At 72.1% G+C, this 57,671-nt stretch carries 51 protein-coding genes and 1 pseudogene (1 of these 52 only partly in view); 15 read left to right on the forward strand and 37 right to left on the reverse strand.

Annotated elements, in window-relative coordinates; translation table 11 throughout:
• Positions 1–216 precede the first annotated feature (216 nt).
• From AB4039_RS05830 to AB4039_RS05840, 3 genes and pseudogenes are all read left to right on the forward strand, one after another.
• The gene (locus AB4039_RS05830; RefSeq protein ID WP_442270169.1) at positions 217–666 is read left to right on the forward strand and encodes a hypothetical protein; all 450 of its coding nucleotides are present in this window, start codon (positions 217–219) and stop codon (positions 664–666) included.
• Positions 667–740: 74 nt separating this feature from the next.
• Positions 741–3,041 (forward strand): NACHT domain-containing protein, encoded by a 2,301-nt coding sequence (locus tag AB4039_RS05835; RefSeq protein ID WP_442270170.1) that lies wholly within the window; start codon positions 741–743, stop codon positions 3,039–3,041.
• Positions 3,042–3,448: 407 nt separating this feature from the next.
• Positions 3,449–3,640 (forward strand): annotated as a pseudogene (locus AB4039_RS05840) (CorA family divalent cation transporter); the annotation flags it as partial.
• Positions 3,641–3,714: 74 nt separating this feature from the next.
• Here AB4039_RS05840 and AB4039_RS05845 read toward each other — a convergent pair.
• The 26 genes from AB4039_RS05845 to AB4039_RS05970 form a co-directional block, all read right to left on the reverse strand.
• Positions 3,715–4,428, reverse strand: coding sequence for an alpha/beta hydrolase (locus tag AB4039_RS05845; protein ID WP_442270171.1), 714 nt, complete (start codon positions 4,426–4,428; stop codon positions 3,715–3,717).
• A gap of 175 nt (positions 4,429–4,603) precedes the next feature.
• Positions 4,604–5,413: a helix-turn-helix domain-containing protein gene (locus tag AB4039_RS05850; protein WP_442270172.1), complete on the reverse strand. Its 810-nt coding sequence runs from the start codon at positions 5,411–5,413 to the stop codon at positions 4,604–4,606.
• Between the two features lie 149 nt (positions 5,414–5,562).
• Positions 5,563–6,414, reverse strand: coding sequence for an alpha/beta fold hydrolase (locus tag AB4039_RS05855; RefSeq protein WP_442270173.1), 852 nt, complete (start codon positions 6,412–6,414; stop codon positions 5,563–5,565).
• 138 nt (positions 6,415–6,552) lie between these two features.
• On the reverse strand, positions 6,553–7,800 hold the full coding sequence (locus tag AB4039_RS05860; protein ID WP_442270174.1) for a PucR family transcriptional regulator: 1,248 nt from the start codon (positions 7,798–7,800) through the stop codon (positions 6,553–6,555).
• A gap of 136 nt (positions 7,801–7,936) precedes the next feature.
• Entirely contained in the window at positions 7,937–10,777 is a 2,841-nt protein-coding gene (locus tag AB4039_RS05865; protein ID WP_442270175.1) for a helix-turn-helix transcriptional regulator, read from the reverse strand.
• Between the two features lie 117 nt (positions 10,778–10,894).
• Positions 10,895–11,509 (reverse strand): FMN reductase, encoded by a 615-nt coding sequence (locus AB4039_RS05870; RefSeq protein ID WP_266843509.1) that lies wholly within the window; start codon positions 11,507–11,509, stop codon positions 10,895–10,897.
• Positions 11,506–12,591, reverse strand: a complete 1,086-nt coding sequence (locus tag AB4039_RS05875) for an LLM class flavin-dependent oxidoreductase (protein ID WP_266843508.1) — start codon at positions 12,589–12,591, stop codon at positions 11,506–11,508. The genes AB4039_RS05870 and AB4039_RS05875 overlap by 4 nt, the downstream gene beginning before the upstream one ends.
• Positions 12,592–12,693: 102 nt before the next feature.
• The gene (locus AB4039_RS05880) at positions 12,694–13,530 is read right to left on the reverse strand and encodes an alpha/beta hydrolase (RefSeq protein WP_266843507.1); all 837 of its coding nucleotides are present in this window, start codon (positions 13,528–13,530) and stop codon (positions 12,694–12,696) included.
• A 133-nt stretch (positions 13,531–13,663) separates the two neighbouring features.
• On the reverse strand, positions 13,664–16,405 hold the full coding sequence (locus AB4039_RS05885; protein WP_442270176.1) for an ATP-binding protein: 2,742 nt from the start codon (positions 16,403–16,405) through the stop codon (positions 13,664–13,666).
• A 26-nt stretch (positions 16,406–16,431) separates the two neighbouring features.
• Positions 16,432–17,319 carry a carbohydrate ABC transporter permease gene (locus AB4039_RS05890; RefSeq protein ID WP_266843503.1) on the reverse strand — a complete coding sequence of 296 codons (888 nt, stop codon included), beginning with the start codon at positions 17,317–17,319 and terminating at the stop codon, positions 16,432–16,434.
• Positions 17,316–18,281 carry a carbohydrate ABC transporter permease gene (locus tag AB4039_RS05895; RefSeq protein WP_266843501.1) on the reverse strand — a complete coding sequence of 322 codons (966 nt, stop codon included), beginning with the start codon at positions 18,279–18,281 and terminating at the stop codon, positions 17,316–17,318. Before AB4039_RS05895 ends, AB4039_RS05890 begins: the two co-directional genes overlap by 4 nt.
• Positions 18,281–19,612 carry an extracellular solute-binding protein gene (locus AB4039_RS05900; RefSeq protein ID WP_266843500.1) on the reverse strand — a complete coding sequence of 444 codons (1,332 nt, stop codon included), beginning with the start codon at positions 19,610–19,612 and terminating at the stop codon, positions 18,281–18,283. Before AB4039_RS05900 ends, AB4039_RS05895 begins: the two co-directional genes overlap by 1 nt.
• A 103-nt stretch (positions 19,613–19,715) precedes the next feature.
• Positions 19,716–20,441, reverse strand: coding sequence for an alpha/beta hydrolase (locus tag AB4039_RS05905; protein ID WP_266843499.1), 726 nt, complete (start codon positions 20,439–20,441; stop codon positions 19,716–19,718).
• An 80-nt stretch (positions 20,442–20,521) separates the two neighbouring features.
• Entirely contained in the window at positions 20,522–20,836 is a 315-nt protein-coding gene (locus AB4039_RS05910; RefSeq protein ID WP_442270177.1) for a GNAT family N-acetyltransferase, read from the reverse strand.
• A gap of 56 nt (positions 20,837–20,892) precedes the next feature.
• Entirely contained in the window at positions 20,893–21,630 is a 738-nt protein-coding gene (locus tag AB4039_RS05915; protein ID WP_266843496.1) for a GPR1/FUN34/YaaH family transporter, read from the reverse strand.
• Positions 21,631–21,646: 16 nt separating this feature from the next.
• Entirely contained in the window at positions 21,647–23,587 is a 1,941-nt protein-coding gene (locus AB4039_RS05920) for an amidohydrolase (RefSeq protein ID WP_442270178.1), read from the reverse strand.
• Positions 23,584–24,537 (reverse strand): alpha/beta hydrolase, encoded by a 954-nt coding sequence (locus AB4039_RS05925; protein WP_266843494.1) that lies wholly within the window; start codon positions 24,535–24,537, stop codon positions 23,584–23,586. The genes AB4039_RS05920 and AB4039_RS05925 overlap by 4 nt, the downstream gene beginning before the upstream one ends.
• 46 nt (positions 24,538–24,583) lie before the next feature.
• Positions 24,584–25,459, reverse strand: coding sequence for an alpha/beta fold hydrolase (locus AB4039_RS05930; RefSeq protein ID WP_442270179.1), 876 nt, complete (start codon positions 25,457–25,459; stop codon positions 24,584–24,586).
• Positions 25,460–25,579: 120 nt separating this feature from the next.
• The gene (locus tag AB4039_RS05935) at positions 25,580–27,004 is read right to left on the reverse strand and encodes a dihydrolipoyl dehydrogenase family protein (protein WP_266843492.1); all 1,425 of its coding nucleotides are present in this window, start codon (positions 27,002–27,004) and stop codon (positions 25,580–25,582) included.
• Positions 27,004–27,582 (reverse strand): Dps family protein, encoded by a 579-nt coding sequence (locus tag AB4039_RS05940; protein ID WP_266843491.1) that lies wholly within the window; start codon positions 27,580–27,582, stop codon positions 27,004–27,006. Before AB4039_RS05940 ends, AB4039_RS05935 begins: the two co-directional genes overlap by 1 nt.
• Positions 27,583–27,685: 103 nt before the next feature.
• Positions 27,686–28,207 carry a DoxX family protein gene (locus AB4039_RS05945; RefSeq protein WP_266843490.1) on the reverse strand — a complete coding sequence of 174 codons (522 nt, stop codon included), beginning with the start codon at positions 28,205–28,207 and terminating at the stop codon, positions 27,686–27,688.
• A gap of 5 nt (positions 28,208–28,212) precedes the next feature.
• The gene (locus tag AB4039_RS05950; RefSeq protein ID WP_266843489.1) at positions 28,213–28,875 is read right to left on the reverse strand and encodes a hydrolase; all 663 of its coding nucleotides are present in this window, start codon (positions 28,873–28,875) and stop codon (positions 28,213–28,215) included.
• 709 nt (positions 28,876–29,584) lie between these two features.
• Entirely contained in the window at positions 29,585–29,923 is a 339-nt protein-coding gene (locus AB4039_RS05955; protein WP_266843487.1) for a MerR family transcriptional regulator, read from the reverse strand.
• Positions 29,924–30,115: 192 nt separating this feature from the next.
• Positions 30,116–30,421: an SCO5918 family protein gene (locus AB4039_RS05960; protein WP_266843486.1), complete on the reverse strand. Its 306-nt coding sequence runs from the start codon at positions 30,419–30,421 to the stop codon at positions 30,116–30,118.
• Positions 30,422–30,504: 83 nt separating this feature from the next.
• Entirely contained in the window at positions 30,505–32,025 is a 1,521-nt protein-coding gene (locus AB4039_RS05965) for a DEAD/DEAH box helicase (protein WP_266843484.1), read from the reverse strand.
• 300 nt (positions 32,026–32,325) lie between these two features.
• Complete coding sequence (locus tag AB4039_RS05970) at positions 32,326–32,529, reverse strand: cold-shock protein (protein ID WP_189725621.1); 204 nt, start codon at positions 32,527–32,529, stop codon at positions 32,326–32,328.
• A 186-nt stretch (positions 32,530–32,715) separates the two neighbouring features.
• On the opposite strand from AB4039_RS05970, the gene AB4039_RS05975 reads away from it, so the two are divergent.
• From AB4039_RS05975 to AB4039_RS06015, 9 genes are all read left to right on the forward strand, one after another.
• Entirely contained in the window at positions 32,716–33,381 is a 666-nt protein-coding gene (locus AB4039_RS05975; protein ID WP_442270180.1) for a hypothetical protein, read from the forward strand.
• A gap of 223 nt (positions 33,382–33,604) precedes the next feature.
• Positions 33,605–34,186: a tetratricopeptide repeat protein gene (locus tag AB4039_RS05980; protein WP_442270181.1), complete on the forward strand. Its 582-nt coding sequence runs from the start codon at positions 33,605–33,607 to the stop codon at positions 34,184–34,186.
• A gap of 627 nt (positions 34,187–34,813) precedes the next feature.
• Positions 34,814–36,001, forward strand: a complete 1,188-nt coding sequence (locus tag AB4039_RS05985; RefSeq protein ID WP_442270182.1) for an ATP-binding protein — start codon at positions 34,814–34,816, stop codon at positions 35,999–36,001.
• Positions 35,998–36,840, forward strand: coding sequence for a roadblock/LC7 domain-containing protein (locus AB4039_RS05990; protein WP_266843476.1), 843 nt, complete (start codon positions 35,998–36,000; stop codon positions 36,838–36,840). Before AB4039_RS05985 ends, AB4039_RS05990 begins: the two co-directional genes overlap by 4 nt.
• Positions 36,833–37,231 carry a DUF742 domain-containing protein gene (locus AB4039_RS05995; protein ID WP_442270183.1) on the forward strand — a complete coding sequence of 133 codons (399 nt, stop codon included), beginning with the start codon at positions 36,833–36,835 and terminating at the stop codon, positions 37,229–37,231. Before AB4039_RS05990 ends, AB4039_RS05995 begins: the two co-directional genes overlap by 8 nt.
• Before the next feature lie 3 nt (positions 37,232–37,234).
• The gene (locus AB4039_RS06000) at positions 37,235–37,795 is read left to right on the forward strand and encodes an ATP/GTP-binding protein (protein ID WP_266843472.1); all 561 of its coding nucleotides are present in this window, start codon (positions 37,235–37,237) and stop codon (positions 37,793–37,795) included.
• Between the two features lie 10 nt (positions 37,796–37,805).
• Complete coding sequence (locus tag AB4039_RS06005) at positions 37,806–39,185, forward strand: cytochrome P450 (RefSeq protein WP_266843471.1); 1,380 nt, start codon at positions 37,806–37,808, stop codon at positions 39,183–39,185.
• Between the two features lie 104 nt (positions 39,186–39,289).
• Positions 39,290–40,537 (forward strand): cytochrome P450, encoded by a 1,248-nt coding sequence (locus AB4039_RS06010; protein ID WP_266843469.1) that lies wholly within the window; start codon positions 39,290–39,292, stop codon positions 40,535–40,537.
• Positions 40,534–41,307, forward strand: coding sequence for an enoyl-CoA hydratase/isomerase family protein (locus AB4039_RS06015; RefSeq protein WP_266843468.1), 774 nt, complete (start codon positions 40,534–40,536; stop codon positions 41,305–41,307). Before AB4039_RS06010 ends, AB4039_RS06015 begins: the two co-directional genes overlap by 4 nt.
• A gap of 161 nt (positions 41,308–41,468) precedes the next feature.
• Here the strand turns inward: AB4039_RS06015 and AB4039_RS06020 are convergent, their stop codons facing one another.
• The 6 genes from AB4039_RS06020 to AB4039_RS06045 are packed head-to-tail and all read right to left on the reverse strand — an operon-like array spanning position 41,469 to position 48,208.
• Positions 41,469–41,825, reverse strand: coding sequence for a hypothetical protein (locus tag AB4039_RS06020; RefSeq protein WP_442270184.1), 357 nt, complete (start codon positions 41,823–41,825; stop codon positions 41,469–41,471).
• A gap of 38 nt (positions 41,826–41,863) precedes the next feature.
• Positions 41,864–42,736 (reverse strand): NAD(P)/FAD-dependent oxidoreductase, encoded by an 873-nt coding sequence (locus tag AB4039_RS06025; protein WP_442270185.1) that lies wholly within the window; start codon positions 42,734–42,736, stop codon positions 41,864–41,866.
• Positions 42,737–42,794: 58 nt separating this feature from the next.
• Positions 42,795–44,051, reverse strand: a complete 1,257-nt coding sequence (locus AB4039_RS06030; RefSeq protein WP_266843465.1) for an MFS transporter — start codon at positions 44,049–44,051, stop codon at positions 42,795–42,797.
• Between the two features lies 1 nt (position 44,052).
• A complete protein-coding gene (locus AB4039_RS06035; protein WP_442270186.1) occupies positions 44,053–45,819 on the reverse strand; it encodes a condensation domain-containing protein in 1,767 nt (588 codons plus the stop codon).
• Positions 45,807–47,144 (reverse strand): DUF6271 family protein, encoded by a 1,338-nt coding sequence (locus AB4039_RS06040; RefSeq protein ID WP_442270187.1) that lies wholly within the window; start codon positions 47,142–47,144, stop codon positions 45,807–45,809. The genes AB4039_RS06035 and AB4039_RS06040 overlap by 13 nt, the downstream gene beginning before the upstream one ends.
• Positions 47,126–48,208, reverse strand: coding sequence for a phytanoyl-CoA dioxygenase family protein (locus AB4039_RS06045; protein WP_266843459.1), 1,083 nt, complete (start codon positions 48,206–48,208; stop codon positions 47,126–47,128). The genes AB4039_RS06040 and AB4039_RS06045 overlap by 19 nt, the downstream gene beginning before the upstream one ends.
• A gap of 560 nt (positions 48,209–48,768) precedes the next feature.
• Between AB4039_RS06045 and AB4039_RS06050 the strand changes: the two genes are divergently transcribed.
• From AB4039_RS06050 to AB4039_RS06060, 3 genes are read left to right on the forward strand one after another with little or no spacing between them, the layout of a single operon-like run.
• On the forward strand, positions 48,769–49,626 hold the full coding sequence (locus AB4039_RS06050) for a hypothetical protein (protein WP_266843458.1): 858 nt from the start codon (positions 48,769–48,771) through the stop codon (positions 49,624–49,626).
• A gap of 56 nt (positions 49,627–49,682) precedes the next feature.
• Positions 49,683–49,913, forward strand: coding sequence for an acyl carrier protein (locus AB4039_RS06055; protein WP_266843457.1), 231 nt, complete (start codon positions 49,683–49,685; stop codon positions 49,911–49,913).
• On the forward strand, positions 49,910–50,671 hold the full coding sequence (locus AB4039_RS06060) for a 4'-phosphopantetheinyl transferase family protein (RefSeq protein ID WP_442270195.1): 762 nt from the start codon (positions 49,910–49,912) through the stop codon (positions 50,669–50,671). Before AB4039_RS06055 ends, AB4039_RS06060 begins: the two co-directional genes overlap by 4 nt.
• Here AB4039_RS06060 and AB4039_RS06065 read toward each other — a convergent pair.
• From AB4039_RS06065 to AB4039_RS06085, 5 genes are all read right to left on the reverse strand, one after another.
• The gene (locus tag AB4039_RS06065; protein ID WP_266843455.1) at positions 50,628–51,074 is read right to left on the reverse strand and encodes a DUF7144 family membrane protein; all 447 of its coding nucleotides are present in this window, start codon (positions 51,072–51,074) and stop codon (positions 50,628–50,630) included. The two genes, AB4039_RS06060 and AB4039_RS06065, sit on opposite strands and share 44 nt — an antisense overlap.
• 118 nt (positions 51,075–51,192) lie before the next feature.
• The gene (locus AB4039_RS06070) at positions 51,193–52,572 is read right to left on the reverse strand and encodes a M1 family metallopeptidase (RefSeq protein ID WP_266843453.1); all 1,380 of its coding nucleotides are present in this window, start codon (positions 52,570–52,572) and stop codon (positions 51,193–51,195) included.
• A gap of 50 nt (positions 52,573–52,622) precedes the next feature.
• On the reverse strand, positions 52,623–56,576 hold the full coding sequence (locus AB4039_RS06075) for a Pls/PosA family non-ribosomal peptide synthetase (RefSeq protein ID WP_442270188.1): 3,954 nt from the start codon (positions 56,574–56,576) through the stop codon (positions 52,623–52,625).
• Positions 56,577–56,799: 223 nt separating this feature from the next.
• On the reverse strand, positions 56,800–57,081 hold the full coding sequence (locus AB4039_RS06080; RefSeq protein WP_442270189.1) for a metal-sensitive transcriptional regulator: 282 nt from the start codon (positions 57,079–57,081) through the stop codon (positions 56,800–56,802).
• Positions 57,082–57,206: 125 nt separating this feature from the next.
• Positions 57,207–57,671, reverse strand: the end of a protein-coding gene (locus AB4039_RS06085; RefSeq protein ID WP_266843448.1) for a hypothetical protein. The gene runs 504 nt beyond the window's last position; only the last 465 of its 969 coding nucleotides appear in the window; its start codon lies off the right edge, out of view — the gene reads right to left on this strand; the stop codon is at positions 57,207–57,209.

Raw genomic sequence — 57,671 nt, forward strand, 5'->3', positions numbered from 1 at the left:
CAGGCTGCGCGGTCGGGCTTGACAGCTCCATGATGTCCATGGTGATTCGGCAGCACGACATTGACTCGCTGCCCGACCAGACCCCGGGCCACATCCAGCGGGCACCCCACACTGAAGATGCTGAAAGCCACATGGAACCACGGGGGTTGTCAGCACCTCATGCCAAGATGCTGACAGGCAATCGAGTGAAGGGAATCGACGTTGCTTCCAGAAGCAATGACCGCGTTGGCTGCTGCGGCGGGCGCCGGCGTTGTACAGGCGGCCGGTACCGACGCCTGGGAGACTGTACGGAATCGGCTGATCAATCTGTTCGGGCAGGGCAACGGCCATCGTGAGATCGAGATGAGTGACCGTCTCGATCGGACCGTGTCGGCCCTCCAGAACGCTGACGAGGCCGAGGTGCAGGGGCAAGAGTCCATGTGGCGTGATCGAATCACCGCGCTGCTCGAGTCCTTGCCCGAGCCGGAGCGCGAGCAGGCTCTGACCGAACTTCGCGCCCTGTTGGAGCATGTTGATGCGCACGAGGTCAGCGCCTCGGTCATCGTCGGGCCGGGTGGCGTGGCAGCGGGCCGGGATGTTTCAGTCCGAGCCGATCAGAATTCCATCGCCGCTGCAGTGATCAACGGAGGAGTGAACCTCCCGGGCCCTCCGCGGCCGGACCGGTAGCGGGGCACTCCGGTCCGGCGACGAAGGGGAGACCGGTCGGGTTTGCGACAGCAGAGACTCATTCGACCAATACTGTGTCAGCCCTGGCCCAGCACGGTGGCATCGCCGTCGGCTACGCCTCCTCCGTCACCATCAGCGGTGACGTATCGTTCCCCGACCTCGGGACGCAGCTGCGTGCCTATCTTGCCGCTGCTGCTCGGGCAGCACGCGAGCACCCGTATCCAGGTGTGATTCCCGGCGTGATTCCGCCGGAATTGACAGCAGTGTACGTACGGCAGCAAGCCCGACCGTTTACTGCTTCACTTGGTAAGCGTCGTGCTCCGGCTGCACAAACTGCCAGACAATATGTGTCTCTACCGGCCAAGACGCTGCTGAAGGGAGACGACCACCGCATCGTGGTCGCAGGTCCTGGTGGCGGGAAGACCAGCCTGCTCCGCCGCCTTCTCGTTGCCGTCGCAGAGGAGCGTCCGGCCAACGGGGACAAAGGGGGGCACCACAGCAAGGCACGAGGACGCCGGCGTAATTCCAGGGAGAGCCGCAGGTACCCAGTGCTGGTCCCAGCCGCCGCCCTGACCCGTGAAATGCCGCTGGCCGAGGCACTCGCAACGCACCTCAACGCAGAACTTCCAGATTTCGGTTTGTCGGTAGCCCTGAGCCCAAAGCTATTTGCGATGCCGCCGGCTCCGCGCGCCCACTGGGACGTGTTCGTCGACGGGCTCGATGAGATCCAAGAACCTGAGGCTCGCAAGCGCGTTCTAGGGAAGCTCCGGAACGCCACACCCGGCCCGAGCGGGGACATTCTGTACCGGTTCATCGTCACGACCCGGCCACTGGTCAAGAGCGAGCTTGCTCAACTGGGCAGCGAGGTACGCAGTTTCGAACTCCAGCCTTTCGAAAGTAGGGACCTCCCCAGATTTACTCGCGAGTGGTTCCGCGCTCTCGGAGTGCGCAACCCCGGACAGGCCTCCAAGCTGTTTCTCTCCGGACTGGAGAGTTCCGGGCTTGCGGAGCTCGCCCGCGTGCCTCTGATGGCAACCATGCTCTGCCAACTGCATGCGGCTGGCGAGGGCTGGGACGAAACTCTTTGCCGCGGCGAGATCTATCGCCGCTTCGTCGCTCTATTACACAAGCGGCAACACAGCAAGGGACCAAGCGGCATCAGGGAGCAGACACGCACGGCACTCGCCCGCTGGGGTGTGGAGGCAATGAACCAGGCCGAGCAGGTTCTCGACCACCTTCCCGTACTAATCGGCCGACTGGCCACAGCCACATTCGCTGGGGGTACCGACGCCTCTGTGCTTGACCAAATCGCTGGACAGCCGGAGGCCATACGACCACAGGCTGTTCCCGAAGCTGAGTGGCGGGATTTCCTTACTGAGGCGTTGCGGCGGAGCGGGCTACTGACCGAACGGGCTGGCGACTTCGTATTCCTTCACCAGACCCTGTTGGAGTACCTGGCAGCGCAGCACGACCCCGACCCAGAAGCCACGCTCCTCCGTCACCTCGCCGAGCCGTGGGGCAGGCTCGGACCTCTATCGATCGCACGGGAGCTAGGCCAGGCATGGCTGGACGGGAAGCCTGCCCGCCCTTGGCACTGGGGGCGCATGGTGTGGAACGATTTGATCAACAAGCCGTCCTATGTCGGCTTCCTGATCGACCTGGTCGTGTCCAGTGGGGCAACTACCGCAGCAGCCGAATTCCGGCGCATGGCAGACCGGGGCGGTGTCCTAGCCTGGCGGTCCATCGTGGACCAGGCCCAGATGGGTACGGACCTTCCGCAGGTCATCGTCGAGGCAGCAACCCAAGGCCTGAAGGCATTCGTGAGCGATCCGAGGGCTGACGACAGCGGTCGGAGCATGGTGGCCACGCAGTTGGCGCGAGCTGGGTTTCCTTGGGCGCATGAATCCTTGGCCTCGATTGCCGCGAACGCCGAAGTCGATGGCCTGGTACGGGTATGGGCCGCAACCGCTCTGCACGGCATGGGGGATGTGCGCGGGTTGCTCTGCCTAAAGCAAGTCGCAGTCGGCGCGGTGACCGACAGACTCGTCACCCTGTACGCAGCAGGTGCCGCTGCGGGGATCGGCGAAGAGTGGGGTACCGAGATACTCGCCCACATGGCCAGTGACGACACAGTTCCGTTCAAGCTGCAGAAGCTCTCGGCCCGCGTCCTGGCAGAGGCTGGTGACGTGCGTGCTCCTAGGGCTCTCAAGGCACTGGAGGTCGATCCCAGAGGCCGTCTCTCCTGGAGACAGCGCAAACTCAAAGAGTGGGAAACTCAATGGGAGAGGGACATGGACAATCGCCTCCCCGCCCATATCCTCGACCCGGGAACTAGCGCGAAGAGCAAACGCGTGCCCGAACGGGACAGAACCTGAGATATGAGCCGGCAGCCTCACGGACTGCGCGGGCACCCAAGGGAACCACCCGCATGGTGCATTGTCAGTGCAGTCGACAAGAGGCCTTCCTGGGAGAAGGCGCGGGCGCTTGCGGTCTGGAGCCGGAGACACGTCCCCGCTCACCACAACCACCACCGCTGCTCCGACTCACTTCACTACATTGCGTAGCCCGTCTCGATACTTGGCTCGGACTCCTGGCCAGCGGTGATCCGTCTTTCCGGGCAGCCGCGACTGGGGAGAATCTGGGGAGAATGAAGGTCCGTTGGGGAGTGGCTGGGGAGGATCGGCCGTACAAACGGGCAGCACGGCGAAAGGGCCGGAAAGATGGATCGTCGCAGGTCGGACCGCCGATACGGCCGATTTCCGCAGGTCAGCGGCGTCAGGGTGACGACTTCAAGAAGATCTCCGCCTGGGTCGCCGTCCTCTTCGCGCCCACGTTGGTGGGAACGATCTACGGAATGAACTTCGACAGCATGCCGGAGCTGCACTGGGGCCTCGGATACCCCTTCGCGATCGTCTTGATGGGGCTGGTGTGCGTGAGTTTGTACGCTATTTTCAAGCGCCGGGACTGGCTATAGGCCAATGCGCGAACCGGTCGCCCAGGCCGAGCGGCGGACGCGGGGCCGCTCCTGGCGGGCCGGAGGGCGGTTGGTCAAGTCGTCGCCCGTACGGCGGCTCTGATCAGGTCGGCGACCCGGGTGGGCTCGGACAGGACGACGGCGTGGGAGGCGTCCGGGAGTTCGACGACGGCGGCTCCGGCCCGTGCGGCGCCGAAGCGCTGGAGTTCGGGGCTGATCGTGCGGTCCGCCCCGGCCACCAGAGCCCAGGACGGTTTCGTCCGCCAGGCCGCCGCGGACGCGCTGTCGGTGAACGCGGCTGTGGCGAGCGGGCGTTGCGCAGCCGCCAGGACGCCGGCGACGGCCTCGGGCATGTCCGCCGCGAAGACGGAGGGGAAGGCCGCCTCCTCGATGGTGACCTCGATCGCGGAGTCGCCGTCGAGGAGCGGGTACGTCCACTCCTTCAGGCTGCCCGTCAGCGGGGGCTCGGGGAAGTTCTCCTGGAGCTGGCCGAGGCTCTCGCCCTCGCGGGGCACGTAGGCGGCCACGTAGACGAGCCCCACGACGTTCTCCGCGGCGCCCGCCACGGTGATCAGCGCACCGCCGTACGCGTGGCCGACGAGTACGGCCGGACCCTCGACCTGCGTCAGGATGGAGGCGAGGTAGGCGGCGTCCGGCGTGAGGCCCCGGAGCGGGTTCGACGGAGCGATCACCGGGATACCGCTGCTCCGCAGTTCCGAGATCACGCCTATCCAGCCGGTCGCGTCGGCGAAGGCACCGTGCACGAGGACCACGGTGGGGTTGGTCATGCGAGTTCTCTTCTCAGTGTCGGGCCACGGCGGGGGGGCGTCGTCACGACGACGGCCGAGGCGCGGCCCGGAATTCGGCAAGAGGTCCGTGCGACCGTCGCTCACGGTAGAGGCGTGCAAACGGCGCCTCTTGTACGGGTGCGCAACGACGCTGTCATGCCGGCGCACACGCGTCTCAGTGCCTTCGCTCGTCCTGGGCAACGGCATGCGTCGGGGCGAAGGCCGAGGTCGCCAGCGCCTGCCATTCGCTGGGACTCATGCCGTAGGCGCCGCGGAACGTGCGGCTGAAGTGCGAGGGGCTGCTGAAGCCCCAGCGGCGTGCCACCGCGGCCATGGTGATCCTCCGGTGGGAGCGGCCCAGCTCGAACCGGCAGAATTCGAGCCTGCGCTGCCGCACCCACTGGCTCACCGTGCTGCCGCCGTTCTGGAAGAGCTTCTGCAGGTACCGGACGGAGATGTGGTGGGCGCGTGCGATCGACTCCGGTGACAGGTCCGGGTCCATCAGATGTTCTTCGATGTAGGCGCGGATGCGGGACAGCATCTCGTTACCGGCCCCGGCCGCGTCGTCGGCCCCGTCCGTCGCGTCCGCATCGAGGAGCTCCATGACCAGGACGGAGAGGAGGTGTACGGCCGTCCGGGCACGCCGGTCCCCGATCGTGGACCGGCGGAAATCCGCCTTGGCGGCGAGCGCGGTCAGGAAGTCGGACGCCAGCGCCCCGATCCCCTCCCCGCCGCGTACGGGTACGCCGAGCACCTGGTCCAGTTCCGACTCCGTGACGCCCAGATAGCAGCGGGGCACCCGGAAGAAGATCATCTGGCAGTCTTCGCCGAACTGCAGCAGGTGCTGTCGGGCCGGGTCGCAGAAGACCAGGTCGTTCGGCTCCAACAGGGTAGGGGCACTCTCGGCACGCTCGTGGACGACGGTGACGGGCCCACGGACATGGACGCCGAGGTAGACGTGGTTCCGGTCGTTCGTGTCCGGCATCTCGGACAGCATCCGGACCAGCCACCCCGAGCGGGAGGGGGGCGAGGCCGGATCGGACGCTTGCCGGGGCACCCGTTCGGGCGCACGTGACGTCAGGGTGAGGGTCATCGGGATTCCTAGCCGTAGGTTCGCGCAGGCGGAGGGCGGATTCACGCCCCGTTCGCCGGCTCCTCGGCCAGGAACTTCTCCACCACGGCGTTGAAGGCCGGCGGGTTCTCCAGGAAGGGGAAGTGCGAGCTCGCCACGTCGGAGGCGAAGACGTGCAGGCGTGCGCCGGGAATCCGCTCGGCGACGAAGCGCTGCGAATCGGGGTGCACATGGCTTCCCTCGCAGCCGATCACCAGGGTCGGCACGTCGATCCGGGGAAGCACGTCACGCCAGTCCTGCGCGCAGTGGTCGAACAAGAGCGGTACGCCTGCGGAGGCGGGTGTCGACCTGATCTCCTCGGCGACGAAGGCCAGCACCTCGGGGTCGGGCTCGCCGGTGAACATGCCGCGCACGAAGTCGGCGAGGACCGTGTCGCCCTCCGGCCCCGCGAGTGCCGCGCCCAGGTACAACAGCCCCGACACATCGAAGAGGGCGCCGGAGTCCCGCTGTTCCGGTTCGGTCATCCAGGGCACGGCGGCGACCGCCGCGGGCTGGTCGACGGCGACGAAGCGCCGGAGCCGTCCGGTCCCGTACTGGTCGACGAAGCTCCACCACACCGAGGCGCCCATGGACCAGCCGAGTGCGTCGAAACGGGCCAGCCCGAGATGGTCGACGAGTTCGAGCACGTCGCGGGAGAGCCGGGCGATGCGGTAGCCGTGACGCGGTGTACCGGACTTGCCGTGGCCGCGGAAGTCGACGGTGACGACGCGACGACCGGGCGCCAGCCCCTCGATCTGGTGGCGGAACATCGCCTGCGTCTGCCCCCAGCCGTGCAGCATCACCAGCGGAACGCCCGCGCCGCCGGTGTCCTGGTACGCGAGCCGTGCGCCGTCCGTCGTGATCAGTTCCTGCATGACCTCTCCCCTGGTCAGAGGCGGTACGTCGGTCCCGCCCGTCCCGGACATCATCGGATGGGGCGCGTCGCCCGCACCACCGCGCGCTGTAGGAATCGGGGCGTGGATCCTCCTCGCTTTGTCGAAGCGGGTCCGCGGTCAGGCGGCCCTGTCGTCACCCGGGGAGAGGAGTTCCTCGACCCTGAGGCCGAGGTGCAGAGTGAGCCGGTGGGCGCCGTCGTCGAGGTCGACTCCGGTGATCTCCTGGATCCGGCGCAGGCGGTAGTAGAGCGAGGTGCGGTGGATGCCCAGCGTGTCCGCGGTCCTGGGAATCGATCCCGCGTGTTCGAGGAAGCAGCGCAGGGTGTCCCGCAGGCGGTCGCCGCCATGGGCCGTGCTCAGGGTACGGAGCGGCTTCGGGACCAGGGACGCGTTCAGGGCGTGGTCGGGGAGCTGGAGCAGCACGGCGAGTTCCCCGAGCGACTCCCAGTCACCGATGTTCTTCAGGGCGGGCAGCCGGCGGGCCGCGCGGGCCGCCACGATCGCCTGTTCGTACGAGGTCCACGCGTCGTCCAGGCCGGCGTGCCGGCCGCCGACGCCGATCACCGGGTCCGCCGACGGGTCCAGGAAGGTGCGGAGTTCGTCGAGGATGCGGGCGGACTGGGCGGCGACCTCGTCGGTGCCCGGCTGCCGGTCGCGGAGCTGGAGCAGCATCGCCCGCTCCTTGCCGATCGCGATGAGGCCCTGGGCGGAGCGCGTCTGCCGGAACCCCTCCAGCGCCGCCCACAGGGCGGCCTCGGACTGCCGCACGAGCTCCGTCCCGCAGCTCAGCCGGACGACGGTGACCAGGACGTGCTCCGCCGCCCCGAGCAGCCCGACTTCCTTGCCGCGTCGACGCGCGGCGGTGCGTGCGGCGACGTCGCCGCCGACGAGTGCGAGGGCCAGGTCCCGCTCGTCGGTCGTGCGGGTGTCGCCGGCGATGTGCTCTGCGTACATCTGGGCGGCCATGGCGTCCGCGGCCCGGGCGATGGCAGCGGTCTCCTCCTCCCCCAGCGTCTTCGCGGGCACGACCACCAGGAGCAGCCCGAGGAGATGCCCGCGCTCGCGCAGCGGCACGACGTAACGGGGAAGCAGTCCGAGATCGTCACGGCCGTCGATGAATCCGGGCCTGGACCACTGGGTCACGCCCTGGGCGAGGACGTAGCGGATGGTCGCGTTGTCGGCGCGGCCCTGCAACAGGGTGCCGATGCGCACTGGGTCCTCGTCGCCGAAGTGGCGGCTCGTGCAGACCATGCGGACCAGCGGGTCGTCGACGGCGACGGACCGGCCGAGCCGCTCCGCGAGCTCGTCGACCAGTGCCTGGAGCTCGGGGCTGCCGGGGCGGGCTCGCTGGAGCCTTGGCGTCATGCGCCGTTCCTCTCTCGATCGGATGTTCCCGCGGACTTCTCCATTCCGCGGCTCTTGATCATTCTGAGGAAGCGACGACGTCGGCACATCACACGAATCATCCATTGCCAGGACGCCCGTGTGGGATACGAAGCGACTACTCTCCGCTGTCGTGATGCTTCGCCAGCCGGGTCAGCTCCGCGCGCGAGGTGACGTCGAGTTTGGTGAAGGCCCGGCGCAGGTGCGAACTCACCGTGTGCGGTGAGAGGGAGAGGTGCTCGGCCACCTGCCGGTTGCTCAGCCCTCGGGCCACGAGCCGTACCACCCGTGTCTCCGCGGCCGTCAGCTCGGGCCATGGACCGCCCGGTCCGGCCGGCGAGGGCCGCCGGCGGACACCGGCGGCCCGCAGGCGCCGGCGCACCCGCGCGCCGTCCCGTTCGGCGCCCGCTCGCGCATAGAGCGCGAGGGCCTTCTCGAAGTACGGCACCGCCTCGGGCTTACGGGTGAGGGCCAGTTTGCGTCCGGCGTCCTCCAGTGCCGACGCCCGGGCCAGCACCCGGGGGCAGTCCTCGTACAGCCGGACGGCGCGCAGCAGCCGGCCGAGGTCGTTGTCGAGGAGCCCCCGGGCGTGCGCGGCGGTGGCGGYGAGGAAGGTGAGGCCGGGATTGAGCACGGCGCGCCGCTCGGCCAGGGCGACCGCCTGCGCGGCCCGTTCGTGCGCGCCGGTGCGCAGCGCCAGACGGACGAGCACCGGGGCGTCGGCGGGGTCGATCAAGCCGGCGTAGGCGGGCCGGTCCGCGGCGGGCGAGGTCATCACCTCGTCGAGTTCGGCCATGGCACGGCCGGGCCGGCCTTCGAAGTCGGCCATCAGGGCAAGCATCCAGGAGCCGAAGTGCCGGACGACGGGGGCGCCGTCGCTGCGCATGCGCCTCGCCTCCGCCGCGTACGCCCGTGCGGCCTGCTGGTCGCCGGTGTGGAGGGCGACGCGCAGCATCACGTACCGGAGCGTGACGTCGGCGAGGTTGCCCGGGCGGAGATCGCCGGTCGCCTCGGCCGCCTCGGACGCGGCTTCGGCGTCGGCCCGGGCCTCCGTCAGCCGTCCGACTTCCAGGAGTATGCGGGAGCGGGTCATGAGCCACATACGGGTGGCGGCCGTCCTGCCCTGCTCCCTGGTGATCCGGATGCCCTCCTCCGCGGCGGCGAGTGCCTCCTCGGTGCGTCCGGTGGTGTTCGACAGGAGGGCGTGCCACAAGGCCTCCGGCACCCACAGCGAGGTGCTGACGCCCAGGGCGTCGGCCAGCGCGGCGGACCGTTCGGCCTGCCGGAACGCCTCGGCCAGGTCCATGCGATGGAAACTGGCGGCCGAGCGGACCGTCGTCAACGTGGCCTCGGCGGCGCGGTCCCCCGCTGCCGCCGCGGTCTCCCACGCCTGCGCGGCGACCTGCTCGGCCGCCGCGTGTTCGCCCGACATCGACAGGCCGACAGCGAGCATGGCGAGCAGTCGTCCCCTCGCGGCCAGGGAGATCCCGGGCAGTGCCGCCCCGGCGCGGGCCTGCCGGACCGCCTCGGAGAAGTCGAACGATACGGCGAGGCGTGCCAGGGCGAGGCGTATGCCCGCCTCGTCCTCGGGCGCGAGAGCGCCGGCCGCCAGGGCGGAGGCTCCCAGCTCCCACGCCTCGGCGGCCCGGCCCGTCTGCCAGAGCAGCGGGATCGTCTCGGCGATGACCCGCGGCCGCTCCGGGGCGTCCGCCGCGGTGAGTTCCAGGGCCTTGAGACTGCGTTCCGCAGCCGGTCCGGGAGCGGTGGCCGCGAGTTCCGCCGCAGCGGTGCGCAGCCGGCCGGACTCCGCGGCGTCTCCCGGGCCCGCTGTCCCCGCCGACGGCCCGGGACGGTCGGCGGGGGAGGCCGCGCTGCCCGGCGGCAGCCCGGCGACCTGACGGCGAAGGGCCTGACGCAGGGGCAGGGGGAGGCCGGCTTCGACCGCCTCGCGGATCAGGTCGTGGCGGAAGGCGAGGCGGTCGCCGCTCTCTGCGAGCAGATCGGCGTCGAGGGATTCCCGTACCGCTGTGATGAGCGCCGCCGAGGACCTGCCGAGCAGTTCGGCCAGCAGCGCGACGGTGACCGGGCCGCCCACGGCGGCCGCCGTCTGCACCAGCTCCCGTGCCTCACCGGACAGCTGGTCGAGGCGGCGCACGACAGAGGGGAGTTCCCGTGGGGCGGGGGGTCCGGCCGGCAGCCCGGCCGTGCCGTTCTCGATCGTCACCGCCTCCTCGCGCAGCGAGCCGAGGAGCTCGACCAGCAGCTGTGGCACCCCCTCGGCGCGGCGGGCGAGACGCAGGACGTCCGGGTCGGGAGGGGCGCCCAGGACGTCCTCGGTGATCCGTGCGACCGCCCGGTCCCCCAGCGCTCCGAGGACCAGCTCGTGCGCGCCCGCCTGACGGATCCTGTCCAGGGTCGTGCGCACCCCCGGCGGCACGTTGCCGCCGCGCACGGCGACCAGCCACAGGATCGGGTGCGACGAGAGTCCCGCCGCGAGGGTGTGGAAGGTGAGCAGGGTCAGGTCGTCGCACCACTGGAGGTCGTCGAGGACGACGAGCAGGGGTCCCCTGCGAGCCGCCGCCCGCAGGCGGTCCGCCATCTCCTGAAGCAGCCAGAACCGCTGGCCGGGTGTCGTGGCGAGGTCCCGCAGACGTTCAGCGCCCGACAGCGGTTCCTCGCCGTCGAGTACGCCTTCGAGGAGCGGGCCGAGCGGCACGAACTGTTCGTCGGGGTCCGCCGCCCCCTCGGACACCCGCGTCCCGCGCCGCCTCGCGGCCGTCGCGGCCTCCGCGAGGATCCTGGACCTGCCGATGCCGGCGGGGCCCTCGACACGGACGATCCCGCCTTCGCCCCGGTCGAGCGCGTCGAGCCGCGCCTCGATGAAGGCCAGTTCGGTCTCCCTGCCACGGAGGGGTATCCGTGGGCCGTCGAGCTCCTCGCGCACGGTCCTTGTGGTCACCCGGTTCACGCTCATTCCGACGGCCTGGGCCGCACGGGACGGGCTCGGTCCTCGTGCGGTACGGCGGAACAGTATGAACCATGTGAACCACCCCGCCGTCGCCCGGCCCGGGGCCCCTCAGTCGAAGCGCAGGTCGGCGAGTTGCCGTTCGAGGGCCGTGACGTCGTCCTCGGGCCCTTCCGCGACCGGGCGCGCCGCCATGAGCGCGGCGAGTTCGGCGCCCGCGCGGCGGACACGGCCGGGCAGGCCGTCGGTGTACGCGTCTCCACCCGAGCCCCAGTCCTCGGAGGCCGCGAACACGGCGGTGGGGACGACGACGGCGCGGAGGTGGGCGAAGAGCGGGCGCACGGCGTGCTCCAGGACCAGGGAGTGGCGGGCGGTACCGCCCGTCGCCGCGATCAGGGCCGGCTTCCCGGTGAGGGCATCCGGATCGATGACGTCGAAGAAGGACTTGAAGAGACCGCTGTAGGAGGCCGCGAACACGGGAGTCACGACGATCAGACCGTCGGCCGCCGTCACCGCGTCGATCGCGGAGCCCAGTCGTGGCGGTGGGAACCCGGTCACGAGGTGGTTGGCGATGTCGCCGGCCAGTTCGCGCAGCTCCACGACGCCGGTCGACGGCGCCCGCCCCCGGGCGGCGAGTTCGTCGCGGGCCGATTCGGCCAGCCGGTCCGCGAGCAGGCGGGTGGAGGAGGGGGTGCTCAGCCCCGCGGAGACGACGGTCAGCTTCACGCGGCGGACACCTCCCGGACGGCTCGCAGGGACGGGTGCGTGGGGGCGTCCGGCACGTCGGCCGGACGTCCCTTCGCGAACTCCCGCCGCAGCACGGGCACGACCTCCTCGCCGAGGATGTCGAGCTGTTCCAGGACGGTCTTCAGGGGAAGGCCCGCGTGGTCCATCAGGAACAGCTGGCGCTGGTAGTCGCCGACGGTCTCCCGGAAGGACAGGGTCCGCTCGATGACCTGCTGGGGAGAGCCCACCGTCAGCGGGGTCTGCTCGGTGAAGTCCTCCAGCGACGGGCCGTGGCCGTACACCGGCGCGTTGTCGAAGTAGGGCCGGAACTCCCGCACGGCGTCCTGGGAGTTCTTGCGCATGAAGACCTGGCCGCCCAGGCCGACGACGGCGTCCTCGGGCCGGCCGTGACCGTGGTGCGCGAACCGGCGCCGGTAGAGCAGCACCATGCGCCGGGTGTGGTCGGCGGGCCAGAAGATGTTGTTGTGGAAGAAGCCGTCGCCGTAGAAGGCGGCCTGCTCCGCGATCTCGGGGGACCTGATGGATCCGTGCCAGACGAAGGGCGGGACGCCGTCCAGGGGCCGCGGTGTCGAGGTGAAGGCCTGGAGCGGCGTACGGAACGTGCCCTCCCAGTCCACGACGTCCTCGCGCCACAGCCGGCGCAACAGCGCGTAGTTCTCCTTGGCGAGGTTGACGCCCTGGCGGATGTCCTGGCCGAACCACGGGTACACGGGACCGGTGTTGCCACGGCCCAGCATGAGGTCGACCCGGCCGTCGGCCAGGTGCTGGAGCATCGCGTAGTCCTCGGCGATCTTCACCGGGTCGTTGGTGGTGATCAGCGTCGTGGACGTGGAAAGGATCAGCTTCTGCGTGCGTGCCGCGATGTAGCCGAGCAGGGTGGTCGGCGACGACGGCACGAACGGCGGGTTGTGGTGCTCGCCGGTCGCGAAGACGTCCAGGCCGACCTCCTCGGCCTTGAGCGCGATGGCGACCATCGCCTTGATGCGCTCGTGTTCGGTCGGCGTGCGACCGTCGGTGGGGTCGGGGGTGACGTCCCCGACGGTGAAGATGCCGAACTGCATGGGTGTCTGCTCTCCTGGGTTCGTCCGGTTCCCGCGCCGGGAACCGGGGGGGGGGACGCCGGGGGCTCCTCCGGCGTCACCCGGCGGGTCGACAGGGCTTCGTCACTTCGCCAGGAAGGTGAGGAGGGCCGTGTTGACCTCCTCGGCGTGGGTCCACAGCAGACCGTGCGGGGCGCCCTCGATCTCGACGTAGTCGGCGGACGGAAGCGCCGTGTGGAAGGGGCGCGCGGTGCCCTCGGCCGGCAGGATGCGGTCGGCGGTGCCGTGCAGGATCAGGGCCGGCACGTCGACGGCGGGGATGTCGGCGCGGAAGTCGGTGTACCAGGTCGCCGGCGCGGCGGACGCGGCGAAGGAGCCGCCGCGGGCCGCGGTGTTCCAGCTGTTGCGGACGGCCTCCTCGCTGATGCGGGTGCCCAGGTTCTCGTCGAGGTTGTAGAAGTCGTTGAAGAAGGCCGTGTAGTAGGCGTACCGGTCGGCCTTGACGGCGGCGACGACGCCGTCGAAGAACTCCTTCGGGGCGACGCCGTCCGGGTTGTCGTCGCTCTTGAGCAGGCAGGGTTCCAGCGAGGCCAGGAAGGCGACCTTGGCGACCCGGCCGGAGCCGTACGTGGAGACGTAGCGGGCGACCTCGCCGGTGCCCATGGAGAAGCCGACGAGGACGGCGTCCGTCAGGTCGAGGGTCTCCATCACGGTGTTCAGGTCGGCGGCGAAGGTGTCGTAGTCGTAGCCGGTGGTCGGCTGCGAGGAGTGCCCGAAGCCGCGGCGGTCGTACGTGATCACGCGGTGGCCGGCGTCCAGCAGAGCGGCGCTCTGGCGCTCCCAGGAACGGCCGTCGAGCGGGAAGCCGTGGATGAGGACGACGGGCTGCCCGGCTCCCTGGTCCTCGAAGTACAGCTCGACGGGGTTGGTGTTCTCCTGGCCCACGGTGATGTACGGCATGGGGATGCTTCCTCGATTCGGGTCGACTGGTCCGCGCGTCGAAGCGGCGCGGTACGCCCGTCACGCTAGGACCGGTCCCGCACCTCCTGTTGACGTACCGCGCACCGCCCCTTGCACGGGGGCGCAGCGTCGCTCAGCCGCCGGTGGCTGTTGTTCCGGCGTCGTCCTCCGCGAGGACGATCCGGGCCAGGTGGACCCGCGAGCGCACCGCGAGCTTGCGGAAGATCGACGCCAGATGGGTGTTGACCGTGTGCGGGGAGACGACGAGGGCCTCCGCGGCCGACCGGTTGGTGTGACCCGCGGCGATCAACCGGGCCACCTTGCGTTCCGAGGCCGTGAGCGCGTCCCAGCCCTGGTCGGCGCGTGGCCGCAGGTGTCCGGTGCGCCGGCCGGGGCGGCTCGTGGCCCGTTCCAGTTCGGCCTGGACCCGGTCGGCCTCGGCGTCGGCCCCCGCCCGGGCGTAGATGTCGTACGCCCTGGTCAGGGCAGGTGTCGCAGCGGCGTCGCCCAAGGTCAGCAGCGCGCGCCCGAGGTCGGCGGACGCGGCGGCGAGAGGCAGCGGCCGGGGGCCGGTGAGGAGGATGCGGACCGCCCGCTCCAGGAGTCCGTGGTCGGCGTTCACCAGGGCGGCCGCGTGGGAGGCCGTCCCCTGGGCGGTCGGCACGGCGGGGTTGCGGATGGCGTGTTCGGCGGCCTGGGCCGCGAGGTCCTCGGCCAGCTTCCGGTCCCCGCCGCGCAGGGCGATCCGCACGGCCTGGACGACATGGGGGCGCAGGAGCCGCCACCGGAGGAAGGGGTGGGCCCTCTGCACGGACCGGACCAGTTCGGCCGCCGCCGCGTGGTCGCCGTCGGAGTCGGCGACGACGGCCTCGAAGTACTGGTGCGTTGCGTGGTTGCCCGTGTTCGGCCGGTCGGCCACGGTCGCCCTCACGACGTCCAGGTGTTCCCGCGCGGCTTCGCGGTCGCCGCGCAGCATCGCGAGGAGACCGCGGTTGACGCGGATGTTGACCAGGTTGCCGGGCACGTGGAGGTCCGCTTCGAGCCGCTCGGCGGTGACGAAGTCGGCGTCCGCGTCGTCGAGCCGGCCGAGTCCCGTGTTCAGGGTCGCCTGGGCCCAGATCAGCATCGCGGGGCGCAGGGGAGCGTCGCCCGCCGTCCGCAGCAGCCGCCGTACGGTGTCGAAGTCGTCGATGTGGATCCGGGCGACGGCCTCCTCGGGGAGGAAGGCCGTGTCGAACACGCTCAGGACCGTGTGGTGTTCGACGGCGGCCGCGCAGTCACCGGCGTTGAGCGCGATCTCGCCGAGGCCCCACAGCGCGAGGACGCGGGCCTCCCGGTCACCGGCCCGCTCCGCCTCGGCGAGTGCCCGTTCGCCGGTCTCGCGGGCGGCCCCGAGGTCGCTCCCGCGGGACCGGGCCAGGGCCTGCCGGGCGGTGAGCCGGGCGCGGATCGCCGGGTCGGTGACGGCTGCCAGCGCTGCCGTCGAGCGGCGGGTCAGCTCGTGGACGTCGTCGAGGTGCCACAGGGTGTCGCCGAGTACGGACTGCAGACGGGCGAAGACGTCCAGGGGCGGCTGCCGGGCGAGCAGCGCGTCACCGGTGGCCCGTGCCTGGGTGTACCGGCCCGCGCGGGTCAGCGCGACGATGGCCCGTTCTCCCACGTCGAACACCATGGGCGCGTGGGCCGGTACGAGTTCCAGGGCGCGTACGGCCAGGTCGGCGGCGAGGTCGGGCATCACGGCGATCACGTCCTGGGCGGCCGTGCCGAGCAGCCCGACCGCCTCCAGGTCGCCGGGTTCGGCGCTCTTCAGCAGATGCGGGATCGCGTCGCCGGAGCTGCGGCCCGCCGCGACGAGCCGGCTCGCGGCCTCCCGGTGCAGCGCCCGGCGTACGGAGGGGGCGAGGTCGGCGTACACGGCCTGGCGGAGCAGGTCGTGGCGGAACAGGAGGCGTTCGCCGTCGTCGTGGAGGAGGGCGGCGGCGATCGCCTCGTCCACTTCGGCGCTGAGTCCGGAGGCGGGCCGGCCGCACAGGGCGGCGGCGTCCGCGAGCGAGAACGCGCGGCCGAGTACCGAGCCGATCCGCAGGAAGTGGAGGGTGTCCGGCCGGAGGTCGGCCAGTCGGCCGCGTACGCCGAGGACCAGCCGCTCGGGCGGTTCCGGCCGGTCCGCGCCCGACGCCGCGATGCCCGAGAGCATCTCGGCCGCGAGGAAGGGATTGCCTCCGGCCCCGTCGAGGAGCTCCTCGACCCGCGCCGGCAGGTCCACGCCGAGGATGTCGCGTGCCAGCTCGGCCAGGGCCGTCCCGGACAGCGGCCGCAGGGGGAGGGTCGTCGTCCGCGGCCCGTGCGCGTACGGTTCGGAATCGTTCCTGCCCGCGAGCAGCCAGAGGACCGGGGAGCCGAGCAGCCGTGCCGGCATGACGCTCAGGGCGAACCGGCTGAGCGGGTCGGCACATTGGACGTCGTCGACCGCGATCAGTACGGGCGTGCCCGCCGAGCGCTCCTCGATCAGCTGGGCCAGCCGTTCGACGAGCCAGATGCGCTGGTCGTGGTGGCCGGCGAGGTCCGCGAAGTCCGTACGGGCCAGCAGCGGCGGGTCACCGTGCAGGAGGCCCGAGGCCAGTGAGGCGAGCGGTGCCAGCTCGTGCAGTTCCTCGGCGCGTCCATGGCTGACGAGGAATCCGTGGGCCCGAGCGATCGAGACGGTCTCCTGCAGCAGTACGGTCTTCCCGATCCCGGGCTCGCCCAGGAGGAGCGCGACCGCTCCTCCCTCGCCGTCGCGCACCGCCTCGACCAGGGCGCGCAGCCGCTCCAGCTCGGCTTCGCGGCCCCTCAGCCCGGGACGGCTCGGCCCCGCGTTCCGGCGCGCCGCCACGCGTTCTCCCCCGGGCCGGTCGGGGCTCATCCCTTGACCGATCCGGCGAGCAGTCCCCGTGCGAAGTGCCGCCGGAGGGAGAGGAAGACGAGCAGCGGGACGAACGCCGCCACGAAGGCGCCCGCGGTGAGCCGCTGCCACTCGTTGCCGTACGTCCCGGCCATGCTCGCCAGTCTGACCGTCATCGGCGCGGTCTCGGCCGTTCCGCCCGAGAGCGTCAGTGCCACGAGGAGGTCGTTCCACACCCAGATGAACTGGATGATGGCGAAGGTGACCAGGGCCGGGCGGGTCAGGGGCAGCACGATCCGGAGGAGCAGGGTCCCGTGCGAGGCGCCGTCGACGCGGGCGGCCTCGATCAGGTCCCGGGGCAGCCCTGCCAGGAAGTTGTGCAGCAGGAACACCGCGAACGGCAGGGCGAAGACCGTGTGGGCGAACCAGACCTGGCCGAACCGCGCGGGACCGGTGAGGTGCCACGCGGGCAGGAACAGCCAGCCCTGGGAGAAGAGCCTCAGGAGGGGGACGAGTGCCATCTGGAGCGGCACGACCTGGAGCGCGAAGATACCGACGACGAGGGCGTCCCGTCCCCTGAAGTCGATCCAGGCCAGGGCGTACGCCGCGAAGAAGGCCAGGACGAGCGGGAACAGCACCGAGGGAAGGGTGATGACGACGGAGTTGACGAAGTACTCCGCGAGCCGCCCCGATCCGTTCCCGCCGCCGGACAGCACCTCGCCGTAGTTGTCGAGCGTGAGGCGCGGCGCGGCGAACAGGGTCCACCAGCCCGTCGTCTTGATCTCCTCCTCGGGGCGGAAGGAGGAGAGCAGGAGACCGAGGGTCGGTGTGGTCCAGAGGACCGCGATCACCACGGCGACCGACGTGAGGGCGCGGGAGGCCAGGCGCTCCCGGACGCCGTTCACCCCGCCCTCCGCCGCGCCCGGACCTGGTGGGCGACGAAGGGGGTGACGAGGACGAAGAGGAGGACGGCGAGCGCCGCACCGCGGCCCGTCTCGCCGTAGCGGAAGGCCTGGTCGTACATCTCGTGGGCGATGACGCCCGTGTCGAACTGTCCACCGGTCATGGTCTTGACGATGTCGAAGGCCTTGAAGGTGCCGATCGCCTGGGCGAGGACCACGACGAGCAGCGTGGGCCTGATCGACGGCATGGTGATCAGCCAGAAGACCTGCCGGGGGGAGGCGCCGTCGAGTCGGGCCGCCTCGGTCAGCTCACCGGGAACGGCCCTGATCGCGCCGGCCAGCAGGACGGCCGCGAAGCCCGCCTGTGTCCACACCATCGCCACGATGAGGAACAGGACGTTCCAGGGAGAGTCGGCGAGCCATTGCCGCGGTTCGCCGCCGAAGGCGACGACGAGCTGGTTCAGCAGCCCGATCTGTCCGCCCTCCGCGGGACGGTAGGCATAGACGAACTTCCAGACGACACCCGCGCCGACGGAGGAGATCGCCATCGGCATCAGGACGAGGGACAGCGCGAACGCTCTGAAACGCGACCGTACGACGGCCGCCGCGTAGAGGAGACCGACCGCGGTCGCCGTCAGCGGCACGAGCACCACCCACGCCAGGGTGTTGCGCAGCGCCACCAGCGCCCGGGGGTCGGTGACCATCCACGCGTAGTTGTCGAACCCGGCCCACCCGTCTCCCCCGCTGTCGGTGAACGACAGCACCAGGGTGCGCAGACCGGGCAGGAGGAGACCGATGGTGAGCAGCAGCAGCGCGGGGGCCAGCAGGAGCAGGGCCGCGGCCCTGCTCCGTAGCGGCCCCCGGTGCAGCGCCAGCAGGATCAGGGAGACCACCGCCGCGAAGGCGGCGACGCCCTGGAGCAGGTACAGCAGCTTGGGCTGCTGGGCGACGGCGTCGAACGACATCAGTGGCTGGGCCAGGACCGTTCGATGGAGTCGGCGACCTGCCGGGAGCTCGCGCCGCCGATCCAGTCGACGGCTCCCTTCCAGAACGTCCCGGCGCCGACCGACGCCGGCATCAGGTCCGAACCGTCGAACCTGAGCTCCGTCCTGGGATCCTGGAGCAGCTGGATCGAGAGCCTGTCGACCGGGGTCGCGGCGTTCGCCGGGTCCACGCCCCTGTTCGCCGAGACGAACGGGCCCTTCTTCATGCGCGCGTTCGCGAAGTCCGCCGAGGCCAGATACTCCTGGAACGCCCGTACCTCGGGGCGGTCGGCGAACGCCGCGGTGAACACGCCGCCGCCCAGTACGGGGTGGTCGGCCGCGTCGTCCCCCGGCAGGAGGAAGGCGTAGACGTCCTGGTCCGGTCCGATCCGGGTGCCCTTCGGCCACAGACCGGCATAGAACGAGGCCTGGCGGTGCATCGCGCAGTCGCCGTTGAGGACCGGAGTGCCGGCCTCCTGGAAGGAGACCGACGCCATCGACCGGGCGGGACCGAAACCGCCGTTGGCGTAGCGGTCGTTCTTGAGGATGGACCCCACGGTGTCCATGGCCTCGATCACGCGCGGATCGTTGAACGGGATCTTGTGGGCGACCCACTGGTCGTAGACGTCCGCGCCTTGCCGGCGCAGCAGGACGTCCTCGATCCAGTCCGTCACGGGCCAGCCGGTCGCCTCGGCGGACTCGATGCCCGCGCACCACGGCTTGACGCCCGACGCCGCGACCTTCTCCGTCACGGCCATCAGCTCGGACCATGTGCGGGGAACGCTCAGTCCCCTGTCGCGGAAGAACTTCGGGCTGTACCAGACGAACGATTTCACGTTCGCGACCAGTGGCGTGCCGTAGAGGGTGCCGTTCACGGTCGCGTAGCTGTTCCAGTCAGCCGACCAGCCCTGCTTCGCGAGGGCCGCGACCCCGGGGCTCGCGGGCTTGAGCTCCCCTGCCCGCGCGAAGCGTTCCAGGAGGCCGGGCTGGGGGAAGAACGCCACGTCAGGCGCATTCCCGCCGTCGACCCGGAGCTGTATCTGGGCCTCGAACTCCCCGTCCCCCTCGTACTGGACGTCGATTCCCGTGCAGTGCGCGAAGTCCGCCCAGGTCTCTTCGAACAGGTCGGCCTCCCGGTCCCGGTTCTCCGCGTAGACGGTGACCTTGGTACCGGAGTGCTTGCCGTACCGGGCGTACTGCCCGCAGTCCGCGGTGGCGTGCGAGGGCGACGCGCCGTCCTGCGGAACACCACAGGCGGTGGCAAGGGCGGCGAGGGCGATGACGGCGAGCGCGTGCCTCGCGCCGAACCTCATGGGTGTATCTCCTCCGATCGCCCGCCGAAGGGTTCTCGGGGGCGATCAGAAGCTACCAGCGCTCGAACAACATCGACTAATCGTTCGAACCTAAACGATCAGGTCAGGGGGCGGTGGACCGGATCGCGTCCTGGATCAGCTCCACCACGGCCTTGGGCTGGGCAAGCATGACCAGGTGGGAGGAGTCGACCTCGACGGTGGTCATGCCGGCGCGCTCGTAGCCGTAGCGCTCCACATCGGGGTTGATCGTGCGGTCGCAGGAGGCGACCAGGCCCCACGAAGGCTTGGTCTTCCACGCGGCGACCGGTGCCGCCTCCGTGAAGGCCCGGGCCGCCAGGGGGCGCTGGGAGACGGCGAGCACCGCGGCGAGTGCGGGGTCGACGTCCGCGGCGAACAGGGCGGGGAACCGGTCGACCGCCACCGAGACGTCAGTGCCGCTCTCGGTGGAGCCGGCCACCGGGAACGGGGTGTAGACGAGCGCGTCGGCGAGGCCGGAGTCGGGGAAGCGGCCTTGCAGTTCGCCCAGGCTCTCGCCCTCCTCCAGCGCGTATCCCGCGAGGTACACCAGTGCGCGGACGTTGTCCTCCGTTCCGGCGAGGGTGATCACGGCGCCGCCGTAGGAGTGCCCCACCAGGATCACGGGGCCATCGACGCCGCGGATCACGGAGGCGATGTACGCGGCGTCCTCGACGAGGCTGCGGTTGGGCACCGCGGGGGCCACCACGTCCAGGCCGACGGCGGTCAGTTCGGGGATGACGCGGGCGAAGCTGGACGCGTCGGCGAAGGCGCCGTGGACCAGGACGACGGTGGGGCGGGCGTGTCGGGGCATGGGAGAACTCCGTGGATCGTGACGCGGGATGGGATGGGGTGGGGTGGGGTGGGAGATGCTGGAGGTGGATGCCTGGTGCTTCACAGGCCGAAGCGGGCACGCCCCGCCTCGGGCACCAGGCCGGCGTATTGCGGGTGCTTGCCGATCCAGCCCCGGATGAAGGGGCAGTACGGCAGGACGCGCAGCCCTCGGGCCCGCGCGTCGTCAAGGGCCCCGCGGGCGAGCAGGCCGCCCAGGCCCCGGCCGGCGAACCGGCCGTCGATCTCGGTGTGGAGGAAGGCGATCTCGCCCTCCGAGAGGTGGTACTCGGCGAAGCCCGCCGTCTCGGTACCGTCGTCGCCGACGAGGATCTCGTACCGGGACTTCTCGGGCCGGTCCGTCACCTGCGGTTCCATGGGTGCTCCTGTGCGGTCGCGGTCGTGGTCGTGGTGTGACGTGGTGGTGGATTCGGTCAGAGCGTGCGGCGCACGCCCGCCTGGCGTTCCAGGTTGCGGAGCTGGACGCCCAGGTCCCCCTCCACGGCGAGGTGGGCGGGGCCGCTGCGGCCGATGGGCAGGACCTGCTCGCTGCGCATGTCCTCCAGCATCAGGGCGAACGCCGTGTACATCGCGACGAGCGCCACCACGAGCCCGAGCGCACCGGACGTGCGGGTCAGCCATTCCGCGCCGGTGATGCCCGCGAGGCCGGTGGCCGCCCAGCGGGGCAGGGAGACCGCGAGCACGAACCACAGCGCGCGCTTGGGCCGGGTCACGGCGGTCATCAGCGCCCCGAAGCACAGGAGCGCCAGGTTGAACACGCCGAGGACCTGGAGGCCGTCGGCCGCGCCGCTGAGCATGACGAGCGAGTAGGGCAGCCAGCTGCCGGCGAACACCGCCATCAGCGTCGCCGCGATCACGTCACGGGCACCGAAGGCCAGGATGCTCACCAGGAGTTGGAGGACGAAGGCCGGCAGCACGGTGAAGGCGACGGCGGGGCGGGCCGCCTCGTCGAAGAGCCCGAGCTGGAGGCAGCCCGTCATCACGGAAGCGATGGCTATCGTGAAGAAGCCGAGCGGCATGGGTGAGGCGATGGGACGCAGGTTGATCCGCGTCATCGACCGGAGGTCCGGCTCGAAACGGCGTTCCGGGGGAGCGTCCGGCGGGGTCGCCGGGGTGTCGCCGCCGTCGGCGACGGGGGAGGCTGCGTTCATCGGGTGGAGCTCTCTTTCAGTGATCGAAGCAGGGGTCGACGAGGGACGGCGTCGTCTCGGGAACGGAGCCGCGCGCGACGCGCCAGCGGCGGTGCTGCTCGGACTCGGCGACGGCCTCGGCCACGCGTGACGCCTGGTGGGCGCCCCCCTGGCCCCGCTGGCCTCCCCGGCCCCCCTGGCCCTCTCGGCCCTCCCGGCCCGACTGGTAGCCGCCGAAATGGGCCACCGGGCTCCACTCGGGGGTCACCGGCGGAACCGTCTCGTCGAGACCCTCGTACTCCGCGGTCGCGTAGACGATGCGGCCGCCGACGACGGTGAGGACGGACTCGATGCCGGGAATGACGTCCTCGGGCACGGTGAGGAAGTCGTCGGAGAGGATGGCGAGGTCGCCGTACGAGCCTTCTCGCAGGGTTCCCTTGACGTCCTGCTCGCCGGTGAGCCGGGCACCCCCACGGGTATAGAGGTCGAGGGCGGTCTCGCGGTCGAGCRGGTTCCCGGCCGGATAGAGCGCGGTGCCTCCGACGGTGCGCCCGGTCACGAGCCAGTGCAGTGCGACCCACGGGTTGTACGAGGAGACGCGGGTGGCGTCGGTTCCGGCTGCGACGGTCAGGCCGCGGTCGAGCATGGCCCGGACCGGAGGCGTGTGGGCGGCGGCCTCGGCGCCGTAGCGGTCGAGGAACGCGGCGCCCTGGAAGGACATCCGGTTCTGGACCGAGACGGCGCCGCCGAGGGCGGCGATCCGGTCGAGGCTGCCGGCCGAGACGGTCTCCGCGTGGTCGAAGAGCCAGCGGTTGCCGCCGGGGAACAGTCCCTCCGCGGCGAGTTTCTCGAAGACGGCCAGATCGCGGCGGATGGTCTCGTCGTAGGTCGCGTGGAGCCTAAAGCCCCAGCCGTTCTCCAGGAGGAGCCGGACGGCGCTCTCGAACTCGCCCTCGTAGCCCGCGGCGAGCTCGGGCCGGGGCTCGGAGAAGTTCTCGAAGTCAGCGGCCGCCCAGGTCAGGTTCTCGCCCGCGCCGTTCAGCCGGAGCCACTCGTCCCCGTCCCCGGGCTTGACCATCTCGGTCCAGCGCCTCAGGTCGGCGAGCTCCTGCCCGGCCGTCTGCGGGAAGAGGTGGTAGGCGATCCGGAGGGTCAGCTCCCCCGACCTGGCGAGGTCGGCGACCGTGGCGTAGTTGTCGGGGAAGTTCTGGAACCCGCCGGCGGCGTCGACCGCGGACGTCAGTCCGAAGCGGTTCAGTTCGCGCAGGAAGTGACGGGTCGATGTCCGCTTGTCGTCCTCGTCGAGAGCCGGCGCCTTGGCCAGGGTCGAGTACAGGACGAGAGCGCTCGGCGCGGCGAGGAGAACGCCGTTGGGTTCGCCGTCCCGGCCCCGTACGATCTGCCCGCCGCGGGGATCCGGGGTGTCACGGGTGAATCCGGCTGCCCGCACCGCGGCCCGGTTCATCAGGGCCGACTGGTACAGGTGCAGGACGAAGACGGGGGTGTCGGGGGCGGCGGCGTTCAGCTCGGCGACGGTCGGCATCCTGCGCTCGGCGAACTGCTCGGCGGTCCAGCCGCCCACCACCCGGATCCACTGCCCCTTGGGGGTGCGGCCGGCCTGCTCGCGCAGCATCGCCAAGGCGTGCCGGAGGCTTCGTACGCCGTCCCAGCGCAGCTCCAGGACGTAGTTCAGGCCGCCCCGGATGACATGCAGGTGCGAGTCGTTCAGGCCGGGGATCACCCGGCGGCCCAGGGCGTCGACGACCCTCGTTCCCGGCCCGACGAGGTGGGCGAGGCCGTGGTCGTCACCGAGGGCCGCGACCCGGCCGTCGCGGATGGCGACGGCGCGGGCCTCGGGGCGGGCGGGGTCGCCGGTGAACACCTTGGCGTTGCGGACGAGGAGGTCGGCGTGCCCGTGTTCCCGTCGCGGGGCGGGGACGAGGCCCGCCACCGGCATACTCGTCGACGGCCCGGTCATGCGAGGGCCTTGCGCAGGGTGTCGGTGGCGAGATGGAGGGCGAGCTCCGCGGCCCGCGTCTCGCGCAGCGCGTTCAGCATGACGAAGTCGTGGATGGTCCCCTGGACGCGCAGCGCGGTGACGGGGACTCCGGCGGCGCGGAGCTTCGCCGCGTACGCCTCGCCCTCGTCGCGCAGGACGTCGGCCTCGGCGGTGATGACCAGGGCCGGCGGCAGGCCGGTGAGCTGCTCGGTGGAGGCGCGCAGCGGGGAGGCGGTGATCTGGGCGCGCTCGGCCTCGTCGGTCGTGTACTGGTCCCAGAACCACTTCATGGCGTCGCGGCGCAGGAAATAGCCCTCGGCGAAATCGTGGTAAGAGCCGGTGTCGAAACTCGCGTCCGTGACCGGGTAGAAGAGGACCTGCTGGACGAGCGTGACGTCGCCGCGCTGCTTGGCCATGAGGGTGAGGGCGGCGCTCATGTTGCCGCCGACGGAGTCGCCGGCGACGGCGATCCGCGTGCCGTCGAGGTCCTTGTGGTGGCCCTCACGAGCGATCCACTGAGCGACGCCGTAGTTCTGCTCGATCGCGACGGGATAGCGCGCCCCGGGCGAGAGGTCGTACTCGGGGAACACCACGGCCGCCCCCGTGCCGACGGCGAGTTCGCGGACGAGCCGGTCGTGGGTGTGGGCGTTGCCGAAGACCCAGCCGGCGCCGTGGATGTAGAGGATGACGGGGAGCGGGCCGGTGGCGTGGCGGGGGCGGACGATCCGGGCGCGGACGTCGCCGGTGGGCCCGCCGTGAACGGTGATCCACTCCTCGTCGACGTCGGGCAGGGGAACGCCCTCGCCGCTCTGGACGCCGTCCACGGCCTTACGGCCTTCGGCGACGGGGATCTCGTAGAGGTACGGCGGCCGGGCGGTGGCGTCGGCGAAGGCCTGGGCGGCGGGTTCGAGGACGGGACGGTTCTTCATGAGGGGTCCTCCTTCTGGGGATGTACGGGACGGGGTGGGTCGGGGCTCAGCGGGTCGCCCGTGCGGCGTCGAGGATCACGTCGGTGACCACGGCCGGACGGGAGACGGCCACGGCGTGCGACGCGTCCACTTCGGTGATGTGCGAGCCGGCTCGCCGGGCCATCCACCGTTCGGCGGCCGGCGGGATGTTCTTGTCGGCGGTGGCGATCAGCGACCAGGACGGGATCGTCTTCCAGGCCGCTTCCCCGGCCTTCTCCTCCAGCGCGGCGGTGGCGACCGGGCGCTGGGTCGCGGCCATGACGGCCGCTTCGGCGGCGGGGACGTCGGCGGCGAACTGCCGGTGGAATGTGGCCCGTTCGATGACGAGTTCGGTACCGGTGCCACCGCCGGGCAGCGGGTACGACCGCGGGTTCACGGTGTCGCCGAGAGTGGAGCCCGGGAACTTGGCGGCGAGTTCAGCCGCGCTCTCGCCCTTGTCCGGGGTGAACGCGGCGATGTAGACGAGGGCCTTCACACGGCTGTTGCCCACCGCGGCGCCGCTGATGACGGCACCGCCGTAGGAGTGGCCGACCAGGACGACGGGTCCGTCGACGGCGGCCAGCACGCTGCGCAGGTACGCGGTGTCCGCGGCGAGGCCGCGCAGCGGGTTGGCGGGGGCCAGGACGGGGTGGCCGGCACGCTGCAGCCGCCTGATCGTGCCGCTCCAGCTGGAGGCGTCCGCGAACGCTCCGTGGACCAGGACGATCGTGGGCTGGGGACCGTGCCGGTCGGTGCCGGCGGCGGCCGGGAGGCTCGCGGGAGCGGCGGGAGCGGCGGGAGCGGCGGGAGCGGCGGGAGCGGCGGGAGCGGCGGGAGCGGCGCCCAGCAGCGCGGCCACCGTGGCCGGCAGGGCGAGGGCGAGGGTGCGCCTCGTGGGATGCATGAGGGTTCCTTTTCGGGTGGTGAAGCGTTCGGGCGGGCTCGGTCGGTCGGGGGTGGGCCGGTCGGAGGTGCGCCGGACGAGGGTGAGGGGGCGCGCCGGACGAGCGGACGGGACCTCGCCTCAGAGGCCGTACGCCTCCAGGAGCCGGAGCCAGACCTCGCTCACCGTCGGGAAGGCGGGCACGGCGTGCCACAGACGCTCCAGGGGGACCTCGCCCACGATGGCCACGGTGGCCGTGTGGACGAGTTCGGCCGCCATCGGGCCGGTGAGCGTGCAGCCGACGACGACCCGTCGGGTCTCGTCGACGACGAGCTTGGCGAGGCCGCGGTAGTCGTCCGCGTGGAGCGCGGCTCCCGCGACGTCGTCGATGCGGTACTCCACCGTGCGTACCGCGAGACCCGCTTCGCGCGCCGCGCGCTCCGTGAGACCGACGCTCGCGACTTCGGGACGGGTGAAGACGGCCTGCGGGACGGCGACGTGGTCGGCCTCCGCGCTCCACGGCTGTCGGCCGCCGGCGACGGCCGGGCGCCCCGCGGCCCGCTCGGCGATCGCCGCCGCGCAGGCGCGGGCCTGGTACTTGGCCATATGGGTCAGCGGCGCACGGTGATTCACGTCGCCGACGGCATAGAGCCATTCGCCCCCGGCCGTGGTGACCCGGCAGGTGTCGTCGACCGGGAGCCAGTCGCCCGCGGGCAGTCCGACGGCGTCCAGGCCGAGGTCCGCCGTGCGCGGGCGCCTGCCCACCGCGGCGAGGACCTCGTCGCAGACGAGGGCGGCGCCGTCGTCGGTGTCCACGGTCACCGTGCGGGTGTCGGCGTCACGTACGACCCGGACGGCCGACACCCCGAAACGGATCGTGACGCCCAGATCGCTCAGCCCCCGGGTGACCTCTTCGCCGGCACACGGCTCCCACCCGGTCAGCAGCGCCTGGTTGCGGACCAGCAGGGTGACGGAGGAACCGAGCGAGCGCCACGCGGTGGCCATCTCGCAGGCCACCACTCCCCCGCCGATGACGACGAGCCGCTCGGGCACCGCGTCGGCCGTGGTGGCCTGCCGGCTGGTCCACACACCGATCCGGTCGAGCCCTTCGACCGGCGGAAGGGCGGGTTCCGTGCCGGTGCAGACCACGACCGCGCGCCGGGCGCGCAGGGTACGGACCGTGCCGTCGGCCCCGGTCACCTCCACCCGGCGCTCGCCGGCGAGCCGTCCGTGCCCCCGTACGAGCGCGATGCCCGCACCGTCGAGCCAGTCGGCCTGGCCGGTGTCGTCGCCGCGCCCGGTGAAGCGGTCACGGCGGGCCAGGACGCGCGCCGGGTCGAGTGCCGCCGTGACCGCCTGCCGGGCACCGTCCACCGATCGGGCCGCCGCTCGGGCGGCGCCGGGTCGCAGCAGGGCCTTGCTCGGCACGCAGGCACGGTAGGAGCACTCGCCGCCGACCGCCTCGGCCTCGACGACGACGGCGGTCAGCCCCGACCGGACGGTCCGGCCGGCGACGACCTCTCCGGCCGGACCGCCACCGACCACGACGACGTCGTAGGTGTCCATCAGCCGTGCACCAGAGGGGTGTCCACGAGGTGCTCGGCCAGGAACCACACCTGCGCCTCGCCGGTACGGATGACATCCGAGACGAGGAGGTCGGCRCTGCCCTCGTCGCCCTCCCCGGAGAGCCGGGAGGCGGCGTCCCGGGCGTCGATCAGGATCCGCTCGTGCGCGTCGAGGAGCCTCGACAGCATGACGGGCACCGGCTCGACGCCGTCCGGCGGCCGGGGGATCGCGGTCAGCTCCGCGACGTGGCGAGGGTCCCCGACGGCGACGCCGCCGAGGCTCTGGACCCGCTCGGCCAGCGCGTCCACGATGGCCAGTTGGGCCTCGGCGTGCTTGTCCAGCATCAGGTGGAGCGAGTAGAAGGTCGCCCCGCGCATGAGCCAGTGGTGCTTCTTGTAGAGGGAGTACAGGATCTGCGTGTCGGCCAGGACGCGGTTCAGCCGCTGGCAGCCGTACATGCGCGTGTCGTGGCCGAGGCCGATCGGCAACTGCTTGAGCGTGCCGAACGCCTGGGTCTCGGCGCCCTTCTGGTGCAGAAGCGGCTGGCCGCCGCCGTGCGGGGTCGTGAGGGTGTCCATCGGGTGCTCCTGCTCGGGAGGGAGGGGGAAGGGCCCGGCCGCCCGGTGGGGGTACGCGGGCGGCCGGACCCGGTCTGCGCGGCTCGCGCGGTGCGCTCAGCGCTCAGCGCCTGCCGGGGGCGGCGGCGTGCGGCGCCGCCGGGGCCGGCCGGTGCAGGACGAGCCGGGTGAGGAGTCCGCTGCCCAGGCCGGCCACGAGCGCGAGGGCGGCCCACCACAGCGGGTAGGGCGTGAGGCCGAGGGCCGCGTCGAGGGACCAGGCGCCGGGGCCGGTGGCGGCGAGGGCGGCGGCGGTGCCGATGAGGACGAGTGGGTACTCGTACCCGTCGTTCTGCACCCAGAGCCCGTGACGCCATTTCACGGTGAGCGCGACCGTCATGACCCCGATGGCCCCGGTCGCGGCGAGCGGGGTCAGCAGGCCGACGGCGAGGAGCAGGCCCGATCCGATCTGACCGCCGCCCGCCGTCAGGGCGGTGAGGGCACCGCCGCGGAAGCCGTCGGCGCGGAACTCCTCGGTACCGCCCTCAAGTCCCTTGCCGCCCAGGTGCGAGCTGATCTTCTGCACACCGTGGCCGGCGACGAGCAGTCCCACCAGCAGACGCAGGATCAGAATGCCGGTGTCCACAGGGGTCAGCCCGCCGCGTGCGCGCCGATGACGCTCTGCGCGTACACGACACCCAGGCCGTACGCACCCGCGTGGGCCTTGACGATGTCCATGACCGCGCCGTACGTGTCCTGGCGCGCCCAGTCGCGCTGCAGCTCCAGGAGGACCTGGACCCAGGTCACCGGGACCGCGCCGGCGGCGATCATCCGCTGCAGCGCGTGCTCGTGGGCGGCCGGGCTGACGCCTCCCGAGGCGTCGGTCACGACGTACACCTCGTACCCCTGCTCCAGCGCCGAGAGCGCGGGCAGCACCAGGCAGACCTCGGTCCACAGACCGGCCAGGATGATCTTCTTGCGCCCGGTCGCCTTGACCGCCGCCACGAGCGCCTCGTCCTCCCAGGCGTTCATGCTGGTGCGGTCGATGATCTCGTTCTTGGGGAACACCTCGGCGAGCTGCGGCAGCAGGGGACCGGAGAACGACTCGGCGGCTACCGTGGTCAGGACGGCCGGAACATCGAACGCCTTGGCCGCCTTGGCGAGACCAACGGTGCTGTTGATGATGGCGCCGCGGTCGCCGCTGCCGGTGCCGAAGAACATCTGCGGCTGGTGGTCGATGAAGAGCATGACCGCGTTGTCGGGCGTGAGAAGGTCCGCGCTGGGGGCAGCCTGCACCTTGTTGATGTCGAACATGAGGGGTCCTTTCGAAGCAATCGGTAGCGTGCCCGCCGCTTCCGCGGCCCGGCACTCCGTCACGCTACGAGCGACCCGACCGACCGCGTTGACCTCCTGCGCCCAGGAGTTGGCACGACAGCGCACAACCGGTCAAGGACGAAAGCCGCGCCGTGTCACCAGCCCGGACCCGGCATGGTCACGACGCCGGCGCCCCGAGGTGATCGCGCGGAGAACGGCTGGTGGCCCAGCTCGCTGACCACACCCGCCTGTGCCAACGCGGCGACTCGACGGGCCACTTCAACGGCCGCCGGCTGACGAGGCCCGCCATCCGAAGGGCGCTGGGCCGCCTGAAGGCTCGGACAGGGTTGCGGATCTTCGCTGACGGGCCCGTGGGCCTGCGGCTGATCCGTAATGCGCCCTCATCGGCCTTGCACGCACTGCTCGGATTGCCCGGGAGGCTCTCCCGCCTGCCCCGGCGTCGGGCTGCATGTGACGCGGCGGGGCGCCTGACCCGCCGACGAGAACGGGTGGCACGGCATGTGCTGTGCCACCCGCGGGTGGGAGGGGCCCAGTCGTCGGGCGAGGGCGGCGACGGTTCACCCGTCCCGGGGATGGCCGGGGCACAGGTGTGCCGGAGGGCGTGGAGGCGTCCTTGCGGGAGGCGGTCCCGCGCCGGCCTTCTCCCGTACGGGGATCACGCCTGCCTTCGCGAGGCCGGGCCGCGGGGTCAGTCGGACGGGTCGGGCGGTGTGCCCGCGGCGCGGCGGAATTCCTCGTTGAGGCGCTGGGCCTCTTCGAGCTGGTCCTCAAGGATGACGATGCGGCAGGCGGCCTCGACCTGCATGCCCTGGTCGACGAGTTCCCGGGCGCGGGCGGCGATGCGCAGCTGGTAGCGGGAGTAGCGGCGGTGGCCGCCCTCCGAGCGGAGCGGGGTGATCAGGCGGGCCTCGCCGACGGCACGGAGGAAGCCGGGGGTGGCACCGATCAGCTCGGCGGCCCTGCCCATCGTGTAGGCGGGGTAGTCGTCGTCGTCCAGCCGGCCGCCGAGCGAGTCGTCCTCTGTCATCTGCACCTCTTCTTGGGAGCGCGTCGAGGGGCCCTGGTGCCGTACGGCGCCAGGGCCCCGGGGGAAATTCAACACCATCTGCCGGCCATGGCGTGTTTCCTCCCGGGCGGGTGCTCGCGCTCGCGGACGCCAGGCACGGCGAAGGCCCCGACCGGCGTGCGCCGGTCGGGGCCTTCTGTGTCGTGACGCCGCTCAGACGGAGACGGGGCCGCCGAGCATCGCGGACGCCCGCGGGAGCGGGCTCAGGGCCACCCCGGGAGCCTCGGGCAGGCCGCGGACGGTGAAGCCGAGCTGGGTCATGGCCCGGATGACCTCGCCGGCGCTGAAGTCGCGGCGGTCCTGGCGGGTGATGACCTGCCCCACCTGCATGACGGGGTAGACGCGACGGCCGATGATCACCGATTGGCTCACGACGGTTTCGGGCTTGACGCCCTTCATCGATTCCAGCACTCCGGCCTTGGTGAGGTCGAACGGGAACCGGGCGATGACGCAGCGCATGATGCCTCACTCACGGGGAGAAGGGGGGAAGGGGAAGAGGAAGGGGGGAAGAGGGGTCTGGCCTGGGCGCGCCGGGGCTCTCGCTAGGCGGCGGCGTCGAACCTGCCCTGGTGCTGGCCGCCGCGGCGCGAGGCCTGCGAGGGGCGGCTGCGCCGGCCGCGCGAGGTGGCGCTGCGCTTGGGGCGCTCGCTCACCGGCGCCGTGATGACGACGGGGATGCCGGACGGGGTCCGGGCGCCGGTGATGCGCTGCAACTCGGCCTCACCGGAGCGGACCTGGGTGATCTGCGGGGTGATGCCGGCGGTGGCCATGAGGCGGGTCATGTCGCGGCGCTGGTTGGGGGTGACCAGGGTGACGACGCTGCCGGACTCGCCGGCGCGGGCGGTGCGTCCGCCGCGGTGGAGGTAGTCCTTGTGGTCGGTGGGCGGGTCGACGTTGACGACGAGGTCCAGGTTGTCGACGTGGATGCCGCGGGCGGCGACGTTGGTGGCCACCAGCACGGTCACGTGCCCGGTCTTGAACTGGGCCAGGGTCCGGGTCCGCTGGGGCTGGGACTTGCCGCCGTGCAGGGCCGCGGCGCGGACCCCGCTGTTGAGGAGGTCCTGGGTGAGGCGGTCCACGGCGTGCTTGGTGTCGAGGAACATGATCACGCGGCCGTCGCGGGCGGCGATCTCCGTCGTCGTGGCCTGCTTGTCCGCGCCGTGGACGTGCAGCACGTGGTGCTCCATCGTGGTCACCGCACCGGCCGAGGGGTCGACGGAGTGGACGACGGGGTCGTTCAGGTAGCGGCGCACGAGCAGGTCGACGTTGCGGTCGAGGGTCGCGGAGAACAGCATCCGCTGGCCGCCCGGGCGCACCTGGTCCAGCAGGGCGGTGACCTGCGGCATGAAGCCCATGTCGGCCATCTGGTCGGCCTCGTCGAGCACGGTGATGTCGACCTGGTCGAGCCGGCAGTCGCCGCGCTCGATGAGGTCCGCGAGGCGTCCGGGGGTCGCGACGACCACCTCGGCGCCACCGCGGAGCGCGCCGGCCTGCTTTCCGATCGACATGCCGCCGACGACCGTGGCCAGCCGCAGCTTCACGGAGCGGGCGTAGGGGGTGAGGGCGTCCGTCACCTGCTGGGCGAGCTCGCGGGTGGGGACGAGTACCAGGGCCAGCGGCTGGCGGGGCTCCGCCCGCCGTCCGGCGGTACGGGCGAGCAGCGCGAGGCCGAAGGCGAGGGTCTTGCCGGAGCCGGTGCGCCCGCGGCCGAGCGCGTCGCGCCCCGCGAGGGTGTTCGGCAGGGTCGCGGCCTGGATCGGGAACGGGACGCTCACGCCCTCCGCGCCGAGCGCGGCGAGCAGCGGGGCGGGCATGTCGAGCTCGGCGAACGCCTCTACGGCGGGCAGCGCGGGGGTGATCGTCCGGGGGAGGGCGAACTCGCCCTGTACGGCGGCGGCGGGCCGACGGCCGTAGCCGCCGGAGCGGCCCTGTCCTCCCGAGCGGGCCTGGCCACCGGAACGGGGCTGACCGCCGGAACGGCCGGTGGCCGCCGAGCCGAACCGGCTCCCGCCCGTGCGGGAGGAGGAGGCGGAGGAGCGGTTGTTCGTGCGTGTACGGTTCATGCGGAACCTTCCTCGAATGCGGCGCATATCAAGGAATTCCCGCAGCGGCGAGCGCACGGAGAATTGCGAGAATGGGCCGAATGGAACGTGAAAGCGTTTCTGGCCGGGAAAATCCCGTGCGGGCTCAGGCGCTGGAAACGGGGACGCAGCACGAAGGCGGATGTCCCCGGGTGAGGATCCCGTACGAAGGGCCGCGGAATCCTCGGATCGTCCCGCAGGTGAACTCACTGCGGGGAAAACACGCAGCTGGGGCCCGCACCCCGAGGGATGCGGGCCCCAGCTGCGAAGTACGCGTCAGCGTCAGGCGGGAACGATGTTCTCGGCCGTCGGGCCCTTCTGGCCCTGCGCGATGTCGAAGCTGACCTTCTGGCCTTCCTGCAGCTCGCGGAAGCCCTGGGTGGCGATGTTCGAGTAGTGGGCGAACACGTCAGCGCCGCCACCGTCCTGCTCGATGAAGCCGAAACCCTTTTCCGCGTTGAACCACTTCACGGTACCAGTAGCCATGTCAAATCTCCTTTGGGGCAGTACAACGTGATCCGCAACGTGCGGACCACGTGTCGCCGCGATGATTGCCCCGCCGGACCAAAAGACCGGAAATACACAAGCGCCCGAGTGGACATGAAGCCCGTCCGAGTGCTTGAAATTTTTGGGAACCACAACTGCAACTGAGATAGACAGTAGCACGGCACGGTGACCCGCGCCGTAAATATCGACACCCTCATTGCGGCAGTGAAAAACCCTCAGCGCGCGGTCCGCCAATTTCTCATATCGCGAGCACAGGTATTTACCCGCCCGGGGCGCAGCGTTTCCCCCTCCGCCGGGCAGGTCCCCGTGCCCTCAGCGGCCGAGCGAGCCGAAGAAGGCGCGAACGCCGGCCCACTGGCGGCCGCCCCGGGCGCAGCCGGCAACACGCCCGCGCCTCCCGCTGCCGCTCCCGGTGATACCGGACGAAGCCATGGCGTTGCTCGCCGGCGGCCGGCCGAACCGGACGCCGACCGGCGGGTCACGCTGGAGCCGCTGACCGGCGGGGATGTGGTGCTGCTGCTCACGCACCTCATCGGAGAGGAGCGCGCGAGCCGCGAGCCGGAGGCGACACGACAGTTCGTGGGCCTGTGCGACGGTCTGCCGCTGGCGCTGCGCATCGCCGGGTCGCGGCTGCAGAACCGCCACACCTGGACGATGGAGCACCGGGTGGGCCGCATGGCGGGCGACGAGCGCCGGCTCGGCGAACTGAGCATCGGGAACCGCAGCGTCGAGCCCGCCTTCCGACTGTCGTACGACCAGTTCGCACCCGACCGGCAAGGCGCGGATTCCGTGCCCTGGGCCAGGCGCCGACGGTCGAGTTCGACGTACTGACGCCCACGGCCATGCTCGGCCGGTCGTCCGACGACACCGAGCAGATCCTGGAGAGCCTGGTCGACACGAGCCTTCTGCAACAGCCGCGTCCGGTGAGTGGGGTCTTGCCACCGGTTTCCCCACCGGGCCCCAACCCGCCGGAGCACCGTTCCCGCACTGGAAGGACGCGGAGGCCTGGCTGGATGCGGCCGGCGGGGAGCTCGCCGACGCCGTCGGGCACGCCGTGGCCCTCGGCCAGGGCGGACAGCCGATCGCCCGTGTCACCGCGGCGCTGGTCCTGTCCCGGCCGGTGGACAACGACTGGGTCGCCTCGATGGCATGCGTCATCCACGGCCTCGCCCACCAGTTGGAGGGACGGAACGAGGAGGCGCTCGCCTGCTTCGCCGAGGCCCGTACCCACGCCGACCGGAGCGGCAGACCGCGCATGCGCGGCAGGGTCCTGAGCTTCGCCGCCGACGTCCACCTCCACCTCGGCCGGCACGCCGAGGCCGGAAAGCTGCTCCGCCAGGCGGTCCACCTGGTCGAGGAGGGCGGGGACGTGTTCCTCTGCGCGCGCGGCCTGACCCGGCTGGGCACGGCGGAGCAGGCCGAGGGGGATCCGGACTCGGCGGTGGCCCTCCACCACCAGGCACTCCGCCAGCACCGGTTGCTGTCCCCGCTCACCGAACCCGGCCACGAGTGGCTGGAGATGGACATCCGCCCGCGGCTGGGCCGCGCCTACGCGGCGACGGGCCGCGTCGACGAGGCGCTCGGGCAGTTTCAGGCCGTGCTGGAGGTGCCCGGGCGCCCGGGCACCCCGCGCTGACCGTGCCCCGGCGACCGAAGAGCCCGAAGGCCGCGCAGCCCGGCAGGGGTTACGGGGCGCCGACACCGCCGGCCGAGCCGTCAAGGCCCTGCACGGACGGTGCTCGCTCACCACCGTCCGGGGAGAATGACGCCGCATCGGGGATTGTGCCTGGCTGCGATCGAATGGGATCTGAAATGCGCCAGTGGCGGAAAATCGACCTGGGGAAACGCGGGATTCGGCGCACGGGGTGCCGCCGGACGCCGGTGAGGCCTTCAGGGGTTCCGTCGGCGGGGCCTCGGGTCGATTGTGAGGGATTGTCGCCCCTCTCGTGAAGAACTCCTTGACGGACCGGCAACGAAAGGGGTTGCCGCCGGCGGATGCGGAGCCGAAAGGCCATGTCAACCCGCCGCCGCGACGGCCCGGTTGGGCGCACGCGGCGCCCTGGTGGGGGTCGGGGAGGCGCAGATCCGGGTGATAGCATCCCGGCATCTGTGATCTTGATCAATATTTGACTCAGATGCTGATCTGCGATCGGCGGCTTGATCTCCGCGTAACCGCAGGTGAACCCTGCCGATCAGCCGTGTTGCGGGGCCTCGCGAGGTGCATCTGCAGCCGTTCGCATGCCATGCGCCGGGAAAGGTTTCCATGAATCGAGACGCACTTGTGTGGTGCTTGGTTGCAGTGACGGCGATAGCCGTTGCCGCGGTCGCGGCACTCGTCGCCCGCAACCGGGCGCTGGGGGCGAAGAAGCGCCACACCGAGGCCGAACTGAGGCAGGCGCTGCTCACGGCAGACGGCCACCTGCACTCTCTCCACGCCGACCTGCAGAGGTTCCGGAACGAGCAGGGCGCCACGCTCCGCGAAGCCAAGGAAGCGGCGGAGGAGAACACCAAGGCCGTCCTGAAGGGTGCCGCCAGGTTCCTGCAGAGCCTCGCGGCCGAGCAGACGACGCTTCTGGACGACATCCAGCGCAAGTACGGCGGACACGCCGTCCTCAGCGACCTGATGGACGTCAACCACGCCAACGCCCAGATGGCGCGCAAGGCCCAGGGCATCGCCGTCATGTGCGGTGCGCCGCTCGGCCGCCGCAACAGGCCCGCCAGCGTCTACGACGTGGTGCGCAGCGCCCAGGGCCAGATCCGCAACTTCCACCGGGTCGCCATCATGCAGCAGACCGGTCTCGCGCTGAAGGCGTCCGCGGTCGCGCCCGTCGCCCTCGCCGTGGCGGAGCTGCTCGACAACGCCGCGAGCTTCTCGCAGCACGACGCACCGATCGAGGTGACGTTCCAGCGGGTCCAGAACAACCTGTGCATCGTCATCGACGACGCCGGTGTCAGCATGAACGACGAGGACCGGCAGCGGGCGACCATGCTGCTCGCCGGAGAGGTCGCCCCGCGTCTGTCGGAGCTCGGGACCCAGCCGAAGTTCGGATTCCCGGTGATCGGCCTGATCGCACGTCAGTACGGTTTCAAGGTGGACGTCACCGGAGTCTCCCGATACGGCGGCGTCAGGGCCGTCGTCCTCTTGCCCGAGGAGCTGTGGACCATGGAGGAGATACCGCCCGCCCAGGAGGCTCCGGTCAGCAACATCCGGCGCGCCGCCGAGAGCCGGCCCCAGAGCCCGCCGTCGCGCACGATGCACGGTCTGCCCAAGCGCGGCGCACGCCAGGCGCCCATCGCGAGCGTTCCCGATCCCGACGCCGCCCCGCCGGCGCCGGGGACCCCGGGAGAGCCGGGTCGCGCTTCCGGGCGCGGTCTGGGTGCCTTCCAGCGCGGCACGCTCTCCGGCCGCAACCTTGACGCCACCTCGTTCGAAGGGCCCGAAGACGCATGACCGCAGACCTGTCGTGGATGCTTGAGGACATCGTGCACAACGTGCCCCGCGCACGGCACGCCGTCCTGCTGTCCGCGGACGGCCTCCCTCGCGGCGCTACGGAAGGCCTGGCCGAGAAGGATGTGCGCACCATCTCCGCCGCCATGGCCGGGATGCAGTCGCTCAGCCGGGCGACGGCCCACTTCGCCGGACCGGACGAGGACCGGCAGTGGAACCAGACCATCATCGAGTTCTCGCACGGCTGGAGCTTCCTGATCGGGGCCGGGCAGGGCTCCTATCTCGCCGCCGCGGCCGCGCCCGACGTGGACATGCAGCAGATCTCCTTCCGCATGCACCGCCTCGTCGCCCGACTGGGCAACAACCTCACCTCGCCCCCGAGGGTGAGCGCCGAGGACGCCGGAGGTGCGCGGCGGAGCGCCTCCCGGCAGCAGGACTCCGGCGACTCGGGGTTCGTCCTCGGCGAGCTCGACCGGGTGGTGTCCCGGGTCGAGGGCGCCCTCCACGCGGTGCTGCTGGGATCGGACGGCCTGCCCCGCGGGGCGACCGACGGGATGAGCCGCGACCTCGCGGACACGATCTCCGCGGCCATGACGGGCATCCACGCCTACAGCCGGGTGACCTCCCAGTTCGCGGGGGTCGCCGAGGACGCGGAATGGCGTCAGACGGTCATCGAGTTCCAGCACGGCTGGATCTTCCTGATGGCCGCCGGTCCCGATGCCCTCCTGGCCGCTGCCGCCGAACACGACTGTGACATAGAGGAGTTCACCATGCGTCTGCACGAGGTGGTTCCCAGACTGATCGCGGGGGCGACACCGGGGAAGGGAACAGGCCGTGCCTGACGGACCCGGACACGATGAAGATCTGGAACTTACGTCACCGTTAGTCCCCCTCTTCGTGATCACGAACGGACGGGCGCTGCCCCCGGACCACGAGTACGAGCACACGACGCTCGTGACGGCGGCGGCGGCGGCGGAGAACGGACAGGTCACGCCGCGCACGCTGTCCCCGGAAGCGGGGCAGGTCATGGACCTGGTCGCGGACGGTTTCCTGTCCGTGGCCGAGGTGGCGGGGCACACGCACCTGCCCCTGGGCATCGTCCGCATCCTGCTGGCGCAGCTGGAGGAGGACGGTCTCATCCTCGCGAGGAGACCGATTCCGCGTGCCGAACGTGTCGACAGAGAACTGGTCAGCGCCGTGCTCGAGGGCCTGAAGAATCGATTCGGAGCATAGCCCGTGTACCTGGATCCAGACGTCTCCCACGCGGTGAAGATCCTCATAGTGGGGCACTTCGGGGTCGGCAAGACCACCTGCATCGGCAGTCTCTCCGAGATCGAGCCGCTGCGGACCGAGGAGGAGATCACCGAGGCCAGTACGGGCTTCGATGACCTGTCGGGCACGCCCGGCAAGACGACCACCACCGTCGCGATGGACTTCGGCCGGCTCACCCTGAGCGACACCCTGGTGCTCTACCTCTTCGGAACGCCCGGCCAGGAACGCTTCAAGGAGATGTGGGAGGAGCTCTCCCGCGGCGCTCTGGGCGCGCTGGTCCTGGTGGACCCGGAGCGACTGCACGAGTCCTTCCCCGTCCTGGACCTCGTCGAGCGTTTCGGCCTGACGTACGCCATCGCCGTGAACCACTTCGAGGGCACCACGGACTACCCGCTCGACGAGGTGCGCGAGGCTCTGAACCTCACCGCCGAGACCCCCGTCGTGAAGTGCGACGTACGGGACGAGAACTCCTCGGCGCAGGCCCTCATCACCCTCGCGAAACACCTCATGTCCCAACTCGGCTAGGAGCGCAGGAATGCAACAGCCACGTGAACCGCAGGAGATACCCCCCGGCTGCCCCGCGCACGGGAACGTCCAGCTGTACGGACCCTCGTTCGGAGCCGACCCCGAAAGCCACTACGCACAGTTGCGTCCGTACGGTCCCAGCGCGCCCGTGGACATCGCCCCCGATGTCCCGGCCGAGCTCGTCACCAGCTACGACGCCGCGCTGTACGTCCTGCAGAACCCCGCCTCCTTCGTACGCGACTCCCGCCGCTGGAACGCGCTCAACGAAGGGCGCGTCCCGGCCGACAGCCCGGCACTGCCCATGATGGGCTACCGGCCCAACGCACTGTTCAGTGACGGTGCGGCGCACGCCCGACTGCGCAGGGCCGTCACCGACAGCCTCGCCACGGTCAACGAGCACCAGCTCATCAGGCAGACGCAGCAGTCCGCCAACTACTTGATCAGCCAGTTCAGCACCGACATCCGCGGGCAGGCGGAGCTGATGGCCGAGTACGCCCAGCCGCTGCCCCTCCTGGTCTTCAGCGAGCTGTTCGGCTGCCCGCCCGAGATCGGCGACCGGGTGATCGCCGGGATCAGTGGCATCTTCGAGGGGACGCCCGGGGCCGACGAGGTGCTCGGCGGTGCGCTCACCGAGCTGATCGCCCTCAAGCGGCGGCGCCCGAGGGCAGACCTGACGACGCGTCTGATGGAGCACTCGGCCCAGCTGAGCGACGAGGAGGTGCTCCACCAGCTGGTCACCCTCCTCTCCGGTGGCACCGCGCCGCTGGCCGCGGCCATCGGCACCAGCAGCGCCCTGTACCTGGGAGAGGACTGGCAGATCGGCCTTCCGGTCGAGGACGCGGTCTCCCAGACCCTCTGGAACTACGCGCCGATCGCCAACTACGCGGCCCACTACCCGACGCACGACGTCGAGCTCGGCGACAGGCTGGTCCGGGCCAACGACCCGGTCCTGATCTCGTTCGCCGCGGCCAACACCGACCCGAAGCTGACCAGGCACCGCGAACAGCTCAGCGCCAAGGCGCACTTGGCGTTCGGGGCGGGCCCGCACGCCTGCCCCGCCAAGGATCCGGCTTTCATGATCGCCGTGACTGCCGTCGAGACGCTGCTCAACCAGCTTCCCGACGTCGAGATGCGCGTCCCGTTCAAGGCGCTCACCTGGGCGCCGAGCCCGTGGATCCGCTCGCTGGTCACCCTCCCGATCCGGTTCACCCCGAGGGCCGCTCCCCCGGCGGCCGAGTCGGCCGGATCGAACGCGGGCCAAACGTCCCAGCAGCAGGCGGCCGCCGCCTCCCCCTCCCACGCCGGTCCCTCGCGTACGAGCGCCGGCACCGCGCCGCAGTCCAAGGGCGGCCTGTTCAGCCGCTTCCTGGCGTGGACCAAGGGCGGGTGAATCGAGTGTGATTCTAGTAACGTCCTGAGTACTCAGTGGTAGTGGACTCTTTAACGATCATGTGGGTATGCATGGCGGCTGGTTCTCAGAAAGGAGCCGCCGTCATGGGCGTTGCCGCAAGTCCGTCGTACGACCGCCGGGCGTCCGCCTCCCTCTTCTCCCGTCTGCGGACGGCCAGAGGGCAGGCCGACCCCTTCCCGATATACGCCGAACTCCTCTCGCGGGGCGACGTGGTGCCCGCGCCCTGGGGCGGTTCGGCGGTCACGGGCTTCGCCGCCTGCGACCAGGTTCTGCGCAGCCGGCAATGGCTGGAGCCCGACAGGCAATGGCGGGAGCGCCAGGGGCCGGGGACACGCTGGAACGCGCCCAGCTCGCGCGAGATGAGCAACACGCTCGCCGCCCTCAACGCCCCGGACCACACCAGGGTGCGTCGGGCGGCGGGCACGTTCGACCGGGGCAGCGTGGAGCGCATCGGCCGCAACGTGCACCGGACCGCGGATCAGCTCCTCGACGCGTTCACGGAACGAATACGCACCGGCGAGGCGGACATCTCGGAGCTCGTCTGCGAGGAGCTGCCCGTGGCCACCATAGGCGACTGGCTGGATCTGCCACGAGCCGACTGGCCCAGGCTCCGGCAGTTGACGCACGATCAGGTCTTCACGCAGGAGCTGCTGCCCTCGGCCAGCCAGCTGGCACTGTCCGACGCCGCCACGGCCGAACTCCGCACCTATTTCATGGAGCTGGTGCGTGACCGGCGCTCCCACCCCGGCGATGACCCCGTCACCCGGTGGATCCGGACGTGGGACACGATCGAGCCCGACCGGGACAAGGCCGACGAGGCGGTCTACTTCCTGGTGTTGTTCGTCCTGCTGGCCGCCCTGGAAACCACCGCGACCCTCCTCTCGACGATGACGCTCCGGCTCGTCGAGAGCCCTGAACGCTGGGACATGGTCGCCGACAACCCGGACCTCGTGCCCGGCTTCGTGGAGGAGACGCTCCGCTACGACCCGCCCACCCACGTGATCAGCAGGGTCGCCTCGCAGGACTGCGTGCTGGGAGGCATCGAGATCCGCCGCGACGAGATGGTCCACCTCATGGTCGGAGCCGCGCACCGGGACCCCGCCAGGCACAGCGACCCGGACCGGTTCGACCCCGAGCGCACGCCCGGCCACCTCGCGTTCAGCGGCGGCATCCACTACTGCCTCGGCGCGCCGCTGGCCCGCCTCGAAGCCCAGACGCTCCTGCGCCAGCTGATCCGGCGCCTTCCCCGCCTCACCCTCGTACGCCCCCCGTCGATGGCGCCCCGCGTGGCGTTCCGGCGCCTGCTGAACCTGGACGTGGCAGTCGCATGACCGAATCCACCCGCCCCCGGACCGTTCCCAAGGCGGTCATCGCCGAGCAGGACGGCCCCGTACTGCGTGTCCGCCTCAACCCCTGGGGACAGGAGGACACCTTGGACTCCGCGGTCCTGGACGACCTCATCACCCTGCTGGACGACCTCCACGAGAGACCCGACGTACGGATCCTGACGCTGTCGTCCATGGGTACGGACTTCTGCCTGGGCGCCGACCGCGACGAGTACCGGGAGGCACTGGCCGCCGATCCGTCGGGAGCGGGCCTGCGGCGCATCGCCGACAAGGCGCACCGGCTGTGCCAGGCCCTGGAGAACACCCACGCGGTCACCATCGCCCGGTTGCACGGGCGGGTCATCGGCGCGGGTCTCGCCCTCGCCTCCTTCTGCGATCTGCGCGCCGGTGCCGACACCAGCCGCTTCCGCATGCCGGAGGTCGGCATAGGGCTGCCGCCGGCGTGGGGCGGGGCAATGGGGCGCCTGGTCTCCGAGGTGGGCGCCTCCAGGATCCGCGAGCTCATGCTCACCTGCGACGTCTTCGACGCCGACACGGCCCACCGGATCGGTCTGCTCCACCGGACCGCCCCGCTCGACCGACTGGACCAGGTCATCGACTCCTGGACCAGGCCCCTCGTCCGGCGCTCGCCCGAAGCGCTCGTCCTGACCAAGCGGATGCTGGCCGGCTACGCGCGGGCGGACAGGACGGCGGACGTCTCCCTCCTCGACTCCCATCTCCTGGCGGCCACGCTCCACCAGCACGCGACGGGCTGATCCCCCGGGCCGACCCGGGCGTCCGGCCCGCCACCGGCCGCCCGCAGGACCGTGGACGGGCGGGCGGGCGGTGGATGGCCGGGCCATGGATCACGGGGCCGTGGATCACCGCGCCGGCTCACCGGTCCGGGTGGGAGGGGACCCGGTCAGGAGTCCGGGTGTCAGCGGTGCGTGGCCGGCGTGGATGCCCGGCGGTGTCTGATGTTGACCGCCGCGGCCCTGGCCAGTGCCACGGGGTTCAGGAAGCGCGGCGGGCCGATCAGGCGGGAGGCGAACGGGTACATGTGCCGCGCCGTCGACGCGTCGCGCGCCGCCGCCGAGAAGACCAGCCGCTCCCCGGGGTTGAACGGGCGGGCCCTGGCGAAGTCGACCGCCAGGTTCTGGTGGCCGCGCAGCCGGCGGCGGTGGGTGCGGGCGTACGCCGCGAGGGACCTGTCGAGGTCGCCGCGGCCGGCCGCGGCCGGGGCCACCGCCCGCGCCGGCCATTGCGCGGACTGCAGGGCCCACCCGCAGCCCACTCCCCACAGGGGATCCCCGGTCAGGGCGGCGTCGCCGATCAGGGCGATGCCCGGTGCGGTCGGATCCCGGGTGACGAGGGGGTGGTCGACCGTACCGATGATCTGGTGATGCGTTCGGCGGAGTCGATGGGCGGCGCCTCGGGCAGGGCGCGGACGAACTCGAAGAAGCTGCCCTCCAGGTCTTCCCGGAAGGCCGGCAGTCGCTTCTTGTCCGGGAGCACCGCGAGGACCGTCACCCCGTCGTCGTTCGGGAACGCGTAGGCCGTGTCGGGTTCGAGGAACCAGGTCTGACCGATCCCGCCGTGCAGCGGAAGGTTGCGGAAGTGGGCGAGGTAGCCGAAACGCCCGTTCTCGTGCAGCCGGGTGGGCACCTCCGCGATCTCCGCCACCGCCGACTCCTTGCCGTCGGCGCCGACGACCAGGCGGGCCCGGATCTCCCGTTCGCCCTGGGGTGCCGACGCGCGCACGCCCACGGTCCGCCCGGCTTCCCGGAGCAGCCCGCTCACCCGGTGACCGGGGAGCAGGTCGACGCCGGGGGTCTGCGCCGCGCGGGACCTGACCAGCGGGTCGAGGACGCTGCGCCGGATGTTGTACGCGTACGGGAGCTCGGGGCCGGCCGGCGCGGCCCTCGGCTCGATCCAGCCCCAACGGGTGTACCAGCGCGCCTCGTTGCGGACGACCCCCGCCTCTCCGAGAGCGGGAACGAGGCCGAGTTCGTCCAGCACCGGGTAGGCGTTGGCCGTGATGGAGTGGGTGCACAGCACCTTGTACGCCCCGGGGTCCGAGCGGCGTTCGAGCAGTGCGACGCGGACACCGCGTCGAGCGAGCAGGATCGCCGCGGCGCTGCCGGCCGGGCCGGCTCCGCTGATGACGACGTCGTAGTCGTGTCCCGCGCTCTCAGGGTTGGTCATGCGCCGATCGCCCCCTTCGGGCGGTGCAGTGGCACTGCTGTCAGGAACATGATCAACTCTAGGGGGACTGCGGTTTCTCCGGTGCTCGTTCCAGTGCGCGGATCGCGGGGACGCTCAGCATCACGCCGATGCACACGACGCCCACGGCCGAGGAGAACAGCAGCACCCGGTCCGCTCCGAAGGCGGCCGCCGCCGGGCCGGCCAGGGCACGGCCCACGGGGATGACCATGATGGAGCCGGCCACGTCGTAGGCCGAGACGCGGCTCAGGACGGCCAGCGGGATGTGGGACTGCACGCTCGTCGCCCACATCACGCCCCAGAACGCGAACCCGCAGCCCGCCACGGCCCCGGTCAGCGCCGTCACCGTGAAGGACCAGCCCAGGGCGGGCGCGAGGGGGTTGAGGGCGAAGAAGAACATCGCGCAGGCCCCCGCGACGAGCGGGCGGCGGGGCCGGACCCGCATGCCGAGCAGGCCGCCGACGATCGTGCCGGCGCCGTCGGCCGAGGCGATCCAGCCGTATCCGCCGGCGCCGTGCTGTTCGGTGAGCAGCGTCGCGCCCAGCGGGAGGGCCGGGCCGAAGACGAAGAGGCCGTACACCGCCCATACGGAGATGACCCCCCACAGCCAGGACCGGGACCGGAACTCCTGCCATCCGGTGGCCAGTCGGTGCCACATCGGGTCGTCGCTCTCGTCCCGGGCGGTGCCGAGCCTGCGCAGCGGCGCCAGGCCCAGGGCGCTGAGCGCGTACGCCGCCGCGATGACCACGAACGATCCCGCGACGTTCCAGTAGGCCACGAGGAGACCGGCGACCCCGGGACCGAGCAGGGTGCAGATGGCCTCGGAGATCCGCAGGAGGGCGTTGGCCCGCTGGATGTCCTCGGCGACCTGGGGCACCAGGCTCGCCAGACCCGGCTGGAACATGGCGGTGGCGGCGCCGCTGAGGGCCAGCAGCGCCATGACGTGCCACAGCCGTACGTGGTCGCCGATCAGCAGCAGCGCGAGCGCGAGCATGACCACCGTGCGCACCACGTCCGCGCCGACCATCATCACCTGGGGGGTGAACCGGTCGGCGAGGACCCCGCCGAACAGCACGAGCAGGACGATCGGCGCCATCCACGCGGCCAGCGCGTAGCCGACGCCGGCCGCCCCGTATCCCGCCCCGAGCACGGCGGTCGTCAGCGACACCATCAGCATGCCGTCGCCGAGCAGCGAGGTGCTGCGGGCGGTGAAGAACAGCCGGAAGCGACTCGACCGCCACGGGCTGGGCGGCGGGGTCTGCTGTTCCCGCCGCGCGGTTGCCTCATCCATCGTCATGTCACATCGGCCGCTGCCGGCCGGTCCCTTCCCTGAGAATCTTCCGGTGGAGCCAGGCGCCGCTCCGGTCCGCCTCCGCCGGCGGGTGCCGGACGATCACGTACCGGCTCGGGGCCAGTACTCCGGGGCGGCCGGGAAGCGCGTCCATCAGCGCGGTGTGGGCCTGCGCCGGGGTGAGCGGGGTGTCGCCCGCGGCGATGTACGCCGTCAGGGCGCTCTCCGCCGGCCCGCTCCCGGCCGGGGCGTCCGCGGTGACGTGTACGGGCAGGCCGTCCAGGGCCCGGCTCAGCGTCGCTGCCACGAGCGGCGGCGAGGTCCAGGAGCCGTCCACCCGGAGCCAGTGGGGTCCGCGTTCCACCGGCCGGACCCCCGTCGCCCCGGTGAGCGACGCGAGCGGCACGTCCCGCGTGGCGGCGGCCTCCAGGAGCCGTACCAGACCGGTGAGGAGACCCTCGGCCTCCTCGCGCCCGAACAGCGCGGGGTCGGCCCACATGCCGAGGTGCAGCAGCGGATCGGTCGCGTAGACGAAGGCGAGGACGCGGGTCGGCAGGACCTGGTCCGGGCCCCAGGTCAGCTCCAGCTCCGGCCCGTACGGGTCCCGGCCCTCCGGCGGGCCGTCCGCGGTGAGGGAGGCAACGGTGCCCGGGAGCGTGCTCACGTCGTTGAACACGACGTCGCGCGCGAACCGGCTGCCGCGCTCGAAGGTGGCCCTGCCGATCACCTCCCACAGGCCCAGCGCGTCGAACCGGCTGTGCCGGTAGGCGTTGAGGGCCGCTCCCCAGGCCTTCTTGAGGAGCACGTCGAAGGACGGCACCCGGACGTCGAGGGAGAGCAGGGCGTCCTGGGAGAGGGTGTTCACCGAGCGCGCGAGCCGGGGGTGGTACCGGTTGGAGGTCGGGGCGGCGATGACGCAGGCGTCCTGCCCGGCGCGGTGGGCGACGATCGCGCACCAGGCGGTCAGCAGCACGGTGGACGGCAGGGCGCCGGTGCGTTCGGCCACGCCGGCCAGCGCGCGGGCGGCCCGCCGCGACCGGAGGGTGAGCAGGGGCACCCGTACCTCGGTGCCCTCGGCGCCCGGCTCCGCGAACATCGCCTGGGGTCCGGTGCGGATGATCCGCTCCCAGTGCCGCAGCGATGCCTCGGACCTGCGCACACCGGCCGGGGTGGCCTCCTCCTCGGCGAGGCCGAGCGGGGTGAGCGAGGCGGGCGGGGCGAGCTCCTCGCCCGCGAGCAGGCCGAGCCATTCCTCCTTCAGGACCGCGAGGGCGCCGGCGTCGGTCAGGGCGTGGCTCGCCGCCATGGCCACGCACACCGGCGTGCCGGCGCGTGTCACCAGGGAGAAGCGGAGGGGGAAGTCCCGGTCCAGCCGGAAGCGTTCCTCGCGCGCCCGGCGGGCCAGCGACTCGGCGTACCCGACGGGGTCCTCGGGGAGTTCCCGGTGGTCGAGGACGGTGACGGTGAACGTTCCCCGGGACGCCACGGCCTGCTCGCGGGGCGCGCTGCCCGGGGCGTGCGGGAAGGTCGTGCGCAGGGCCTCGTGCCGTACGACGAGGGCACGCAGTGCTTCGACCACCGAGTCCGTCCCGGTCCCCTCGGGAACCAGCCACACGTCGTGGATGTTGATGTGCGCGGGTTCGTCCCGCAGCATGCAGCGGATCATGTTGGCCTGCCCCATCGTGACGGGGCCCCGGCGCTCCTCCCCGCCCGCGTACGTGACGGTGAGGACGTGCGTGCCGCCCGGCTGACGGGAGCGGGTCAGGCGGTGCATCGCGCGGACTCCCGGTGCGTCGGGCCGGGACGGCCCTGCGCCCGGCTCGCGCGGGTCAGGTCCTCCCAGGCGTCGGTCAAGGCGGCGAAGTCCTCCATGTCCTGCCGGGCGTCGTCGAGGAGCCGTGCGCGGCGGGCGGTGAGCGCGTCCGCGGCCGCGGTGTAGCGGCCGCCCAGGGTCCGGTACGAGCGGTCGAGGACGTCGAGCCGTCGGGCGCCCTCCGCGGGGGCGACGCGGGCGCCGTCCCTGAGGAAGCCCGCGACGGCGGCGGCGCGGACGTGGCCGTCGGGGTCGAGCAGCGCGTCACCGGCGCGTTTCGTGGCGGCGTACACGGCGTCGAGGTGCGGGCCGGAGAGGAGGAACTTGGCGAAGCGCAGCTGGTAGGCGAGGAAGCCGGCGTCGGAACGGCGTTCCTGGGTGTGGAAGTTGACGATGTGCCGGTTGTGGAGGACTCCCGGCAGTCGCGCGTCGTGGACCAGGTGGAGGAGGAAGTAGTCGCTGCCGATGGTGTCGGTGGCCGGCGGCAAGGGCACCCGGCCGTAGACCTCGCGGTCGAGGGCGATGTTGCACATGTCGACGCGCAGGGGGCTGACGCTGGTGAGGGTGGTGCGGTCGCCGGCGAACGCGGCGGTCCCGGCGCCCCGGAAGGACTCCGCGATCAGGTTCCTGCGCCAGATCTCGGGGTGGCCGGCGGGGACCGAGAGGCCCACCACGTCCTCGTAGACGGACGGGTCGAGGCGGCGGATCTCCTCCACGTCCACGGACATCTCGCCGACGAAGGAGCCGCCGACCAGGGCCACCGGCCGGTCCGCGCAGGCGGGGTCGAGCCTGCTCCGGGTGACCAGGGCGGACACGTCGGCGGCGCGCCGCCCGAGGGACGTCAGCTCGTGGTGGAGGGGGAAGACCGGCTCTCCGTCCAGGTACTGGTAACGGCTGTCCGAGTCCCGGCGGTGGACCGAGGTGCAGCCCAGGGCCTCCGCGATGAGGAAGGCGCGGTTGGTGCAGGCTCCGTAGGAGACGCGGGAGGGCAGCATCAGGTCCAGCAGCCGTTCGGGCGCGGCGGCTCCGGACCGGGTGACCACCTCGTCCAGGAAGGCCCGTTGGGCGTCCTCGTCGAGGTGGTGCACGACCACCCCGGGGACCGCGGGCAGGGCCGCGACCGTCTCCCGGTGCACGGCGAGTGCCGGGGCGCCGCAGGAGTCGAGGACGAGGAGGTGCACCTCGGCGCCGAAACGGCGGGCGCCGTACGCGGCCTCCTCGGCCACGGCCCTGATCGTCGCCGCGCAGGGCCGGTTGGTGGGAAGGGTCAGGCAGACACGGCGCACGCCGGCTCCCCGCTCCGGTCGGTGCGGGTGGCGGCGCCCGTCTCCTTCCAGGACGTGAGCCCGAGCAGCCTGCTGCCGAGCTCGTTCAGGGTGGCCGTGGGGTACCGCTCGGACTCGTGCAGTACGGGGTCGCCGACCAGGGTGCGGTTCCAGCGCGGGGTCCGCAGGTGCCGCCAGGAGTCGACGCGGGAGCGCTTCAGCCGCTCGTGTTCTTCGAGGGCCGGCATCATCGACAGGTACTGGACCGCCCGCACCTGGTCCCGGGAGGTGTTGCGCGCCACGCCGTGGGCGAGCAGGCCGTTCCAGATCAGCAGGTCGCCGGGGTGCAGGTCGGGGCGTACGACGGGGTACTCCGCCCGGTCGGCGCCGGGGCGCAGGGGGTCCCGGTCGGCCGGACGGCCGGCCTTCCACTCGTCGAACCGCCGGAACAGCTCCGGACTGCACTGGAAGCCGCCCGACTCCGGCCGGGTGTCGTTGAGCGCGATGATCCCCTGGACGCGCTGCGGCGGAACACCGAGCGTGGTGTCGATGTCCCAGTGCAGTTCGATGTCGAAGCCGCGGTCCGTGGGCTCGATCAGGGCGCGGTCGCGGTTCCCGACGTTGGGCGGGTTGAGGTTGAGCCGGTCCTGGGTGACCCAGAGTTCCTCGCAGTCCCATACGTCGACGAAGGCGTCGTAGACGCGCTGGGCCTGCCGGTTGTCCCACAGGAGCTGGTGGTGGTACGCCTCCACGAAGCCGTACACGTGCAGTTGCCGGTCCAGGTCGGAGCGGAACGGCCGGTCCTCGTACCAGCTGTCCGGCCGGTCCGGGTCGAGGCCCTGGAATTCCCAGGTGAAGTCGAGGAGGCGCCGCGCCGCTTCCGCCGGGACCGCCTCGCGGACGATGACGTAGCCGTACGTCTGCCAGTGGGCGAAGTCCTCGTCCGACAGCACCCGCAGCGGTCTCGACTTCTTCAGCTCCCGCAGGGTGGTCTGGGCCAGGTAGGACTCGCCGTCCGCGCTGAAGTACGGCAGGTCCGAGGCCGCCCGGTGGAGACGGGGGCGGCGGGGAGCGGGTGTCGTCATGCGGTCCCTCCAGAAAGGGAGTCGGGGCGGCGGTTCGGCTCGTCGGCGGGTGCGGCCGCGCCGGCGGGTGCGAGGGGAAGGAGAGCGGTGACGCGCGCTCCTCCTCGGCCGGAGGGCAGCGCGGGGCGACCCTCGGCGCGGGCCGGTGGCGGACGGCACGGACGGGTGGTCACGCCGTGGCGCGGGTGCGGGGGCCCCGCCGTTCAGCGGAATTGGTTTAGACCATAACCGCTGCCAAGTGGCATCTCAAGAGACGGAGTTGCGCCGAAACGGAGCCTGGAACTCCACTCGACCGTCCGCCAGGTTTGGTCTAGACAATAGCCGCACGGGCGGCTTAGTGTCCTGATGCGCAGTCCGCCCCTAATCGGACATTCGACTTCTTCGCCGCTGCGCACCCGTCGCGGTCAACGCCGACCGCACGCGCGGGCCTTGGCACCCGTCCGCGCTCCGGTGGAAGCGCGTCGGCGCCACCGCGCAGACGCCGTGGCGCGATCGCCGCGCCCACCCGCGCGGCCGGCCCCGTCGAACTGTCCACCCACGCCCAGAGGAAGCGGTTCCCCATGAGCACACCCAGCACCACGGCCCTGCCGGACGGCGGCCTGAAGAGCCCAGGTGCGGGCCTGATCACGCTGGATCCGGTCCGGACCGCCCTCCTGCGCGGACTGGACGACCTGCTCACGGGGCTGGCCGCACGGCTCTGCGCCCCCGAGGTCGTCGGTCCGCCGCTGCTGTCCGTGGAGGGCCTGGCCCGGCTCGACTTCTTCCGCAACTTCCCCCACCTCGGCGTCTCCGCCGCGCGTTTCGCCCCGGACGCGCTGGACGGGCTCGCCGCCGGCGAGGCGCCGGGAGAGCTGCCGCTGCGGCCGACCGGCTACCTCCTGCCGTCCGCCACCTGCTACGGGCTGCTGCTCTCCCTGGAGGGCGGGGACGTGGGCGAGGAAGGCCTCCGCCTCTCCGCCGCCGGCCGTTGCTTCCGCAACGAGACCCACTACGACGGGCTGCGGCGCCTGTGGGGCTTCCACATGCGGGAGGTGCTCTACCTCGGCACCCAGCAGGGCGCGGTCGAGCACCTGGAACAGGGTGCCGGGTTCATCCTGGAGGCCGCCGCGCGCCTCGGTCTGGAACTGGACAGGGCCGTCGCCGACGACCCGTTCTACGACAAGGGGGGCGCCCGGGCCCGGCTGATGGCCCTGGACCCCGTCAAGCACGAGTTCTCCGCCCCCGACGGCACGGCCATCGCCTCGGTGAACCGGCACCGCAACTTCTTCGGCGAGCGGCTGGACATCCGCGCGGGCTCCGCCGGCCCGGCGTACAGCGCCTGCGTCGCCTTCGGCCTCGAACGCTGGGTCCACGCGATGATCCTCACCCACGGCACCCCCGAACGGGCCCTGGACCGGCTCCGCGACGCCGCCCTCTGAGGCGGGCCGTCCCGCCCTCACCTCACCGCAACCGCAGCAAGGAGCGACTCTCCCCCATGGACCGCATCGCCACGTGGCTTCACGAGAAGAACCCCGGCCTCGACGGCCCCATCGGCACCGACGAGGACCTCATCGAGGCACGCCTCATCGACTCGATGGACTTCCTGGAGTTCGTCGACCTGCTGGAGGAGCTCTCCGGCACCACCATCGACCTCCAGGAGGTCACCATCGACGACTTCCGCACCCTCGACAGCGTCCAGAAGCGCTTCCTGAGCGCGTGCCCCTGACCGACGGCGCGGTACGGGGCCGGGACACGGGCATCGCGGTGGTGGCGACCACCCGGGAGGTCCTGGCCCGCCCCGGCCTCCACGAGGGCCTGCTCGCGCCCTGGGAACGGCGGCGGCTCGCCGGGATACGGGTGCCGGGCCGCCGTGACGACGTACTGGCGGCACGGCTCCTCGTCCGGCTGTGCGTCGCCCGTCACACGGGCCTGTCGCTGCACGAGTCGGCCCCGGCGCAGCGGTGCCCCGGGTGCGGACGGCACGGCCACGGGCGCCCGTACCTGCGCGGCCGTCCCGGGGTGGGGCTGAGCATGAGCCACGCGGACGGTCTGGTCGCGGCGGCGGTCGGTCCGGGCGCCGTCGGCATCGACGTCGAGCCCTCGACGCGCCGCCCCGGCCCGCTGCGCGTGCTCCGCCGCCTGCTGCCCGAGGCGGACCTGCGCGAAGCCGGCGCCGGGCCGGATCCCGGCCCGGCGCTGCTCCGGCTGTGGGTCCGCGCGGAAGCCCTGCTGAAGGCCGGCCGCGGCGACCTCCCCCTCCTCGAATGGCAGGACCACGACCGGGCGGCGGTCGCGGCCGTGGCCGCCACCACCCCCACCACGGTCATGACCGCCGACGCCGCCCTCGCCGGTCCCGGAGAGGATCATCCGTACCGCGAGGACGGGGACCGGGACGAGGACGGGGGCGGGGGCGGGGACGGGGACGGGGACGGCGATGCGGTCACGCCGGCCGGGCCGCGTCGGCTTCGTGGTGGACGCCCGTGAGGAGGGCCCAGACGACGAGGAGGTTCACGGCGATCAGCACCATGGCCCACCACGGGTAGTACGGCAGCCACAGGAAGTTGGCGATCGCTCCCAGGCCGGCGACGGTGACGCCGAAGTAGCGGGCCCACAGGGCCCCTCGGAGCACCGCGACGCCCGCGAAGAGGAGCAGGGCGCCGAGGATGATGTGCACCCACCCCCAGCCCGCGAGGCTGAACTCGAACACGTAGTGGCGCGTCGCGACGAACACGGGGTCTCTGGAGGCGGCGGAGATTCCTTCGAGCAGCGCCATCACGCCGCCGAAGATCATCAGGGCCGCGGCCACCTGCGTGCGGCCGGACGTGGGCGCGTGCCAGGGCTGGGGGTGTTCGTGGCCCGCGCGGGCTCTGCTGGCGTCACTGGCCATGTCGGCCTCCATGGGTTGCGGAGCCGGTCCGGCGTGCCGCGACCGGCGGAATTCCCCGTCTCAGCCTGGCACGGCGGACCCACATCGGCACTCCGGGCGCCCCGGCACCCGCCCGTGGCTACGCCGAGGCCGGGTGCGGGGGGTACGGCGGGCGGACCGGGGTGACGGGGGGTGCCGGGAGGGGCGGGAGCGCGGGGGTGTGGAGCCAGGCGGTGAGGAGGTCGTCCAGGGGCTCGGTGGCGTAGCGGGCCACGTGGGCGGTGAACACGGCGGTGGTGACCACCCCGTGGCGGTGCACGCCCGCCCAGTCGCGGAGCATGCGGAAGAACGCGGTGTCGCCCAGGGCGCAGCGGATCGCATGGACGGTCAGCCCCCCGCGCTGGTAGAGGCGGTCGTCGAACATCAGCTTGCGGCCCGGGTCGGCCAGGCGCAGGTCCTGTGGCGCAGCGGAGAGCAGCCGGTGGGCGGTGGCGGCGAGGTCGTGCGCGGGGCGGCCGCCGGAGCGCTCCGACCAGAGCCATTCCGCGTACTTCGCGAGGCCCTCGTTGAGCCAGATGTGTCGCCAGTCGGCGATGGTGACGCTGTTGCCGAACCACTGGTGCGCGAGTTCGTGCGCGATGAGGCGCTCCGATCCGCGGGCGCCGTCGACGTGGTTGGCGCCGAAGAGGGAGAGGCCCTGGGCCTCGACGGGGACGTCGAGTTCCTCGTCGGCGATGACGACGGCGTACTCGCCGAAGGGGTAGGGCCCGAAGAGTTCCTCGAAGAGGCGCATCATGGCGGGCTGCCGGGCGAAGTCGCGGGAGAACCGCGGCAGCAGGTGTGCCGGTACGTGGGCGGTCTGCGCGACGCCGTCGAGGCCGGGGTCGCCGAGCAGCACCGTCTGGTAGAGGCCGATGGAGAGGCCGACCAGGTAGCTGGAGGTCGGTGCGGGCTGCTCGTAGACCCAGGTGGTGGTGCTCGCCCGGGTGGTCCGGGTCAGCAGGCGGCCGCCCGCCACGACGGTGTAGGCGGAGGGCGTGTTGACGGAGATGTGGTACGAGGCCTTGTCGGCGGGCCGGTCGTTGCACGGGTACCAGGAGGGCGCGCCGACGGGCTGGCTGGCCACGAGCGCGCCGTCGGTCAGTTCCTCCCAGCCGAGGCCGCCCCAGGGGCTGCGCACGGGCTTGGGGTTGCCCGCCCAGTGCACCTCCACGGTGAAGGCGGCGCCGGCCGGCAGGGGCTTGGCGGGCCGTATGCGCAGCTTGCCGCCCCGGTGGGCGTAGTGCGGGACGCGGCCGTCGACCAGGACGCGGCCCACCTTGAACTCGGCCAGGTTCAGGGCGAACTCGGCGAGCGGGGCCCGGCCGGCGATCGCGCTGAGCCGGGCCGTCCCGGACAGCCGGTTGGGGCCGGGACGGTACTCCAGAGCGAGTTCGTACCGGTGCACGCGGTAACGGGGGTCGCCGTTGGCCGGAAAGTACGGGTCGGATGCCGCTGTCTTCTGGCCGCTGAGGTTCATGGCCGTTCCTGCTCCCTGCGATGTGCCGCTGTGCCGCTGTGCCCGGCCGTTCAGGACCGCCACGCCTCGATCGGATTGCCCAGCCACCGGGTGTCGGCGGGGACGGATTCCCCGGCCATCACGAGCGAGGCGGGTCCCAGTGTGCTCCGGGCCCCGACCGTGCTCCCGGGCAGGACGATGCCGCCCGGGCCCAGGGTGGCGCCCTCGCGGAGGACCACAGTATCCGTCCTCAAGATCCGGTCGTGGAAGAGGTGTGTCTGCAGGACGCAGCCCCGGTTCACGGTGACGCCGTCGCCGAGGACCACCAGGTCCGTCTCCGGCAGCCAGTAGCTCTCGCACCACACTCCGCGCCCGATCCGCGCCCCCAGGCCGCGCAGCCACAGGGACAGCAGCGGGGTGCCGGGCACCGATCCGATGAGCCACGGCACGGCCAGGACCTCGACGAAGGTGTCGGCCAGTTCGTTGCGCCAGACGAAGCCGCTCCACAGCGGGTGCTCGCCGGTGCGGTGGCGGCCCACCAACAGCCATTTGGCGGCGACGGAGACCGCGCAGGCGGTGGTTCCGGCGGCGAGCAGGACGGCGCCGGACAGCAGCGCGGCCTGCCAGGGGCCGGGGCCCGGGGCCGTGATCAGGGCACAGAGCGCGGCCCCGGTCAGCACGGCCAGCGCGGCCGAGCAGAACACGGGGACGAGCCGGCACAGCTCGACCAGGCCGCGCGCCCACAGCAGGCGGGTGGGCGGGTCGTAGGTACGGCTGTGGTCGGCGTCCGCGGCGGACCGCGGCAGCCTGACCGGCGGCAGGCCCAGGTAGGAGCTGCCCTTCTTGGCCTTCTTCGGGGTGGCGGACAGGACGCCGACGAGTCCGTCGTCGGGGACGCTGCGCCCCGGCGCGGTCATCCCGGAGTTGCCGAGGAAGGCCCGGCGGCCGATCTCGGAGTGTCCGACGCGCATCCAGCCTCCGCCCAGCTCGTAGGGGGCGGTCAGGGTGTCGTCCGCGAGGAAGGCGCCCTCGCCGACGGTGGTCAGGCTGGGCAGGGCGAGCACGGTGGAGACCTCGGCGCCGCGGCCGATCTTCATGCCGAGGAGCCGCAGCCACACCGGGGTGATCAGCCCGGCGTACAGGGGGAAGAGCGTCTCGCGGGCCCGGTCCATCAGCTGGGTGACGGTCCAGGCCTGCCAGCCGGTGCGGCTGTGCGTGGGGTGGGTGCCCGTACGCAGTCCGAGGCTGAGCAGGCGTACGGAGACCAGTAGCAGCAGCGCGTACGCGAACCCGAAGGCGAGTGCCCCGGGAACCACGGCGAGCAGGGCACCGCGCAGCGCCTGCGCGAACCCGGCGCCGGCGGGCACGAACCGGCTCGCCACGAGCAGGGCGGGCAGGGCGGCGAGCACGGGCAGGGCCGTGAGGCCGAAGCCGGCCGCCCCGTAGGCGGCCCGCCAGGGCAGCCCGCGCGGCGGGCGTTCCTTGGGCCAGTTCCGCTTGGCCCGGCCGAGTTTGACGGCGGGCGCCCCGGCCCAGCGCTGCCCGGTCGGGATCTGCCCGGCCACGGCGGAGCCGGGGGCCACCTCGGCCCGCTTGCCGACCCGCGCGCCGGGGAACAGCATGCTGCGGGTGCCGACCACCGCGCCCGCGCCGACCTTGACCGGGCCGATCTCCAGCCGGTCCCCGTCCAGCCAGTGCCCGCAGAGGTCCACCTCGGATTCGACGGCGCAGCCGCGGCCGAGCTTGAGCATGCCCGTCACCGGCGGCAGCGAGTGCAGGTCCACCTCGGGCCCGACCTTGGCGCCGAGCGCCCGCGCGTAGCGCTCCAGCCAGGAACCGGTGAGCGAGGTGGCGCCGGCGTACTCGGCCAGCCGCTCGGCCGTCCACAGCCTCAGGTGCACGCTTCCGCCGCGCGGGTACCGCCCGGCCTTCACCCCGCGCAGCAGCAGGCGCGCCCCGCCGGCCGCGATCGCGAGGCGCCCCGGCGGGCTGAAGAGCAGGGCCGCGCCGGCGGCGACGAGCCACCACGAGGCGGTCGGCGCCCACGGATAGGGCCCGAAGTGGTGCAGTACGTTGCCCAGGGCCAGCAGCGCCACCGTCCAGCGGGCTCCGACCAGGGTGAACAAGGGGAGCAGCAGGAACGCCTGCGCCGCCTTGGTCCGCCGCGGCACGGGCGCGACGGTGCGGGTGGCGTCGTCGTCCCGTACGGACTTCTCCAGGCGCCGGGCCAGCTTGCGCAGGACGGGCTGCTGGTAGATGTCGAGGACGGCCGCTCTGGGGTAGCGGGTGCGCAGGCGGGTGGTGAGCTGCGCCGCGGCGAGGCTGTTGCCGCCGATCGCGAAGAAGTCGTCGGCCGCGCCGGTGACGGCCACTCCGAGGGTCTCGCTCCACTGTTCGGCGAGCCAGGCCTCGGTGCCGTACAGCTGCTCCGCCGGTCCGGTGCTCTCCAGCTCGGGCAGCGGCCACGGCAGGGCGTCGCGGTCGACCTTGCCGGAGGTGCGGGTCGGCAGTTCGGTGACGGGCGCGAGCAGGGGGACGAGCGCGGCGGGCAGTTCGGCGCGCAGCCGGGTGACGGCCGCCGCGTGGTCCCAGCCGTCCTGGGTGACGAGGTAGCCGACGAGCAGCTGGTTGCCGCTGCGCGCGGTGCGGACGGCCGCCGCGGCGCCGGCGACGCCGGGCAGGGCCTGGAGGGCGGCGTCGACCTCGCCGAGTTCGATGCGGCGGCCGCCGAGTTTGATCTGCTCGTCGGCGCGGCCGAGGAAGACCAGCCCTTCCGGTTCGGCGCGGACGAGGTCGCCGCTGCGGTAGGCGCGCTGCCAGCCGAGGGATTCCAGCGGGGCGTACTTCTCGGCGTCCTTCTCGGGGTCGAGGTAGCGGGCGAGCCCGACGCCGCCGATGACGAGCTGGCCGCTGCCGCCCATGGGCACCGGTTCACCGGCCCCGTCGACGACGGCCAGCTCCCAGCCGGCGAGAGGAAGGCCGATTCTGATCGGTTCCTCGCCGGTCAGGAGTGCGGCGCAGGCGACGACGGTGGCCTCGGTGGGGCCGTAGGTGTTCCAGACCTCGCGGCCCTCGGTGACCAGGCGCTGGGTCAGTTCGGGCGGGCAGGCCTCGCCGCCGAAGATCAGCAGCCGGACCTCGTCGAGGGTTTCCGGCTCCCAGAGGGCGGCCAGGGTCGGCACGGTGGAGACCACGGTGATCTCCTGCTCCACCAGCCAGGGGCCGAGGTCGGCGCCGCTGCGCACCTGGGAACGGGGCACGGGGACGAGGCAGGCGCCGTAGCGCCAGGCGAGCCACATCTCCTCGCAGGAGGCGTCGAAGGCCACGGAGAGTCCGGCCATGACGCGGTCGCCGGGGCCGACCGGTTCGTCGGTGAGGAACAGGGCGGCTTCGGCGTCGACGAAGGCGGCGGCGCTGCGGTGGCTGACGGCGACGCCCTTGGGTCTGCCGGTGGAGCCGGAGGTGAAGATGATCCACGCGTCGTGCTCGGGTCCRGGCCGTGCGGCCGGTGCGCGGACGCCGGCGCCGCCGGGGGTTTCGACGGGGTCGATGCGGCCTCCGGCGCCCAGTACGGCCCGTACGCCGGCTTCGCCGAAGACCAGCTCGGCGCGTTCGTCGGGGTCCTCGGYGTCGACCGGCACGTAGGCGGCRCCCGCGGCGAGGACGGCGAGGATGCCCGCGTACAGCTCGTTGGTGCCCGAGGGCACGCGTACGCCGACGCGATCGCCGAGGCCCACTCCGGCGGCGTCCAGGGCGCGCCGGCGGCGTTCCACCTCGGCGGCGAGGGCCCGGTAGGTCAGACGGGTGGTGCCGTCGTCGAGGGCGAGCTCGTCGGGGTGGGCCCGTACGGAGGCCTCGAAGACGTCGACGAGGGTGCGTACCGGGGCCGCGGGGCCCGCGGTGAACCGGGCGGACTTCCCGGGCTCCTCGTACGGGTGCCCGTCCGTACGCCCGCCAGTACGCCCGTCCGTGTGCCCGTCGTCGTCGAGCAGGGTCACTTCACCGTGCTCCGGTGTGGCTGTCATGGGCCCTCGCGTCTCGTTCCCGGAAACGTCCGGGTCGCCGGACGGAGCCCGGGTTCGCCCGGGTTGTTCCGGTCCAGCGCCAAACAACCCGCCAGTCTAGTGCGGCATCAAGAATTTTCTCGTTGAAGCCTGTGGCGTGGCCGGGAAGGAGACACCGTCCGGCGCCCCGTCCGGCGCGGTCCGGCGCGGTCGGGCCGCGGTCGGGCGCGGTCGGGCGCCGGATTCAGACGCGCACCATGCGCGAGACGGCGTGCGAGGCCTCCGTGACCTTGTCGCGGGCGGCGTCCCCGCCTTCCGCGACGGCGTCGGCGACGCAGGAATGGAGGTGGTCTTCGAGCATGGCGAGCCCGAAGGACTGCAGGGCCTTGGTGGTGGCGCTCACCTGGGTGAGCACGTCGACGCAGTACGTCTCCTCCTCGACCATGCGCTGGAGGCCGCGCACCTGGCCCTCGATGCGGCGCAGCCGCTTGAGGACGTCGTCCTGGTGTCCGCTGTACCCCTGCACGGCGGTTCCTTCCCTGGGGGTATCCATGCAACGACGGCCGTCGGCCTCGTGTTCCGCCGGGCGGGCGGTCCGGACGCGCGGCGCCCCGGCCCGCGACGGGACGTCGCGGACGGGGGCGGGCGCGGTCAGTGGGAGTGCCCGTCCGACTGCTCGGGGGCGGCCGGGGCGGCGGGGGGCGCGGGCGATTCGGCGGGGGCCGCGGGAGCGGCGGCGCCCGCCCGGACGGTGAAGGCCGCGGTGCGGACCTTGCCCTGGTGCTGGAAGTCCAGGAAGAGCCGGTAGGTCCCGGTGCTCGGGGCGGTCGCGGTGAAGGAGACGTCGGGGCCGGGCCCGCCCTCGTTGGGGTGGACGTGGAGGTAGGCCAGGTCCCCGTCGCGCAGGGCGACCAGGTGGCCGTAGGCCCCGAGGTACGGCTCCAGGTCGGTGACCGGCCTGCCGTCCTTGCTGACGGTCAGCTTGAGCTCGCCCGCCTTGCCGGGGTCGAGGTCGCCGGCGAGGGCGACCCGGTAGCCGTCCACCTCCGCGGTCCTCTCCGCCGGGGGCAGCGCCTCGGGGGTGTAGGCGCCCGCGACCGACAGGTCCGCGCCGAG

It is taken from the genome of Streptomyces sp. M-16 (assembly GCF_052114405.1).
In the GTDB taxonomy this organism is placed as follows: Bacteria; Actinomycetota; Actinomycetes; order Streptomycetales; family Streptomycetaceae; genus Streptomyces.

Bases quoted from the DNA above. Each gene is read 5' to 3' on its own strand.
- AB4039_RS05830 (WP_442270169.1), top strand. From the start codon at position 217: ATGACCGCGTTGGCTGCTGCGGCGGGCGCCGGCGTTGTACAGGCGGCC.
- AB4039_RS05845 (WP_442270171.1), bottom strand. From the start codon at position 4,428: ATGACCAACCCCACCGTGGTCCTCGTGCACGGTGCCTTCGCCGACGCG.
- AB4039_RS05850 (WP_442270172.1), bottom strand. From the start codon at position 5,413: ATGCCGGACACGAACGACCGGAACCACGTCTACCTCGGCGTCCATGTC.
- AB4039_RS05855 (WP_442270173.1), bottom strand. From the start codon at position 6,414: ATGCAGGAACTGATCACGACGGACGGCGCACGGCTCGCGTACCAGGAC.
- AB4039_RS05860 (WP_442270174.1), bottom strand. From the start codon at position 7,800: ATGACGCCAAGGCTCCAGCGAGCCCGCCCCGGCAGCCCCGAGCTCCAG.
- AB4039_RS05875 (WP_266843508.1), bottom strand. From the start codon at position 12,591: ATGCAGTTCGGCATCTTCACCGTCGGGGACGTCACCCCCGACCCCACC.
- AB4039_RS05880 (WP_266843507.1), bottom strand. From the start codon at position 13,530: ATGCCGTACATCACCGTGGGCCAGGAGAACACCAACCCCGTCGAGCTG.
- AB4039_RS05895 (WP_266843501.1), bottom strand. From the start codon at position 18,281: ATGTCGTTCGACGCCGTCGCCCAGCAGCCCAAGCTGCTGTACCTGCTC.
- AB4039_RS05900 (WP_266843500.1), bottom strand. From the start codon at position 19,612: ATGAGGTTCGGCGCGAGGCACGCGCTCGCCGTCATCGCCCTCGCCGCC.
- AB4039_RS05905 (WP_266843499.1), bottom strand. From the start codon at position 20,441: ATGCCCCGACACGCCCGCCCCACCGTCGTCCTGGTCCACGGCGCCTTC.
- AB4039_RS05910 (WP_442270177.1), bottom strand. From the start codon at position 20,836: ATGGAACCGCAGGTGACGGACCGGCCCGAGAAGTCCCGGTACGAGATC.
- AB4039_RS05915 (WP_266843496.1), bottom strand. From the start codon at position 21,630: ATGAACGCAGCCTCCCCCGTCGCCGACGGCGGCGACACCCCGGCGACC.
- AB4039_RS05925 (WP_266843494.1), bottom strand. From the start codon at position 24,537: ATGAAGAACCGTCCCGTCCTCGAACCCGCCGCCCAGGCCTTCGCCGAC.
- AB4039_RS05930 (WP_442270179.1), bottom strand. From the start codon at position 25,459: ATGCATCCCACGAGGCGCACCCTCGCCCTCGCCCTGCCGGCCACGGTG.
- AB4039_RS05935 (WP_266843492.1), bottom strand. From the start codon at position 27,004: ATGGACACCTACGACGTCGTCGTGGTCGGTGGCGGTCCGGCCGGAGAG.
- AB4039_RS05950 (WP_266843489.1), bottom strand. From the start codon at position 28,875: ATGTTCGACATCAACAAGGTGCAGGCTGCCCCCAGCGCGGACCTTCTC.
- AB4039_RS05955 (WP_266843487.1), bottom strand. From the start codon at position 29,923: ATGACAGAGGACGACTCGCTCGGCGGCCGGCTGGACGACGACGACTAC.
- AB4039_RS05960 (WP_266843486.1), bottom strand. From the start codon at position 30,421: ATGCGCTGCGTCATCGCCCGGTTCCCGTTCGACCTCACCAAGGCCGGA.
- AB4039_RS05965 (WP_266843484.1), bottom strand. From the start codon at position 32,025: ATGAACCGTACACGCACGAACAACCGCTCCTCCGCCTCCTCCTCCCGC.
- AB4039_RS05970 (WP_189725621.1), bottom strand. From the start codon at position 32,529: ATGGCTACTGGTACCGTGAAGTGGTTCAACGCGGAAAAGGGTTTCGGC.
- AB4039_RS05985 (WP_442270182.1), top strand. From the start codon at position 34,814: ATGAATCGAGACGCACTTGTGTGGTGCTTGGTTGCAGTGACGGCGATA.
- AB4039_RS05990 (WP_266843476.1), top strand. From the start codon at position 35,998: ATGACCGCAGACCTGTCGTGGATGCTTGAGGACATCGTGCACAACGTG.
- AB4039_RS06005 (WP_266843471.1), top strand. From the start codon at position 37,806: ATGCAACAGCCACGTGAACCGCAGGAGATACCCCCCGGCTGCCCCGCG.
- AB4039_RS06010 (WP_266843469.1), top strand. From the start codon at position 39,290: ATGGGCGTTGCCGCAAGTCCGTCGTACGACCGCCGGGCGTCCGCCTCC.
- AB4039_RS06015 (WP_266843468.1), top strand. From the start codon at position 40,534: ATGACCGAATCCACCCGCCCCCGGACCGTTCCCAAGGCGGTCATCGCC.
- AB4039_RS06025 (WP_442270185.1), bottom strand. From the start codon at position 42,736: ATGACCAACCCTGAGAGCGCGGGACACGACTACGACGTCGTCATCAGC.
- AB4039_RS06030 (WP_266843465.1), bottom strand. From the start codon at position 44,051: ATGACGATGGATGAGGCAACCGCGCGGCGGGAACAGCAGACCCCGCCG.
- AB4039_RS06035 (WP_442270186.1), bottom strand. From the start codon at position 45,819: ATGCACCGCCTGACCCGCTCCCGTCAGCCGGGCGGCACGCACGTCCTC.
- AB4039_RS06045 (WP_266843459.1), bottom strand. From the start codon at position 48,208: ATGACGACACCCGCTCCCCGCCGCCCCCGTCTCCACCGGGCGGCCTCG.
- AB4039_RS06050 (WP_266843458.1), top strand. From the start codon at position 48,769: ATGAGCACACCCAGCACCACGGCCCTGCCGGACGGCGGCCTGAAGAGC.
- AB4039_RS06055 (WP_266843457.1), top strand. From the start codon at position 49,683: ATGGACCGCATCGCCACGTGGCTTCACGAGAAGAACCCCGGCCTCGAC.
- AB4039_RS06065 (WP_266843455.1), bottom strand. From the start codon at position 51,074: ATGGCCAGTGACGCCAGCAGAGCCCGCGCGGGCCACGAACACCCCCAG.
- AB4039_RS06070 (WP_266843453.1), bottom strand. From the start codon at position 52,572: ATGAACCTCAGCGGCCAGAAGACAGCGGCATCCGACCCGTACTTTCCG.